The following is a 57,373-nucleotide window of genomic DNA, read 5'->3' as shown; positions in this document are numbered from 1 at the left end:
CCATTTCCGCACGATCATGCGCATCGTCGTGCCGCTTGCTGCGCCGGGCATCGTTGCCGGGGTGATGATCACGCTGATCCCCGCGCTCGGTGCCTATCTGACCCCCGACCTGATGGGCGGAACCGACAGCCAGATGATCGCGAACGTGATCGAGCGGCAGTTCAAGAAGGCGAATGACTGGCCCTTTGGCGCCGCCCTTTCCTTCCTGCTCATCTATGCGATGTTCATCCTGATCGCGCTGCAATCGATGCGCCGCAAAGTGCCGGAGGCGCGCTGATGGCCCTCTTCGCCCGCACGCCGATCGCACCGCTCGAATATAGCCGGACGCTGTGGATGCGCCTCTGGGTCGGCGCGGTGATGCTGTTTCTCTACGCGCCGTTGATCGTGCTGATCATCTTCAGCTTCAACGACAGCAAGCGCAACGTCGTGTGGCGCGGATTCACGACCAAATATTATGAAAAGGCGCTCGGAAACGACCAGTTGGTCGAGGCGCTCGTCAACTCGCTCACAATTGCCGCGCTGGCGACGGTTGCCAGTCTTGTCCTCGGCGCGGTCGCCGCAGTGATGCTCTGGCGTTTCCGCTTCCCGCTGAAGGGCGTGGTCGATGGCACCATATCGTTGCCGATCATCGTCCCAGAAATCTGCCTCGGCGTCGCCTTCCTGATGTTCTTCGCCGCGATCGACTGGCCGACCGATCTTGTCTGGCCGTTCAACCTCGGCGCGATCACCATCGCACACATCACCTTCTGCTTCCCCTTCGTGACGATGGTTGTGCGCTCGCGTCTCGCGAGCTTCAACCGCGAGCAGGAAGAGGCGGCGAAGGATCTGGGCGCCAGCGAATGGCAGGTCTTCCGCGACGTGCTGATCCCGCACATCAGGCCCGCGCTGGTCGCGGGGGCGCTCTTGTCGTTCACGCTCAGCCTCGACGATTTTGTCATCACCTATTTCACCAGCGGCCCCGACACGATCACCTTTCCGGTGAAGGTCTATTCGATGGTCCGCTTTTCGGTGACGCCGGAGGTCAATGCGGCTTCGACGCTGCTCATCATCCTCACCGTCGTCCTGACCTTCGTCGCGCTCAAGCTTCAGGGCGTGAAAGCCATTGCGGAAACCCACTGAACCATGACCGAACCCGCCAAACCGATCATCCAGATCAAAAATGTCTCCAAACGTTTCGGCAAGGTCACCGCGGTCGACAATGTCAGCCTCGACATCAACGCCGGGGAGTTCTTCGTGCTTTTGGGCCCGTCGGGGTGCGGCAAGACGACACTACTCCGCATGATCGCAGGTTTCGAACTGCCAACTGAAGGCAAGATATTGATCGACGGGCATGACATGGCGGGAATCCCGCCGAACAGGCGGCCGGTGAACATGGTGTTCCAGAGCTACGCCGTGTTCCCGCACATGAGCGTCGCCGACAATGTCGCTTATGGCCTCAGGATCGCAGGGGTGAAGGGCGGCGAGGTCAGCGACCGCGTTGCCGAGGCGCTCGAACTCGTCAAGCTCGGCGGGTTCGAAGGCCGGATGCCCGACCAGATGTCGGGCGGGCAGCGCCAGCGCGTCGCGCTGGCGCGCAGCCTCGTGATGCGTCCCAAGGTGCTGCTGCTCGATGAACCGCTATCGGCGCTCGACGCCAAGCTGCGGGGGCAGATGCAGTTCGAGCTTTCGGATCTCCAGGAACGGGTCGGCATCACCTTCGTCACCGTTACCCACGATCAGGACGAAGCGCTGTCGATGGCGTGCCGCATCGGCGTCATTAACAAGGGCGAAGTGGCGCAACTCGCGACGCCATCGGACCTCTACGAATATCCCGCCAACCGCTTCGTCGCCGATTTCGTCGGGTCGGTGAATATCTTCGAGGGCAAACTGACGCTCGACGACCCCGACAAGGCGGCGGTCGATTGTCCGGGGCTCGGCAAGGTCTATCTCAACCACGGCGTCACCGGCCCGCACGGCGCCGATGTCTGGATCGCGCTGCGCCCCGAGAAGATTTACCTTCACGTCCCCGGCGAAGGCAAGGCGGTCAAGGCCGCGGCGCAGGACGCCCCCGACGGCTATAATTTCGCGCGCGGCAAGATCAAAGGGATGAGCTATCTCGGCGACATAACCCTGTTCGAGATCGAGCTGGAATCGGGCGCGTGCCTCCGCGTGTCCCGCCCGAACCTGTCGCGGCATGATCAGGACGATTTCACCTGGGGCGACAAGGTCAGCATGCACTGGCGGGCGGATAGCCCGGTTGTATTGTTGGGCTGACACTGGGCCGTCCGGGCGGTGCCGGCGCAACCCACAAGATCGTCATTGCGAGGAGTCGAAGGCGACGCGGCAATCTCCGGCCATCGGCCTTTTGCAGGGCGATAGCTTGAGATTGCTTCGCTCCGCTCGCAATGACGAAATTAGTGGGCCTTCTTCCCAGGCAACAGATGCAGTGCGCCGACGATCAGCCCGCCAAGGAGCAGCCCGAAAATGCCCGCTCCGCCCGCATTGATCAGCCATTCCCAAACGCCCGCACCCGGCAGGTTCCCCGCCACGGCATGCGCGAAATCGTGGAGGCCATGGCCGATATTGCCGATATGATATTCGTCGAGGCCGTGCAGGAAAATCTGGCCACCCACCCACAGCATCGCCGCCGTGCCGATCAGCGCCAGCGCCGCCAAGAGCTTGGGCATGAAGGACACGAGCCCGCGCCCGATCGCCCGGCGCGCGCTGTTGCCTTCCTTCGCCATGTGGAGGCCGATATCGTCCATCTTCACGATCAGCCCGACGACGCCGTAAACCGCTACAGTAATCGCGACAGCGACGACCGCGAGCGTGGCTGCGCGCATCGCGAAATGCTCGTCGAGCACCTCGTTCAATGCGATCACCATAATTTCGGCGGACAGGATGAAGTCGGTGCGCACCGCGCCCTTCACCATCGTTTCTTCATGGTCCTGATCGGCGACGATCGCCGCGTCTTCGGCCAGACTCGTGTCGTGTTTCTGGAGCGAATGCAGCACCTTCTCTGCGCCCTCGAAACAGAGATAGGCGCCGCCGAGCATCAGCAGCGGCGTGATCGCCCATTGCGCGACCGCCGAGAGCAGCAATAATGCCGGCACGATGAAGAGCAGCTTGTTGCGCAGCGAGCCCTTGGTGATCCGCCAGATGATCGGCAGCTCGCGATCGGGGGTGAAGCCGGTGACATAGCGCGGCGTCACCGCGGTATCGTCGACGACGACCCCCGCCGCCTTGACTCCGGCCTTCGACGCCGCGGCGCCGATATCGTCGATGCTTGCCGCGGCGACCTTGGCGATGGTCGCAATATCATCGAGCAGGGCAAAAAGGCCGGAGGGCATAAGGGTTTGGTCTTTCCTGTTTAGAGCGCGCGGAGTTTCGGCATCACTTCATCGAGCGATTTGCGGATGATGGCAACCATCTCGTCGATCTGGTCGGTGGTGATGATCAGCGGCGGGCACATGACCAGGCTGTCGCGGATGCCGCGCACCATCAGCCCGTTCGCGATACACGCGTCGCGCGCCATCGGCCCCGCCGTGCCCTCGGCACCGCCGAAGCGCGCGCGCGTTTCCTTGTCCGCCACGATCTCGACCGCGCCGAGCAGCCCGACGGAGCGCGTCTCGCCGACGAGCGGGTGGTCGTTCAGCGTCGCGAGCGCCTTGGCGAGATGCGGACCGGTGACGCTGCCCGTGCGCTCGACGAGGCCTTCGCGCTCGATGATCTCGATATTCTTGAGCGCGACGGCGGCGCAGACCGGGTGCCCCGAATAGGTGAAGCCATGGACAAAATCGCCGCCGGTCTTCAGCATCTCGACGACATGGCTCGCGACCGCGGTCGCCGAAATCGGCAGGTAACCAGACGACAGCCCTTTCGCCATCGGCATCAGGTCGGGGGTGAAGCCCATCGTCTCATGGCCCCACATCTTGCCGGTGCGCCCGAAGCCGCAAATCACTTCGTCGGCGACGACGAGCAGGCCATATTTGCGCGCCACCGCCTCGACCTTGGGCCAATATCCCTTCGGCGGGATGATCACGCCGCCCGCGCCTTGCACCGGCTCGCCGATAAAGGCTGCGCACTTTTCGGGGCCGACCTCGATGATCTTGTCCTCGATCGCCTGCACACAGGCGTCGCAGAATTCCTCCTCGGTCATCCCCTGCCCTTCGCCATAGGCATAGGGTTGGCGGACATGCTCGACGCCGGGGATCGGCAGGTCGCCCTGCGCGTGCATGGCCTTCATGCCGCCGAGCGAAACGCCCGCGACGGTCGAGCCATGATAGGCGTTCCAGCGGCTGATGAAGACGGTGCGCTGGGGTTCGCCCTTCAGCTTCCAATAATGACGCACCATACGGAACACCGTGTCGTTCGCCTCACTGCCCGAGGCATTGAAAAAGACGTGCGGCAGGCGGTTTCCGGTAAGGCTCGCAATCTTCGCCGCCAGCGTCACCGTCGGCGGCGTCGCGGTCTTGAAGAAGGTGTTGTAGAAGGGCAGCTCGCGCATCTGCGTGGCCGCCACTTCGACCAGCTCCTCGCGGCCATAACCGACGTTGACGCACCACAGGCCGGCCATGCCGTCGAGGATGCGGTGGCCGTCGCCGTCGTGGATGTAACAGCCCTCGGCGTGGGTGATGATGCGGCTGCCGCCGAGCTTTTCGATTTCGGCCCAATCGGCCTGTGCGGGAAGATGATGCGCGACGTCGAGGCGGCGCAGTTCGGCGATGTCGTGATTGCGGGGCATGTCAAACTCCTGATCGATGAGCCGCGCGTGGCGGCGAACGGACGTGGAAGGCGTCCGGTCGATCAGGGCGAGAAGCATAGCCGTGCGAGATAGCGGTCGTATCGGGTGACGCGGCAATTCATAGCGCACCTCTTAACGCGCGTCCGAGCAGCTGAAAATAGGTCCGGCTGTCACTGTTGTCGTCGGTCGCCCATTCGGGGTGCCATTGCACCGCAAGCAGCGGCGCGCCGTTCGGCCGCGCGCTATAGGCCTCGACCAGCCCGTCGGGCGCGCGCGCCTCGACCCTCAATCCGTCGGCAAGCGCTCCGATGCCCTGATAGTGAACCGAATTCACGTCGAGCGACGGCGCGCCATAGGCCGAAGCCAGCACGCCGCCTTCGATCAGGTTGACCTTGTGCCGATGGTCGAACATCGCGTCGAACGGCACGCCATCGGGCGCGTGATGGTGCAGCAATTCACCACTCGCCGACGTGTCGCGACGCAATGTGCCGCCGAGCGCCACATTGATTTCCTGAAAGCCGCGGCAGATACCGAAGAGGGGCCGCCGCGCCGCGATGACCGCCTCGACAAGATCGGTCATCATGCGGTCGCGATCGGGGTCGAAGGGCCCCTCGCCTTCGGACGCATCGCCATAGAGCGCAGGTTCGACATTCGATGGCGTGCCGGTGAGCAGCACCCCGTCGAGGCGCCCGACGATCTCAGCGGCGCGCATATGGTCGGGCAGCGATGGAATGATCAGTGCGGCGCAGTCGGCATGGCGCATTGCCGCGGTCGCGTAGCGATTGATCACCGTCTGCGCGAACTCGGTCCCGACGGTGCGATTGCAGGCGATGATACCGAGGACGGGACGTTGCGACATGAGCGGCATGCTGCCGATTTCGCCGCCCCCGCGCCAGAGAAATCTTAGGCGTGTTGGCGCGCGAAGGCGGCTGCGGCGCCGAAAAGGCCCGGCTGCGGGTGCGTGATCAGCTTTACGGGCAGCGCCGACATAAAGCCTTCGAAGCGACCCTTTTCGATGAAGCGTTCAGGAAAGCCCGAGCGTACAAGACTGTCGCGGATGCGCAGCCCAAGACCACCGGCGATAACGACGCCGCTAGCCCCCTGCGCCAGCGCCAGGTCGCCCGCGACGCTGCCCAGCGACAGGCAGAAGCGATCAACCGCCGCCGCGGCAAGGCTGTCGCCCCCTTCCATCGCATTGGTCCAGATCGCCTTGTCGTCGAGCCGCGGGATCGCGCGTCCTTCGAGCGCCGCCAGCGTTTCATAAATATCGACGATACCTGGACCCGAGACGATCCGTTCGATCGACACGCGGCGATGGCGCTTGCGCAGCCGCGCGAGGATCGCGTCCTCGATGCTGTCGAGCGGCGCGAAGTCGATATGCCCGCCCTCGGTCGCCTGCACCCGATAGTTGGCGCCGTCGCGCCAGATATGCGCGACGCCGAGGCCGGTTCCGGGCCCGATGATCGTGATCGTACCCATCGCGGGCAGCGGCTCGTCGGGGCCGGTCAGCCGCTCGAAATAGCTTTCGTCGGCCTGCGCGACCGCATGACCGACGGCCTCGAAATCATTGACGAGGACATAGCGGTCGACGTCCATCTTCTCGTTGATCAGCGCCGGACGTATGATCCACGGATTGTTCGTGAACCGGATGATCTCGCCGCGCGTCGGCCCGGCGATCGCGATGGCCACCGCGCGAGGCAGGGTTCCGCCCTGCTGGCGCTCGAAATCCTGCCACGCGGTCTGGAAGCTCGCATGATCCTTGGTATGCAGCGTCGTCGCTTCGCCGAGCGAGAGAACCCGGCCGCCCTCGATTTCCGCAATGGCGAAGCGCGCATGGGTTCCGCCGATATCGACCGTGACGATCCGTTCGCTCATGACTCTCCCTTGCCGGTCCCGGTGCCGGTGCCATTGTGGAATGTCGCACAGCCGACAAGGATGCAACAGGGCATAGCTATGCGCGGTTCCCTGCCGCCGGGCGCGGCTCCCCATCGCCGCTGAAGCCCGGCTTTGGAACCCTGCATTTTTTTCCAAGGCCGCGCCAGCACCGCTCCGTCTTGTGGTTGTCGCCGGGAAGAGGTCCCGGTCCCGATCTCAAGAGGAACCCGATGCGCAAGACCTTGCTGGCCTCCACATGCCTGGCCACCCTCCTTTCGACCGCCGCCCATGCCGAAACGACGATCACCACCGCGACGACGGCTCCGGTACGCACCTCGACCATCAAATCCGGCGCGCCCGACGATATCAAGATCACCTCGGCGGGGTCGATCAAGCCGACCGTCACCGGGCCGGCGGTCACGATCGACAGCAACCACAAGGTCGTCAACGAAGGCACGATCGAGTTCACCAATGTCGATGGCGCGACGGGCATTCTGGCGGGTGCCGGCACGTCGGGCGGCATCACGAACAGCGCCAGCGGCAAGATCACCATCGGCGAAACCTATGCCGCGACCGACATCGACAAAGACGGCGACCTCGACGGCGCATTCGCGATCGGCAGCAACCGCGTCGGCATCGCGACCGCGGGCGCCTTTAACGGCAACATCGTCAATTCAGGCGCGATCGCGATCGAGGGCAATGACTCCGCGGGCATCCGGCTCGGCGGCCCGCTGACCGGCAATTTCACCAACGACGGAACGATCAGCGTGCTCGGCGATCGTGCGCTCGGCGTCGGCCTGCAGGATGTGATCGGCAACGTCCGGCTGGCCGGCACGATCTCGGCCACCGGCGTCGATGCGATCGGCGCCCGCCTTGGCGGCGACGTCACCGGCTCGCTCGTCGTCCAGGGCAATATCACCGCCACCGGCTACCGCTTCACGACGCCGCCGAGCGATCCGTCGAAACTGGATGCCGACGACCTGTTGATTGGCGGCAGCGCGCTGTCGGTCGAGGGCGATGTGACCGGCGGCATAATTCTGGCGGTCGCGCCCAAGGACGCCAAGCCCGACGACAAGGATGAGGACAAGGACGGGATCGAGGACGCCAAGGAAGGTAACGCCGTGGTGCGCTCCTTCGGTTCGGCGGCGGCGATCAGCATCGGTTCGGCCGACCGCGACGTCGCGATCGGCGCTGTCCCGGGCACCGGCACCGGCCTTGGCTTCATCATCGACGGCGCCGTGCTCGGTAACGGCCTTTACGCCGGCAAGGACGGCAACGCGATCCAGATCGGCGGCCTTGGCGGCGCGGTCACCATCGCCGGCGGCATCGGTATCGGCGGCACCGGAAGCGTCGCCGCGCAGTCGAAGGACAAGGCCGCCACGGCCATCCGCATCGGCAGCGGCGCGACGACCCCCGAAATCCGCAACGCGGGCAAGATCGAGGCGACGACCGGCGGCAAGGCTGCGGACGCGGTCGCGACGGCGGTGCTGATCGAAGCTGGCGGCGACGTTCCGCTGATCCGCAACAGCGGCACGATCACCGCCAAGACCGGCGGTGACGGCGGTATCGCGCGCGGCATCGTCGATCTGTCGGGCAATGTCGACACGGTCGAGAACAGCGGCACGATCAGCGCGACGGGCGCGCTCGCCTCGTCCGACCGCAACATCGCGATCGACCTGTCGGCGAACAACGGCGGTGCGACCGTGAAGCAGACCGCGGTCGCCTCGACCGCTACCGCACCCAGCATCGTCGGCGATGTCCGCTTCGGCGGAGGCAACGACGTGTTCGACATCGCCGACGGTTCGGTGAAGGGGAACAGCTTCTTCGGCACCGGCAACAACAAGCTCGCGCTGTCGGGCGATGCGACCTACGCCGGCAATGCCCGCTTCGGTGCCGGCAACGATACGATGACGCTGGCCGGAACGTCGAAGTTCACCGGGCTCGCCGATTTCGGCGGGGGCACCGACACGCTGACGATCGGCGGCACGTCGATCTTCTCGGGCACGCTCGCCAATTCGCAAGGGCTCGCGGTTTCGGTTGCCGGCGGTGCCTTCGACGTCAGCGGCGCGGCCACCATCTCCTCGCTGGCGATCACCGACGAAGGCACGCTTGCGGTGATGCTCGACAACGGCGCGACGGGGACGGCGCTCCAGGTGACGGGCAACGCCAGCTTCGGCGAAGATTCCAAACTCGCGCTTAGATTGTCGAGCATCGAGCAGGCCGAGGGCGAGCATGTCGTCCTGACCGCCGGCACGCTGACCGGCGCCGATAACCTCACCGCCTCGCAGACGCTGCTGCCCTTCCTTTACAAGGGCACGTTGACCTCGAACGCCACGCAGCTCATCGTCGATGTGTCGCGCAAGAGCACATCAGAGCTCGGCCTCAATCGTTCGGAAAGCGGCGCGTTCGACGCGGTGCTCGACGCTGTCGTCAGCGACGAGAAGATCGAGGATGTCTTCCTCGGCATCACCGACGGCGACCAGTTCCGCAATCAACTCGGCCAGATGCTCCCCGAGCATGAGGGCGGCGTGTTCGAGACCGTCACCTCGGGCTCGCGGGCGCTGTCGCGCTATCTCCAGGACCCCAGCGCGCCCTATCAGGATGAGGGCAAATGGGGCTATTGGGTCAACCAGGCCGTCTGGGGCACCTCGAAGAGCGTCGGCGACACGGCGAGCTATGACGTCAGCGGCTGGGGCATTTCGCTTGGTGCCGAAATCGAAAGCGACGTCGGTAATTTCGGCGGTTCGGTCGCCTACCTCAGCGGCAAGGACGGCAACGGCAGCAACGCCAACGAAGTCAGCACGAGCCAGTTCGAAGGCGCGCTGCACTGGCGCCTGCGCTCCGACGGCTTCATGGCGAACGCCCGCGTGTCGGGTGCGCCGGTCAGCCTGAAGGGCACGCGCATCTTCCGCGCCGAAAGCGGCGCCGAGGACATCGAGAAGACGATGAAGGGCAAGTGGGACGCGACGCTTTGGTCGGCCTCGGGCTCGGTCGCCTACGACACCCGCGTCGGCGGCCTCACCCTCCGCCCGATGGTCGCGGTCGACTATTACAAGCTGAAGGAAGACGGTTACCAGGAAACGGGCGGTGGTGACGCGCTCGACCTCACCGTCCTGAGCCGCGATAGCGACGAACTCGCGGTGTCGGGGACGATGACACTCGGTCTCGAATTCGGCGGCGCCGACGAATATGACGGCTGGACGCGCTTCGAACTCGAAGGTGGTCGCCGTCAAATCGTCAGCGGCATGCTTGGCGCGACGACCGCATCTTTCAAGGACGGCACGCCCTTCACCCTTGTTCCCGACGATCGCACGAGCGGCTGGGTCGGCCGTTTCCGCGGCGTCGCCGGCAATTCGGCCTTCCAGTTCGCCGGCGAAGTCTCCGCGGAAGAGCAGCAAAGCCATGTCGGCTGGGCCTTCCGTGCGAGCCTGCGGGTCGGTCTCTAGCCCCCCGGGGCCGACCCTGCCCGCAAGGGGGAAGCGTTACCCCTACCCATGCTTCCCCCTTGCCTAGGCAGAAACGAATGACGAAACAGATGCTTGCACTGCCCAACTCCGTTTTCCCCGTACCGCAGTTGCGCGGTGGAGCCTGGACGCTATATGACGGCGTCATCGGGGGGACGTATGGCGCAGGGCGAAGCGGCGCTGACCGACGGAAGATGGCGTTCCAAAGCAAGCAATCCATGACCAAGTCGCGAGATCGAACCGACGCCGCCCAAGGCATCGAAGGCGTGTTGCTTGCCAACCGCGACCGCATCGTGCGCTTTCTGGAAGTTCGCGGTGCGGGCGACGGTGCCGAGGATCTGTTCCAGGACCTTTGGATGCGGCTGACCGATCGGCGGACCGGACCGATTTCGGACCCTCTTCCCTATGTCATGCGCGCGGCGAACAATCTGATGCTCGACCGCTACCGTTCGGTGCGCCAGAGCGAGCTTCGCGACAAGGCATGGGGCGAAGCGTCGGCGGCGCAAAGCCCGTCGAGCGAAAGCGCGATGATTTCGCGCGAGCAACTGGCGCTCGTTGAATCCGCGATTGCCGCGACGGGTGAACGACCCGCCAGGATTTTCAGGCGTTTTCGTGTCGATGGCGTTCACCAACGCGATATCGCCGGTGAAATGGGGGTCAGCCTGAGCACCGTCGAAGCCGATCTGCGCAAGGTCTATGCAAAGCTCGCCGAAATCCGGAGGCAGTTCGATGCAGGTTGACCCGACGAACGCCGAGGCGCGCGCGATCGACTGGCTGGTTCGCCAGCGCGATCCGGACTTCACCGATTGGGACGGCTTTGCCGACTGGCTGGCCGAAGACAGCGCGCACGCGGCAATTTACGACGCGGTCGCGAGCTTCGACCGCGACCTTGACGCATTGCCGCCCGCGCCCGCTCCATCGGTCACGATCGTCCCCGACGCGCCCGCACGCCGCCACCCGTCGCGGCGGACCTGGTTCGGCGGCGCGGTCGCAGCGGCGCTGGTCGGCGCGATCAGCCTGTCGAGCCTGGGCCTGTTCGGTAATGACGGCCGGATCGAGACGCTCGCGGGCGAGCATCGCACCGTCGAACTCGCCGACGGGTCGAAGATAGAGATCAACGGCGCTTCGGTGGTCGAAATCGACGAGGATCGTCCGCGCTTCGCCCGGCTCGAATCGGGCGAGGCGATGTTCCATATCGTGCACCGCGACCAGGATCCCTTTGTGGTCGAGACAGGCGGCGCAAAGATCGTCGATCTTGGCACGGCATTCAATGTCGTGCGCCGCGATCGCCAGACATCGGTGGCGGTGTCCGAAGGCATCGTTCTCTATAACCCCGATCGCGACAATGTCCGGCTCGTCGCGGGCAAGGGCATCGAGGCGCGCGACGGCGACAGCCGCCCGCCAGCGGTGAGGGATGTCGATGTCGCGAATGTCGGCGGCTGGCGTAGCGGCCTTCTGGTCTATAACGGCACGCCGCTCGCCATCGTCGCCGAGGATCTGAAGCGCACCGCCGGGATGCAGGTGAGCATTGCGCCGGATGCGAGCGACCTGTCGTTCCGTGGCGCGCTGATCATCGACAAGAACCGCGACCGAACGATCGCCGACCTTGCCGCGCTGTCGGGCACGAAGGCTGCTCGGCAAGGTGATGGATGGATATTGACCCGCTGACCATGCACCCGCGCCTTTCCTTTGCTGTGGCAGCGATAGCGCTGTGTCTGCCCACGCAGGCGCTGGCGGCGGAGGAACGCGCGTTCAACGTGCCGAAAGGCAGCCTGTCTGCGGCGCTTCCGTTGATCAGCCGGCAGGCGGGCGTCAGCATCAGCGTCGCCGATGCGAAGCTCTGGCGCGCGCGCGTCAAACCGGTGCGCGGGCGGATGAGCGTCGAAAGGGCGATCCAGCGCCTGCTCGACGGTTCCGATGCGCGCGCGGTGCGGGTCAGCGCGACGAGCTGGCGCATCGAACGGCGCCCCGTCCCGGCGCGCGTCACGAGAGCCGCCCCTCCGCCAGGACCGGCGCCGCAGCCGCGGGCTCGCGAGCCGTCGAACCACATGATCGCAGCGGCAGCCGACGAGATCATCGTCACCGCGTCGAAGACCGACCTTCCGCATTCGCATTTCGCCGGCGTCGTCACCCAATTGGATGGCGGCGATTTGGCGTTTGGCGGCGAGCGCGGGATGGATTCGATCCTCTCGCGCACGGCGACCGTTTCTTCGACCCATCTGGGTTCGGGGCGCAACAAGCTGTTCATCCGGGGCATCGCCGATTCGAGCTTCACCGGCCCGACGCAATCGACCGTTGGCCAGTATTTCGGCGATATCCGCCTCAGTTACAATGCGCCCGACCCCGACCTGCGGCTGTACGACATCGACAATGTCGAAATCCTCGAAGGACCGCAGGGCACGCTCTATGGCGCCGGATCGCTCGGCGGCATCATCCACGTCGTGCCGAAAGCGCCCGATCCGCGCGCGATGACCGTCCAGGCTATCGCCGGCCTGTCGATCACCCAGCATGGCGATCCCGGCGGCGACATAGCGGCGATCGCCAACCTGCCGGTGGGCGAGGACGGCCATGCCCTGCGCCTCGTCGGCTATATGCTGACCGACGGCGGCTATATCGACAATCCACTGCGCGGGCAGAACGACGTCAACAGGGTTCATGTCCGCGGCGGAAGGGGCACGTTCCGCCTCGAAGCCGGCGACGGCTGGACGATCGATTTCGGCGGCATATATCAGGCGATCACCTCCGACGACGCGCAATATGCCGACAAGGACGCGCCGCCGCTGACCCGCGCCTCGATGGTCGAGCAGAACGCGACCGCGCGTTACGGCATGGGCACGATCGTCGTGATGAAGGATTGGGGCGATCTGTATTTCCAGTCGTCCAACGCGTTCATCGACCATCGACTCTTCGAACGGTTCGACGCGAGCCTTCCCGAATCCAGACGCGGCGACGGACAGGACGCCGGCGTCGCCGTGGGCGCGGTCGATGTCGAACGCCTCTTCGCGCCGATCGAGATCACGCCGATGGCGGACGTCCCGCGCGTGCTCGACCAGCATAACGACACGCGCATGTTCGTCAGCGAGAACCGCCTGTCGCGGCCCTATCACGACGGGCTCGGCTGGGTGGTCGGCGCGAGCTTCATTCGCAACCGCGCGCGGCAGGACCGCGATTACGGCTATGGTCCGCTGCGCGCAGTCCTGCCGGGCGTGACCAACCGGATCACCGAGGTGACCGGCTATGCCGAAGCGACCGTCGAAATCATGCCCGACCTGATCGCCTCGGGTGGCCTCCGCCTGTCGCACGCCCGGCTGGGCGGCGAGGCCGAAGGCGTGTCCTTCGCTTTGGCCGAAGCGAACCGGGCGACGACCGCATCGCGCGACGAAACGGACCTCCTGCCCTCGGTCTCGCTGCTTGCGACGCCGCTCGACAATGTCAGGCTCTATGCGCGTTATCAGGAAGGTTTCCGACCCGGTGGCCTTGCCGTCGACGGGAATTTCGTCCGGCGCTTCCTGAACGACAAGGTCCGCACATGGGAAGCGGGGATGCGGTTCGGCGACAGGGGCCGAAGCCTGCTCGACGCCAGCGTTTCGATCTCGCACAGCCGATGGCACAATATCCAGGCGGACTTCATCGACAGTAGCGGCTTTCCGACGACGGCCAATATCGGCAATGGCCGCATCACCAGCCTGTCCGGCGCCGTCGCGATGCGACCGACCGCCGCGCTGACCTTTGAACTCGGCGCGGTCTACAACCACAGCCGCGTCGACGATCTTTCGCCCCAGATATTGCCCGTGTTCGCGGCAACGCCCGCGCGGCTCGGGCGGATCCCCAATGTCGCGAGCCACGCTGTGCGCGGGTCGGTGAACTACGCCACCGTGATCGGTGACGAGGATTTCCGCGTGAACGGCTGGGCGAACTATGTCGGGCCGTCGCGCCTCGGAATCGGCCCGGTGCTTGGCGAAAGCCAGGGCGACTATGTCGATACCGGGCTCGCCATGCGGGTGGGTAACGAACGCCGAGGCCTCTCGCTGACGCTCACCAATCTGTTCGATTCGCGCGGCAACCGCTTTTCGCTGGGGACGCCGTTCCTCGAAGGCAACGAAGGCTTCCTTACACCGTTGCGCCCGCGCACACTCCGGATCGCGGTGGACGTCGCATATTAGCGAATATCGGTAAGGGGTTGGTATCTGCTACAGCCCTCTCCCCTGAAGGGGAGAGGCCAAAACCCTTCAATGTCTCCGGCCGGTCGCGCTCATCGATGCCCCTCCCCGCCAGAAGAGGGACTACCGGTCAATCCGCGAGCACGATCCGCTCATAGCGCTCCATATGGAAGTCGGCGCTGCCGAACTGCCCCTCGATCATCGTAGCCCGCTTGAAATAATGGCCGATCGCCAGTTCCTGCGTGATGCCGATGCCGCCGTGGGTCTGGATCGCATTCTGTCCGACGAATTTCGCGCCGCGCGCGACCTTGTTCTTCGCCGCCGAGACCGCCGCCTTGCGCTCATCGGCAGGCAGGCCGAGCTTCAGCGTCGCCATGATCGTCATCGAACGGGCCTGTTCGACCTCCATGAACATGTCGACCATGCGGTGCTGCAGAACCTGGAACTTCGCGATCGGCACGCCGAACTGCTTGCGCTGCTGTGTATATTCGAGCGTGCCTTCGTGCAGTTTTTGCATCACGCCGGTCGCCTCGGCGCAGACCGCGACGGTCGCTTCGTCGACGATCTGTTCGATCAGCGGCAGGCCCGTCCCCTCGCCCCCGAGCAGCGCTTCGCCGGGAATAGCGACATTCTCGAAATAGATTTCCGAGGCGCGGCTGCCGTCGACGGTCGGATAATCACGGCGCACGATGCCGGGCAGGTTGGCGTCGATCAGGAACAGCGACACGCCATCCTTGTCGCGCTGACCGCCGCCGGTGCGCGCGGTGACGAGCAGGTGCGTCGCCCAGGGCGCGGCATAGACGACACCCTTGTGACCGTTCAGCACATAGCCGGCGCCGTCCTTTTTGGCGGTCGTGCGAAGGTTGGCGAGGTCGTAACGCCCCTGAGGTTCGGCATAGGCGAAAGCGACGATTACATTGCCCGCGATGATCTCCGGGATCATCGCGTCGGCCTGCGCGCCGCCGACGGCCTTCAGGGCGCCCCCCGCGATGACGACGGTCGGCAGATAGGGCTCGATCCCGATGACCTTGCCCAATTCCTCCATCACGATCGCGTTTTCAAGCGCGCCCCCGCCGAGCCCGCCATGCTCCTCGGCAAAGGGCGCGCCAAGCATGCCGAGTTCCTGCGCGAGCGCGGTCCAGATCGCGGGATCGCGGCCCGTGTCGCTGCCGGTGAACTTCTGCCGCGTCTCGAAATCATAGGTATCGCCGAGGAAGCGCGACAGCGTGTCACGGATCATGTCCTGTGTTTCGGTGTAAGTGAAATCCATTGTTCTAATCCTCGATTTCATCGTCATCCCGGCGAACGCCGGGATCTCGCCGCCGCGTCGTGGCGAGAGGCCGAGATCCCGGCGTTCGCCGGGATGACGTCAATTATGTGATCAAAGGCCGAGCACCATCTTCGCGATGATGTTGCGCTGAATCTCGTTCGACCCGCCATAGATCGTCGTCTTGCGCATGTTGAAATAGGTGGGCGCCGCGCGATGCGCATAGTCCGGCCCGATCGGATGCTCATTGTCGCCTTCGCCGAAACCGCGGAAATAGGGCGCGCCATAATGGCCGACGGCCTCGAGCGTGAGTTCGGTCAACCGCTGCTGGATCTCGCTGCCCTTGATCTTGAGCAAGCTCGATTCGGGGCCCGGCCCCTTGCCCGCGTTCGCGCCGGCAAGGCTGCGGAGTTCGGTGAATTCGAGCGCGGTCAGGTCGACCTCGAGTTCGGCGAGCTTGCGCTTGAAGAAAGCGTTGGCGATCAGCGGCTTGTCGCCGTCGAGCTCGGTGCGGGCGATGTCCTTCACCTTCTCGATCCCGCGCTTCGACGCCGCGACGCCGGCGATCCCGGTGCGTTCGTGCGCGAGCAGGAATTTGGCGCAGGTCCAGCCCTTATTCTCTTCATAGACGCGCTGCGACACCGGCACGCGGACATCTTCGAGCCACACCTCGTTGACCTCATGCTCGCCGCCCAATGTGATGATCGGGCGCACGGTGATGCCGGGCGACTTCATGTCGATCAAAAGGAAGGAAATGCCCTCCTGCTGCTTGGCGTCCTTGTCGGTGCGGACGAGGAAAAAGCCCCAGTCGGCGTGCTGCGCGAGCGTCGTCCAGGTCTTTTGCCCGTTGACGATATAATCGTCGCCGTCACGGACCGCCGTGGTACGCAGCGAGGCGAGATCCGAACCCGATCCCGGCTCCGAATAGCCCTGGCACCACCAATCCTCACCCGACAGGATGCGCGGCAGGAAATGCGCCTTCTGCTCGGGCGTGCCGAAGGTGTAGATGACCGGGCCCACCATCGCGAGGCCAAAGGGCATCAAGCGGATGCAGTCGGCGCGCGCGGTCTCTTCCGACCAGATGAAACGCTGCGTCGGCGTCCAGCCGGTGCCGCCATATTCGACGGGCCAAGCGGGCGCGATCCAGCCCTTCTTGTACAGGATCTTGTGCCAGGCGAGGAAATCCTCCTTGGACAGCTCTTCGCCCTCATCCTGTTTGCCGCGCAGTTCGGCGGGGTAATTTTCGGCGATGAAGTCGCGCACTTCCTGCTGGAAGGCGAGATCTTCGGGGCTGAATTCCATGTCCATCACGAATCTCCCATCGGGCACTGGCGCCCTTATAATAAGCGCTCACCTTTACGTAAACGGCAAGTTGCGACTTGCAACGTTTCGCGGGCGATGATTGCGCGCAATGGGAGGGCTTGTCCAGCCGCGGGCTAAGGGGTGAAGGCTACGGTTAGTCGGCGCCGCGCGTGACGAGTATGACCGCGCCTTCGCTGGCATAAGGCCCGCGCACCTCGGCAATCGTCAGCGTGACGTCGACCGCTTCTCCCCCACGCGTCACCATCTGCGACGACAGCCGCGCCGGATTGCCCGAGCGGAAAACCGATTCCAGCGCCTCGACGAAGGCCGCGCGCTGCCCGACGGGCAAAATGGCGGAAAATCGAACGCGGCGGATCGCGACGGGATCGACTCCGAGCAGGGCGACGACCATCGCATTGGCCGATTCGACACTCTCGCGAACGGATATGCGGACATGGCCGATGCTGCCATCGGTCTCGATCGCATCCAGCGTCGCAGCCCGCACGTCGGTCGCCGCGAAATCCTCCATCGCCGCGCTGACATCGCGCAGCACGATCGCGCCGCCGACGGGTAGCGGAACCAGATCGACATGCAGCCACTGGCGTGGACGCAGCAGTCCGGGCACATCGGCCGAGAAGCGTTCGCGATGGTCGAGCAGGCGGGCGATGTGATGGCAGATAAGACTGTCGCTGAACGACGGCAGCGCGGTCGTCAATGCTTCGCCGATCAGGCCGGCCGCCGGCATCTCCAGCATATCGGACGCGGCAGGATTGACTGCGGCGATGCGCCGCTGCCGGTCGATCAGCATCGCCCCGTCGCGGATCGATTCGACCAGCCCGGCCAGCGAAGCCTGCAACAAATCGGACGCTTTGGCCACGTCGCGCGCCGCTCCCCCGTCGAGCCGGCGATAATCGTCGAGCGAGATCAGCACATGCGCGTCCTCGCCATGATGCGTCACGACGACCGGCTTGCGCGCCGACTGCAATCGCCAATTGGCGAAGCCGCGGATGAAATCCGCCGCCGATACGCGTTGTGGTTCTTGCGCGGCTGCCACGATTCCCCCCGAAGTCACCGATCTCTGGATCCTTATAGGAGCCCGAACGGATGGTTGGCGGCGCATTAGGTCCCTAATGGGGCCACTCTGCGCGGGATCAGACCAGCCGCGACTTGCCGCAGCGCAGCGCGTTGACTCGCGTATCGGCCTGTCCGACCTGCAAGCCGAGCAGTCCGGTCAGATCCGACAGCACGCTATCGAGCACCGGCGCCGCAAGCGCGACGGTCTCGCCGACGATCGTGGTCAAGGCATTCAGGTTGAGAACGAGGCCGAGGACGTTGACGTCGAGTTCCATCTCGTCCGCCAGCGACTCCGCCGCGCCTGCGACCAGCCCCGTGCTCGACACCGTCTTCACCCGCCCCTCTTCGATCTCGCTGCGCGAGAAGGCGACGGGCTTTTCGCCAAGGTCGGACAGGGTCAGTTGGGCCCCCGCATTGACGCTGACCAGCGGCAGCTTCACCACCCGCGCGGGCTGCGGATCGAGCGGGCGCTGCATGTCCTGAAAATCGCCGTCGGGAACCGTACCGATCGCCACCATCGCCGGAGACGTCACGACCCCCAGCGACACCGCGGCGCTGCTGTTCGGCGCGCAGTCGATGTCGGTGATCCGCGCCGACGCCGATCCGAGCTCCGCAAGTAGCGGTACATGGACGCTGGCGAGCGGCGTGGCGACACGCGTATCGATCTTCAGGCGAACTTGCGCGGTGCGGATGATGACATCGTTGGTGTCGGTCACCGCGATCAGCGGGGAATCGGCGGGAGGCTCGCCGACCAGCAGCGCGACATCGATGCCCGATCCACCGGGCAGGCTGCTCGCAAGCGACAGATCGACCTGGCGATTCGCATTGCCGAGCAGCAGCATGGTGCGAAGCAGGCTGAGCGCATTGACCTTGACCGGATTGGCAGCATCGACGCGGATGCTCGACGAACGCGGCCCCAGGTCGATCGCCCGCGACGGCAGCAGCGCGCGCGGGAGCGCGCTGTCGGCGATATGCTCGAGGGCGCTTGCTGCCTGCCCGTCCGACGCGCGGGCCAGTGCCGACACCACCTGCGGCAGCGTCGCCTGCGTGTTCAGCGTCTGGCCGAAGGTCAGGACATCGGCGTCGAGTTCGATCCTGAGCGCGTCCGAAAAGGCGAGCAGGTCGATATCGGTGCTGGCAAGCGCATTATAATCCATCACCGACAGGCTGACCTCGCTCCCGGTCAGGCTGGACAGCAACGCATTGGGCAGGCCGCCGTTCAGCGCCGCCACGCGCGATCCGAGCGAAAAGGCGGCATAGCCTCGCCGCGCACCGGTCGCGGTCGCGCGGATGATGCTGTCCTGCCGGCCGGTCAGGAAGCTGCCGAAGAACAGCGGGCGATCGCGCGTCAGCGTGACGCGTATCGCATTCGGCGATGCCCCCCCGCCGGTGAAGCGCTGTTCCGCCGCGATCGACGGATCCGCCGTATAGGTGCCGGGCGTGAGCGCGGCGATTTCGATGCCGCAATCGCAATTGGCCGCGATGATCCGTTCCGCCGCCGTCCGCTCTTCGCCCGGCCGTCCCGCCGCCGCCATTGCCGCGGCATCGGCGATGCCCTGCAGTTTGCGGCGATCGAGATAGAGCGAGCCAAGATCGACCGCGAACGCCGCCGACCCGATCAGCATCGTCATCCCGAAAGCGGTCGTGATGCTGATGCTTGCGCGGCGGCTGTGGACAAGGCGGCACAGGAGGGAAAGCATTGCCATCGTCAGTCGACCGGCAGTTCGAAGGTCGCGCTGGCACGAATGACATGGTCCGGCGATGGCACGAAGCTCGACCGCAGGAAGCTGTCCTGTGGCGCGGTGTAGGTGACGGCGACGGTGATCGCTTCGCTCGTTTCGGACACCGCGACGCTGTGCGTGCCGCCGACGGTCTGAAGGCTGCGCGCCACCGCGCGGGTCGCGACCGCGCTACGGTCGGCGAGGTCAAGGCCGACGATCGAGGCCCGCGCTCCATCGTTGGCGGCCTGCTGCACATTATGCGCGAGCATGAAATATTGGCCGTAGACGAGCACGCCCATCAGCAGCGCGAGGAGCAGCGGCAGCACCAGCGCCATTTCGACGATGGCGGCGCCGCGCTCCCCGCGCGCCAGGGTAAGGCCAGTCCGGGCAATCTGGCGGACGCGCCGCGAAAGTCGTTGGAAGTCTGCCATGCGGTCAGAATGGCGCGAGGCAAATGAAAGCGGCGTCGAGAACACCCGACGCCGCCTTTATGTATTTTGCGCGATTTTCGGCTCGCGCCGCATAGCGGCAATCGGCGGTTGTTGCTGCGTCGTTAATCGGCGCGCCGTGCGCCTACCCGCAAAATGTGATCATTCGGCATCCTGCAGCTTGTCTTGCGTGCGCAGGTCGAAGTCCGACGCATCGTGACGCTCGCGCAGTTGGCTCGCAGGATCGCCCGTCACGCGGTTCACCATGCGACCGCGTTTGACCGGCGGGCGCGCCGCCAGCTGGTCGGTCCAGCGCTGGACATTCTTATATTCGTCGACCTGCAGGAACTCGCCCGCGTCATAGACGAGCCCCTTGGCGAGCGCGCCATACCAAGGCCAGATCGCCATGTCGGCGATCGTATAGTCGGCGCCGGCGATATATTCGCTCTCCGCAAGACGCCGGTCGAGCACATCGAGCTGGCGCTTCACTTCCATCGCATAGCGGTTGATCGGATATTCCTGCTTCGTCGGCGCATAAGCGTAAAAATGGCCAAAGCCGCCGCCAAGGAACGGCGTGCTGCCCATCTGCCACATCAGCCACGACAGCGTTTCGGCACGCTTCGCGGTATCGGTCGGCAGGAAGGCGCCGAATTTTTCGGCAAGATGGATCAGGATCGCTCCCGATTCAAAGACACGGATCGGTTCGGCGCCGCTGCGGTCGATGAGCACCGGGATCTTGCTGTTCGGATTGGCCGCGACATAGCCGCTCGAAAACTGGTCGCCCTCGCCGATGTTGATGAGCCACGCGTCATATTCGGCGCCGCTATGGCCGGCCGCGAGCAGCTCCTCGAGCATCACCGTGACCTTCACGCCATTGGGCGTGCCGAGCGAATAGAGCTGGAGCGGATGCTTGCCGATCGGCAGTTCCTTGTCGTGCGTCGGCCCCGCGACAGGGCGATTGATGTTCGCGAAACGACCGCCGCTTTCCTTGTCCCATGTCCAGATTTTCGGCGGCACATATTCGCTGTTGTCGGTCATAGAAAGCTCCTGCGCTTATTTTTATACTGACCGGTAACTTAATAGGCGATTGCCTTTTGTCCACCCCGCCCGCTCAAATAATCTTCGCTGCGCGCAAAGCCGCGATCGCTTCGGCATCATAGCCGATCCCGGCGAGGATCGCGTCGCTATGCTCCCCCACCCGCGGCGCGCGGCTTGGTGTCACCTTGTCGCTCGACGACAGGCGGATCGGCGCACGGATTACCGGCACCGCCGCCGCCGCTCCCGGATAATCGACCGGCTCGACCAGCCCCATCGCCGCGACCTGCGGCTGCGCCAGCACCTCTCCCGCGCGCAGGACCGGCGCGGCCGGGACGCGCCCTGCCGCCAGTTCCGCGATGGCATCGGCGTTCGTCCGCTCGATGCACCAACGCTGCATGATCGCACTCAGCTCCTCGCCATTATCGCCGCGAAGGATGTCGCTGGCGTAGAGCGGGTCGTCGACCAGTTCGGGACGCCCGACGAGCCCGGCCCAGCGCGCGAAGATCGGCGCGCCGACGATCTGGGTGATGATCCAACCGTCGCGGGTGCGGAAAACGTCAGTCGGCCCAGAGCTGAAGCTACGATTGCCGATCGGCTCGCGGTCGATCCCGTTCAGCGCATGGTCGATCGTCAGCGCGTTCGACAGCGCTAGCGCGGTACCGAGCAGCGATCCCGACACGCATTGCCCCTTCCCCGTCGCCTCACGCTCGCGCAGCGCCAGCATCACCCCGAAGGCACAATGGAGCGCGGTGCCGAAATCGACATAATTGACCTGCGCGCGATAGGGCTGGTCGGGCGAGCCCGTGAGATGCACCGTGCCCGACATCGCCTGCCCGACCGCATCGAACCCGACGCGGCTCGCGAGCGGCCCTTCGCTGCCGAATGCCGACGCGGTCGCGAGAATGATGCGCGGATTGGTCGCAGAAAGGCTTTCATAATCGAGGCCGAGCTTGACGAGCGCATCATGCGGCAGGTTGGCGATCACGACATCCGCCGTCTCGACCAGCCGCCGGACGATCTCGCGTCCCTCGGGGCTTCCGGGCTTCAGCGTCAGGCAGCGCTTGGCGCGGTTCATCTGCATGAACATCGCGCCCGATCCATCGTCCGCGACCGGCACGGTGTAACGGTCGTCGTTGCCGCCGGGCGCCTCGATCCGGATGACATCGGCGCCATAATCGGCGAGCAGGGCCGCGCAATAGGGGCCAGCGATGTAACGGCCGAAATCGAGTACGCGGATTCCTTGCAGCGCCACGCCTTACCCTCCCGATAGCTTTTCGTTCGAGCCGGGCTAGCAGCCACCCGTCGAGCCTGCCAGCGCCTTCGTCGAAAGCTGCCGCTTGCATGTTCGCGTCCGAACCATATGGTCGTCACATCATTTCAAACGGGGATAATTTCATGGCGCGCTTCGCTTTCGCCCTCGCGGCGACTCTGGCTTGTTCAACCTCGGTATGGGCGCAGAGCGCTCCCGCTCCGGCGGCCGCAACGGATGCGAAGGAGGACAAGTGGGACGTCAACGCCCCGCCGGGGCTCGCGACGCGCAAGGTCCAGCTATCGGTCGACGAAGGCAGCTGGATGAACGTCGACGTCGCGCCCGACGGCCGCACGATCGCGTTCGACCTGTTGGGCGATATCTATACGATGCCGATCGAAGGCGGCACGCCGACACGCATCGCCGAGGGGCTGGCCTTTGAGCACCAGCCGCGCTTCTCACCCGACGGCAAGCGCATCGCCTTCGTCTCCGACCGTGCCGGCGGTGACAATATCTGGCTAATGAACCGTGACGGTAGCGACAAGCGCCAGATTTCGAAGGAGGATTTCCGTCTGCTCAACCAGCCGAGCTGGTCGCCCGACGGCCAGTTCCTCGTCGCCAAAAAACATTTCACGACAGGCCGCTCGCTCGGCACCGGCGAAGTGTGGATGTATCATGTGTCGGGCGGCGCCGGCGTGCCGCTGGTCAAGAAACCCAATGAGCAGCACCAGAAGGAACTGGGCGAGCCCATCTTCTCCGCCGACGGCAAGAGCGTCTTCTATACGCGCAACGTCACCCCCGGGCCGATCTTCGAATATGCGCAGGACAGCAACACCGACCTCTTCCATATCGAGCGCTACAGCCTCGACGATGGAGAGGTCAGCACCGCGGCCTCGGGGCCCGGCGGCGCGGTCCGGCCGACGCCATCGCCCGACGGCAAGCGTCTGGCCTTCGTGCGGCGCGAAGGCACGCAGTCCAAGCTCTATGTGAAGGACCTCGCCTCGGGCGCCGAAAAGAAGGTTTATGATGCACTCGATCAGGATGTGCAGGAAACCTGGGCGGTGACCGGCGTCTACCCGAACATGGCGTGGACGCCCGACAGCCGCGACATCGTCTTCTGGGCCGGCGGCAAGCTGCGCCGCGTGAACGGTGACGGTGGCGAGGCGCGCGTCATCCCGTTCAGCATCGGCGACGACCGGGTGATCGTCGACGCGACGCATCCCGCGGTCGAGGTCGCACCCGACAGCTTTGCGACGCAAATGCCGCGCTGGGCCGAAGTGTCGCCCGATGGCCGCAGCGTCGTCTTTGAAACGCTCGGCAAGCTCTGGGTCAAGCCCGCCACCGGCGGCACCGCGCGGCGGCTGACGAACGCGAGGGACGGCGCCATGGAGCTGTGGCCAAGCTGGTCGCGCGACGGCAAGTCGGTCGTGTTCGTGCGCTGGACCGACGCGGGCATGGGCGAAATCCACGTTACCGGCGCGGGCGGCGGCGCGTCGCGGAAGCTGACCGCGGCGCCCGGTCATTATGCCGAACCGCGCTTCTCGCCCGACGGCAAGACGATCGTATTCGAACGGCGCGGTAGCGGCGGGCTGACCTCGGCGCGCTGGAGCGAGGACCCCGGCGTCTATCTTGTCGCCGCGGCGGGTGGCACAGCCGAACGGATCAGCAGCGATGGCGCCAAGCCGCAATTCGGCGCGGCAAGCGACCGCGTCTTCATGGTCACGGCGGGCGGCGGCAAGAGCCAGCTCGTGAGCACCGACCTTCATGGCGAGGACAAGCGCGTCCATGCCAATGGCGAGCTCGTCAGCGATTATGAAATCTCGCCCGACGGCCGCACGCTCGCCTTCCGGCAGAATTACGACGCATATGTCACCCCTTTGATGCCCGGCGGACAGGATGTGGCGCTCGGCATCAAGAGCGGCGCGCTGCCCGTAACCCGCGTTTCTGGAAGCGGCGCCGAATATATGCACTGGTCGGACGGCGGCCGCCGCCTGCACTGGAGCCGCGGCGCGACGCTGTTCAGCACCGATCTTGCCAGCCTCTTCACCAACGCCCCCGCCGATGAAAAGGCGCCGAAGTTCACCCCGCCGACCGACGGCGTGTCGCTGTCGATGACGCAGGCGGCGGCGAAGCATAAGGGCATCGTCGTCATCACCGGCGCCAGGATCGTGACCATGGCCGACAAGGACGGCGGCGTGATCGAAAATGGCGCGATCGTCATCGACGGCGACCGCATCACCGCGGTCGGTCCGGCGGGTGCAATCACTGTTCCCGCGGGCGCGGTGACCGTCGATGCGACGGGCAAGACGATCGTCCCCGGCTTCGTCGACGCCCACGCGCACGGGTCGCACGGCGACGACGAACTGGTGCCGCAGCAGAATTGGTCCGAAATCGTCAATCTGGCGATGGGCACAACGACGAGCCACAACCCCTCGTCGCGCGCGTCGGAGATTTTCGTCTCGTCCGAAATGCAGCGCGCGGGTCTGATCCTCGCGCCGCGTATCTTTTCGACCGGCGAGGTCATCTATGGCGCCAAGGCGGCGGGCGTCTATGCCGAGATCAACGGCTATGACGACGCGCTCGCACACGTCCGCCGGTTGAAGGCGCAGGGCGCGCACAGCGTCAAGAATTACAACCAGCCGCGCCGCGATCAGCGGCAGATGGTCGTAAAGGCCGCGCAGGTCGAAGGCCTGACCGTCGTGCCCGAGGGCGGCTCGCTGTTCACGCAGGACGTGACACTGATCCAGGACGGCAACTCGACGGTCGAGCACAATATCCCGCTCCACACCTTCTACAAGGACCTGGTGCAGCTGTGGGGGCAGACGCAGGTCGATTATACCCCGACCCTCGTCGTGACCTATGGCGGCCCCGCCGGTGACCCCTATTGGCGCGCGCATACGAACGTCTGGGAGCATCCGATCCTGACCCGGCATATCCCGCCGACAGAACTCGCCGCGAACAACAAGCGCCGCGTGATCGCGCCCGAGGGCGATTATGTCGACGATGATTCGGCGCGCGAGGCGGGCAAGATCGCAGCAGCGGGCCGCATGGTGTCGATCGGTGCGCACGGCCAGCAGTCGGGTCTCGGCGCGCATTGGGAAATCTGGTCGTTCGTGCGCGGCGGGTGGAGCAATATCGACGCGCTTCGCGCCGCGACGATCATGCCCGCAACGTCGCTGGGCTATGGCAAGGACGTCGGATCGCTCGAGGCGGGCAAGCTCGCCGACCTGCTGATTCTCGACGCCGACCCCACGCAGGACATCCGCAATACCGAGAAGATCCACCGCGTGATGCTCGGTGGGCGGCTCTACGATCCGCTCACGATGAACGAAGCCGAGACGGGCGATAGCAAGCGCGCACCCTATTGGTGGGAGGCCGACAAGCCCTGATCGGCGCGCCCCGCCAGCGGCGGACCCGCGAAATTGTGACGAGAGGGTTGCAAGTCTCGCGGACCGCCGCTAGGGGCGTCTCCTCTCAGCGAGGAGAGTTGGCTGAGTGGTCGAAAGCGTCGCACTCGAAATGCGAAGTGCCGGCAACGGTACCGAGGGTTCGAATCCCTCACTCTCCTCCATTTTTCCCTGAATTCGACCATCAGGCGTGCAGCCGCCCCGACCTCTGCCGGGACGGCTGGGAGGATCAACCCCGGATGCTGAGCAGCGACGGCGCGGTCAACGATGCGACGACCGCACCGACGATCAGGAACAGCACGATCGCGACGATGACGACGACCGCCGTATAGCCGAGCGCCTTGTCTTCGGGCGCCTTCATCAGCACCGGCAGGCCGAGGTAGAGAAGATAGAGCCCATAAAGGCCGAACAGCGCCCCGATCAGCCCCAGCGCGGGAACCAGGCCGAAAATCGCGCCGACCCAACCCGCCGTTCCCGAATAGGCCGCAACCTTCAGCGCCTGCACCTGATCCTTTTGCCCGCCGAAATTCGGCGCCAGCCCGTCGATGACGAGCGCGAGGATGAAGACCGTCGCGAGCGTGAGACCGTAAGACAGAAGCGCCGAACCCAGCGCGGTGCCGATCGGCGGATGATAGGTGACGCCAAAGGCGGTAAAACCGAAGACCTGCCCACCGATAAATTGCGCGATCGGTCCGATCGCGGCGAGCACAACGACATAGGGAACATAGATCGACTGCGTCGTCGCCGGCTCTGCCGCAATGACCGGCCACGTTTCCTTCGGCTTGAGCAGAATGTCCTTCGCGCGCTGGACGATGCCCGAAGCGGGTCCGGAGATATTGGGTGGTACGTCAGCCATGATGCTTCTCCCCTGAAGGTGCGGCCCCGCAACCCGAATGGGAAATGCACCAGCCAGAGGAGCAGCTTAGCCCCGATGGCCAATGCATCTGTAACCCTGATCACAGCCGATTCGGCGAACCGCGGCCGACTTCAATGTAACGGACTTGAAACAGGCGTAAACAGCCATAGATTGACCATATGACACCCGAATCCTCTTCCGAGCTTCCCGCAGCCGTTACCGCCCCGCTGATCGGCCGCGCGCGCTTCGCGCCGGGCGACATCGTGCGCCACCGCATGTTCGACTTTCGCGGCGTCGTGTTCGACATCGACCCGGTCTTCGCGAACACCGACGAATGGTATGAGGCGATCCCCGAGGAAATCCGCCCTGCGAAGGAACAGCCCTATTACCACCTGCTCGCCGAAAACGGCGATTCGTCCTATATCGCCTATGTCAGCCAGCAGAACCTCGTCGCCGACGGCGAAGGCGGACCGATCGACCATCCGCAGATCGAGGCGATGTTCGACGGACTTGACCACGGCCGCTACCGCGTCCGTGCGATCCACCGCCACTGAGCAGACGTCAGGCTTTCAGCTTCCAGCCTGACGCGAGCAGGCGATAAGTGACGAGGCCGAGCAGGATATTGACCGCCACAAGCACGAGCACCGCGGTCAGCACCGGATTGGCGATCGTCGAATCGACCGTGCCGATGAAGCCGTAGCGAAAGCCCATGATCGCATAATAGACGGGATTGCCGTGCGCGATCGTTTGAAACCAGGGCGCCAGCTTGTCGACCGAATAGAAGGTGCCCGACAGCAAGGCGAGCGGCGTAACGACAAAATTGGTCACGGCGGCGGCATGATCGAACTTTTCGGCCCATACCGATGTCATCAGACCGAGGAAACCGAGCATCATCGCACCCAGAATGCCGAAAACCGCCACGGCCCACAGATGATCCGCGCCGACATGGACACCGGGCCAGAGCAGCATGGCGAGCCAGAGCGCGAATCCGACGAGGAGCGCGCGGGTGATCGCCGCGCCGACCAGCGCGATGATCAGCTCGCCGACCGCGAGCGGCGGCATCAGATAGTCGACGATCGTTCCCTGGATCTTGCCTACAAGGAGCGAAAAGCTGGAATTGGCGAAGCTGTTCTGCAGCATCGCCATCATGATCAGGCCGGGCGCGATGAAATCGGCGAACGGTACGCCGATCACGGTGCGCCCCGCACCGCCGAGCGCGACGGTGAAAATGACAAGGAAAAGGAGCGTGGTGATTGCCGGAGCCCAGATTGTTTGGAGCTGGACCTTGAAAAACCGCCGCACCTCCTTGACATATAGCGCCTGCATACCCGGCACGTTCAGCGTGTGGATGTGCGGAACGCCTGGTTCGGCGAAAGCCGGACCTGGGCGGATATTCGCTGAGTCGGGGTTCGAAATTTGGGGCTGGTCGTTCATGGCGTTCTCGCCTATCGCCTCCCCGATCTTACCGCAAGCTGGGCCGTGACGACATCGATCCGAAAGGATCGCGATACGGACGATATGGCCCGCTGCGTGGAATGATGAGGAATTTTAGATGTCATGGACTGACGAGCGCATCGAACAGCTGCGCAGCATGTGGGAAAAAGGCCTGACCGCGAGCCAGATCGCCGACGAACTCGGCGGGGTCAGCCGCAACGCGGTGATCGGCAAGGCGCACCGCCTCGGCCTGAAATCGCGCCCCTCGCCGGTCAAGGCGACCGAAAAGGTCGCCAAGCCGGTCAAGGCGGCCGCGCCTAAGCCCGCGGCGCCCGCCGCCGCGCCGCGCCCCGCGGCGCCGGTTGCACCGCGCCCCGCGGCCGCGGCGCCAAGGCCCGAACCCAAGCCGGCGGCCCCCGCATCGAACGAAGACGGCGTCGAAGCCGCTCCGAAGCCCGACGCGCCGCGTATCGTATCGATCGGCCCCGGCGGTTTCATTCGTCAGGGCCCCGGCGACCAGCAGGCGCCGATCCCGCCCGCACCGCCGCGCCGGTTGGTGCCCGCAAAGCCGAGCCCCGAAATCGCCGACAAGACGAGCCTGCTCGACCTCAACGATCGCATCTGCCGCTGGCCGATGGGGCATCCCGGCGAGCCCGATTTCCATTTCTGCGGTGAAGCGGTGAACCCCGGCTTCCCCTATTGCGTCGAGCATTGCGGCCGCGCTTATCAGGCGCAGCTGCCGCGCGGCACGCGCCGTCCGCCCCCGCCCCCGCCCTTTGGCGGTCCCCGAGTTCGTTAAGACGCGTTCGGTGAGGCCCTTCGGGCAGGATTTCGAATTTGCCCGCGCGCTCGGCCTGCAAATGGTCGAGCGCGGCGACGGGCGCTGCACGATGGCGATCGACATCGAGCCGCATCGGCATTTCAGCCCACAGGGCGCGGCGCATGGCGGCGTCGCCTATTCGCTCGCGGATACGGCGATGGGGGGCGCTCTGACGAGCATGCTCGCCGAGGATCAGTGGTGCGCGACGCTGGAAATCAAGTTCAACTATCATGTCCGCGTCGGTGAGGGCCGACTGACCTGCGAAGCCGCGGTGCTCCACCGCGGCAAACGCGTCGCGAACATCGAGGCGCGCCTTTATCAGGACGGCCGGCTCGTCAGCAGCGCCAACGGCAATTTCGCGATCTTCGCGGCGCCGCACGCACGATAGGCAAAGGAAAGGCGCCGGATCCGCTGATCCGGCGCCTCCCTTTCCGCTCCCAAGAGGTCAGAAGCGGTAGCTCAAAGTCCCGCGCACGCTGTGCGTCCGGAAATGCGGATCGCTGCGACGGATATCGGTCCCGCCGCCATTCAGCAGGAACGGATTGGTGTCGGGGGCCGAGCCCGCGCCGACGTTCACGACATAATCCTTGTCCTTGACGTCGGTGTACAGATATTCGAGCCCAAGCCCGATGTTGTTGGTGACCATCACCTCGGCCCCGCCGCCAACAGCATAACCCCACGCATTGGTCTTGCCGTTATCGTCAAAGCTGTTGGCGGTGTTCGTCGTGGTGAACTTGTTGTCGAGCCGGGCATAGGCGCCGCCGCCCGTGACATAGAGGAGCGCGCCGCCGCCGGGGGTGTAACCGGCACGCAGGCGGGCGTTCGCCTGATAATCCGCTTCACGGCTCATCGTGTAGCTCGCGGGGGTCGTCGAAAAGCCGCTGACGCTGTCGCGCGCGACGCTGTGGCCGCCCTCGACCACCGCGCCGACCACGAAATTGCCCATGCGCTTGTCATAACCGAGGCGGCCGAAGAATTCCGGACCGTCCTTGTCGTTGCGGCAGCCGCGATTGGCGGTGCCGGTGGCGGCGCCGTTACAAAAGCCGGGCGAAAAGGCGTCGGTGTCGCCCACGGTGTTCACCGGGTCGCCATATGTGCCATCCTGGTCGGTATCGAAAATCAGGGTTTCGCCGCGGTCGCTTGCCTGAAGCGATGCGCCACCGCCAACCGAGATATAAGGCCCGTCGAAGTCCTGCGACGGATCACGATTGTCCTGCGCGATGGCCGGAACGGCGATCATGGAAGCCGCCGAAACGGCGAGGAGAGCTGCGAATTTCATTGTTATTACTCCACTTTTTAATGACTTTGCAGTCGCCATCGCAACCCGGGGGCGCCCACCAAAGTTCCTTGTCCGTCCCGAAATGCGACGAGCCGAGCCCGTGGCGGGATGCGCGAGCGTGGCGCAAAACCGCGCTTGCCAGCGCCCTTCCCCGCCCCTTATAGCCATCCTATGAGTCACGATTTGTTCGACGCCGCGAGCCCCGCCACCGACAGCTACAACGCTTCGCAGATCGAGGTGCTGGAGGGGCTCGAACCCGTCCGGCGGCGTCCCGGCATGTATATCGGCGGCACCGACGAACGTGCGCTCCATCACCTTGCGGCCGAGGTCATCGACAACAGCATGGACGAGGCCGTCGCGGGCCACGCGACGCGTATCGAGATCACGCTGGATGTCGGCAACCGGCTGACCGTCATCGACAACGGGCGCGGCATGCCGGTCGATCCGCACCCGAAATTCCCGGGCAAGTCGGCGCTCGAGGTCATCATGACGATGCTCCATTCGGGTGGGAAGTTCGAGGGCAAGGCCTATGCGACGTCGGGCGGCCTTCACGGCGTCGGCGTCAGTGTCGTCAATGCCCTGTCGATCGAGACGGTCATCGAGGTCGCGCGCAGCAAACTGCTCTATCGCCAGAGCTTTTCGCGCGGCACGCCGCTCGGCGGGCTCGAAGAACTGGGCCCGACACCCAACCGTCGCGGCACCAGCGTCTCCTTCGTCCCCGACCCCGAGATCTTTGGCGAGCATGGCCGGTTCAAGCCGCAGCGCCTGTATCGCATGGCGCGCTCGAAGGCCTATCTGTTCGCGGGCGTCGAAATTCGCTGGAAATGCGCCTCCGAGCTGATCGGCGACGATACACCGGCGGAAGCGGTCTTTCAGTTTCCGGGCGGCCTTGCCGATCATCTGAAAGAACAGATCGGGACGCGCGAATGCGCGACTGCCGAGCCCTTCGTCGGGCGACAGGATTTTCCGAACGACCAGGGCCGCGCCGAATGGGCGATCGCCTGGCCGCTCTGGTCCGATGGATCGTACAGCTGGTATTGCAACACGATCCCCACCCCCGCCGGCGGAACGCACGAGGCGGGGCTGCGTGCCGCGCTCACCAAGGGGCTCCGCGCGTTCGGCGAGCTGATCGGGCAGAAAAAGGCCGCTCAGATCACCGCCGAGGACGTGTTCAACGGCGGTGAGATGATGCTGTCGGTCTTCATCCGCGATCCGCAGTTCCAGAGCCAGACCAAGGACCGTCTATCGAGCCCCGAGGCGGCGCGTCTTACCGAGAACGCCGTGCGCGACCATTTCGACCATTTCCTGTCCGACAATATGGACCGCGGTCGTGCGCTTTTGGGCCTTGTCCTCGACCGGATGGACGAGCGGTTGAAGCGCAAGGCCGAGCGCGAGGTCAAACGCAAGACCGCGACCAGCGGCCGCAAGCTGCGTCTGCCCGGCAAGCTCACCGACTGTGCGAACGACGGCCCCGAAGGCACGGAATTATTTATCGTCGAAGGCGACAGCGCGGGCGGCAGCGCCAAACAGGCTCGCGACCGAAAGACGCAGGCGATCCTGCCCATCCGCGGCAAGATATTGAACGTCGCGAGCGCCAGCGCCGACAAGATCCGCGCCAATCAGGAAATCGCCGACCTCGCGCTCGCGCTGGGCTGCGGAATGCGCAAGGATTGCGACGCCGATCGCCTTCGCTATGAAAAGATCGTGATCATGACCGATGCCGACGTCGACGGCGCGCATATCGCGACCTTGCTGATGACCTTCTTCTTCCAGGAAATGCCCGACATCGTGCGGAACGGGCATGTCTATTTGGCGCAGCCGCCGCTCTATCGCCTCACGGCGGGCAGCCTGTCGGCCTATGCCCGCGACGACGCGCACCGCGCCGAACTCGAAGCGACGATGTTCAAGGGCAAGAAGGTCGAAGTCGGGCGCTTCAAGGGCCTGGGCGAAATGAATCCGAACCAGCTCAAGGAAACGACGATGGATCCCGCGACGCGCTCGATGCTCCGCGTCACGCTGCCGCAGGAATATGAGGAGCGACACTTGGTCAAGGATCTGGTCGACCGGCTGATGGGCAAGCATCCCGAGCACCGTTTCCAGTTCATCCAGGCCAATGCGGCGAGTCTTGACGAGGCGGCGATCGACGCCTGACGAAAAAAGTTTTCACTCCTCCGTCAGAAAGTCGCGGCCCTGCCGACTAAAAGGGCATGCGACACGAAAGATTGGAGAATGAAGTGGCCGAGGGGGATCAGGATCGGCTTTTTGCGGAAGCGATTGATCGCTTCGGCGGTGCGCTCGCCCGGCTCGCGCGCGGCTATGAAGCCGATGCCGAGTTGCGGCGCGATCTCGAACAGGAATTGCAGGTCGCGCTGTGGCAAAGTTTCGCCACCTTCGACGGCCGCTGCTCACTCAGCACATGGGTATGGCGGGTCGCACACAATCGCGCGACGTCGCATATGCTCGCGAACAAGCGCCACGCGCAGCGCGGCTGGTCGTCGATCGAGGATGTCGAGATCGCCGACGCCGACGCCACGCCCTTCGCTCGCGCCGACAGCGAACACGCCATGGCGTTGATCCTCGGGATCATCGACCGGCTCGACCCGCCCGACCGACAGATATTGCTCCTCTATCTCGAAGGCGTTGCCGCGGCGGAGATCGGCGCAGTCACGGGGGTTTCGCCCGATGGCGTGGCGACCAAGATCCATCGCTTCAAATCCATGCTGACGCGCCGCTTCGCCGGCTCCGGAGATGCAAGATGACCGACTTTCCCGAAGACAAGGAGCTTCACGCCCTCTGGCATGGCAGCCAGCCGGCTTTCGAACCGCTCGCGCTCGACGAGATCAAGCGTCAGGCGGGACGCTTTGGTGACGCGATCCGCCGCCGCAATCGACGCGAATATATCGCCACGGCTTTGGTCGTCGCCGTCTTTGCCCTCTACACAGCGATCTTCACCGAACCGCTGATCAAGATCGGCAGCCTGCTGGTTATCGCCGGCGCGCTGGTCGTCGCGTGGCAGCTCGTCCGCCGCACCTCGCGTCCCGATCCCGACGCGGAGGCAGAGGACATCAGCGGCTATTACCGCGCCCGGCTGGTGCGCGAGGAACATATGCTTGCGCGCGTCGGCCGCTGGTATCTCGCGCCGTTCATTCCCGGCCTGCTCGTCTTCCTGCTCGGACAGGCCAAGGCGAGCGGCATGGGCGGCTCGCTCGTCTTCCTGCTCGTCGTTTCGTTTCAGCTGTTGGTGTTCGGCGGCGTATGGATGCTCAACCGCCGCGCCGCAGCCATGCTTCGCGCCCGGATCGCCCGGATCGATCGCGCGCGCACCATCGAAGGAAATAGGTGATGAACAAGACCCTTTTTACCGCCCTTTGCGCCGCAGCGATGACGATGCCGGCGGCTCCCGCGCATGCGATCCAGTCGCCCGAAATGGCGGCCGCCAGCAACACCGCCTTCGATCGCCGTGCGGCGCAACTCGTCGATCTGCTCACGGCGCGCATCGCCTTTGCCGACTATTTCGATCCGAGCTTTCAGACCGCCATACCCGAAGCGCAGTTCAAGGCGATCAACACCAGCCTCGTCGCGCAATATGGCCAGCCGCTGTCGGTCGAAAAGGCGACGACCGCCAATGGCCGTGCGGGCACGGTCCTGCTCCGCTTCGAAAAAGGCGTCGCGACGATAGCTCTGGAAGTTGGCCCCGGCACCGACGCGCGGGTCACCGGACTGCGGATCACGAACTTCGCGGCCGCCAACGACAGTTTCGACAAGGTCGCCGCCGAAATCGCCGCCTTGCCCGGCCGCACCGGTTTCCTCGTCGCCGAACTCGATGGCGACGCGATCGAACCGCTCGCCTCGGCTGGGGCCGATACGCAACTTGCGATCGGATCGACCTTCAAACTCTATATTCTCGACGAGCTGGCGGCACAGGTCGCGGCGGGCAAGCGCCGATGGTCGGATGTCGTGCCGCTATCGCACCAGAGCTTTTCGTCCGCCGGCACCGCGAACTGGCCGAAAGACACACCCGTTACCTTGCAGAGCCTCGCCAACTGGATGATTTCGGTCAGCGACAACAGTGCGACCGACACGCTGATCCACCTGCTCGGCCGCGAGAAGATCGAGGCGCGGATGCGCGCCGCCGGACACAGCGCCGCGTCGCGCAATATTCCCTTCCTGACCACCGTCGAGGCTTTCGCGCTCAAGGGCGACAATTTCGCCGCCGAACGCGCCGCCTTCATCGCCGGTGACGACAAGGCGCAACGGGCGCTCATCAACCGGAATGCTGACCGGCTGATTCTGTCCAACGTCGATGGCGTCAGCTTTTCGGGCGGTCCGCGCTTCATCGACAGTCTCGAATGGTTCGCCAGCCCGAACGACATTGCGCGCGCGATGATCGACCTGCGGGCGCGTGGTTCGGACACCGCGCTTGCCGCGATGGCAATCAACAATGGCGTCGGCGGCGCGGGCCCCGCCGAACCCTGGTCCTATCTCGGCTACAAGGGCGGCTCCGAACTCGGGGTAATATCGATGAGCCTGCTCGGGCAGCGCAAATCCGACGGCAAATGGTTCGTGGTAACCGCGAGCTGGAACAACCCCGACGCGGCGGTGGCGACCGACACGATGGTCGGGCTGGTCACGCGGTTGCTCGCGCTCGCGGCAAAGTGATCAGGCCGTCAGCGCGGCGACGAGCGCCTTGACCTTCGCCTGCCGCCATTGCGGGGTGGGGGCGACAAGCCAATAACCGCGCTTGACCGCAAACGCTTCGCGCACCAGGCGGACGCGGCCCGCAGCGATGTCGGCCTCGGCGAGCATCGCGGGAACGTTCGCCTGCCCCAGCCCGTTCGCTGCGGCGTCGATCGCAAGCCCGGCATCGCCGAGCCGCAGCGCCGGTTCGCCCTCGTCGGCGGGGCAGCCCGGCCATGCGATGCGCGTCTCGCTCTCGCTTCCCGGGCCCGCGACGGTGACCATGAGCGGGTCGGAAAGCGCCACGCCTTCATGCTCCCCCGCCCCGTCGGTCCAGAAGATCGCGAGATCTAGGTTGGCTTCGGTGAAGTCGATCCCCCCGTCGGCCGATACCAGGGTGAAGCGAACGTCGGGCGCCTGCTGGCTATAGCGCGCGAGTCGCGGCGCGAGCCATTTGGCGGTCAGGTCGCGCGGCGCGGCGATCGTCAGCGACTGCGACGATTGTCCCGCCTGCATCGCGCGCACCGATTCCTCGAACTGCAAAAAGCCCTGACGCAGCGCATCGAGGCCGGCATTGGCCTCACCGGTCAGCTCCAACCCCTTGGGCGTTCGGCGGAACAGCACGACGCCGAGCATATCCTCCAGCGCACGGATCTGCTGCCCGACCGCGGCGGGGGTCACCGCCAGTTCGTCGGCGGCGCGCGTGAAGCTCAGGTGCCGGGCAGCGGCGTCGAAGACGCGGAGCGCGTTGAGGGGCAGGTGCGTGCGCTTCATGACGCCGTCGCGGGCGCCTGAAGCGGAAAATGCGGGATCGCGACAAGCATCTGCGACCCGTCGCCGAGTTCCATCGCATAGCTGCCGACCATCGATCCTTCGGGCGTGGGCAGCGGACAGCCCGAAACATAATCGTAGGCGCCACCTGGCACGATCAACGGCTGTTCGCCGACGACGCCCTCGCCCTCGACCTCGCTGACCTGGCCGCGCCCGTCGCTGATGCGCCAATGGCGGCTGATCAGCTGCACCGCGTCGTCGCCGTGATTCTCGACGCGGACATGATAGGCCCAGAACCAGCGGCCAAGCGCGGGGTGCGACTGTTCGGGCAGGTAGCTGACCGCGACGCGCACGGTGATCGACCCGGTGGTCGCCGCAAAGGGGAAGAAGGAGTCGATCATCTCCATGGCAAATTCGCTCAAAGCCCCACGCGGGTCAATGCCTGGTCCAGATCGGCGATCAGGTCGCGCGGATCTTCAAGGCCGATGTTGATGCGCAGCATGCCTTCAACCACCCCCATGTCGGCGCGCGCCTCGGCACTGACGCCATAGTGGGTGGTCGACGCCGGGTGGCAGCAAAGGCTGCGGGAATCGCCGATGTTGTTCGAAATATCAACGAGTTCGAGTGCGTTGAGCAGACCCATCGCCTGTTCGCGTCCTTCGAGCACGAAGGAGAAGATCGGGCCACATGCCTCCATCTGGCTCATCGCCAGATTATGCTGCGGATGGCTCGCGAGGCCGGGGTGCAGGATGCGTGGAACGCGGCTTTCGACGAACTTGCCGACCGCGAGGGCGTTTTCGGATTGCCGCCGCGCGCGCAGGTCGAGCGTTTCAAGCCCCTTCAGCACCACCCAGGCATTGAACGGCGAAAGGTTGGGGCCGGTGTTGCGCTGGAACGGCAGCAGCACGTCGTTGATGAACTTTTCGGTCCCGCAGACGGCGCCGGCGAGCACGCGGCCCTGCCCCTCCATCAGCTTGGTCGCCGAATAGGCGACAACATCGGCGCCAAAATCCATCGGCCGCTGGAGCACGCTGGTCGCAAAGGCGTTGTCGACGACGGTCGTGATGCCATGCGCCTTCGCAACGCCGCAGACATGCTTCATATCGACGATATCCATCGTCGGGTTGGCCGGGGTCTCGAAGAAAAAGACCTTGGTGTTCGGCTTGATCGCCTTTTCCCACGCGTCATTATCGCGCCCGTCGACGACGGTGGTTTCGATCCCGAAACGCGGGCAGAGATGGTCGACGAGCCAGCGGCACGAGCCGAACGCTGCCTTGGCCGCGACGATGTGGTCGCCCGCCGACAGCTGGCACAGCAGCGCCGTCGTCATCGCCGCCATGCCCGTCGCCTGCGTGCGGCACGCCTCAGCGCCTTCCATCAGCGCGATCCGCTCCTCGAGCATCGCCACCGTGGGGTTCTGCAGCCGCGAATAGGTCATGCCCTGCGCTTCGCCGGCAAAGCGCGCCGCAACTTCCTCTGCGCTGTCATAGGTATAGCCCGAGGTCAGGAAGAGCGCCTCCGACGTTTCGCCATGTTCGCTGCGCCAGGTGCCGCCGCGCACCGCCTGCGTCGCCGGATGCCAGCTCTTCGTCCTGCTGCGATCAAAACCCGTGGTCTTCTTCATCATCTTATCCGTTCAATGCGGCCACGACCGCGTCACCGAGCGCCGCCGTTCCCATGTTTCCGCCGAGGTCGGCGCCGCGCGCACCATCGGCCAGTATCTTGGCGACGGCCGCCTCGATCCGCGCCGCGTTCGCCTCGTCGCCGCCCGAATGGCGCAGCAGCATCGCGAGCGACAATATCATCGCGAGCGGATTGGCTATGCCCTTGCCCGCGATATCGGGCGCGCTGCCGTGGATCGGTTCGTACAGCCCCTGCTTGCCTTCGCTGAGCGAAGCCGAGGCGAGAAGCCCGATCGATCCGACGCACATCGACGCCTGGTCGGACAATATATCGCCGAACAAATTGCCGGTCACGACGACGTCGAACTGGCCGGGATTGCGCACCAGCTGCATCGCGGCGTTGTCGACATACATATGGCTGAGCGCGACATCGGGATAGTCCGCCGCGACCTCGATCACGACGTCGCGCCACAGCTGCGAGGTTTCGAGCACATTCGCCTTGTCGACCGAGCAGAGCCGCTTTTGCCGACCCTGCGCCGCGCGGAAGGCAACGTGCGCGATGCGCCGCACCTCGCTTTCGCTATAGGACATGATGTCATAGCCTTCGCGCTCGCCGCTCGCCGTCGTGCGCGTGCCCTTTTCGCCGAAATAGACGTCGCCGTTGAGTTCGCGGACGATCAAGAGGTCGATCGCCGACGCGACCTCGGGACGCAGCGCCGAGCTGTCTTCCAACCCCGCGAACAGCTTGGCCGGGCGCAGGTTAGCGAACAGCCCGAGTTCGGCGCGCAGGCCGAGGATCGCCTGTTCAGGGCGCAGATGGCGCTCGACATTGTCGAAACGCGGGTCGCCGACCGCGCCGAAGAGAATGGCGTCGGCCGCCTTGGCCTTCGCGAGCGTTTCGGGCGGCAGCGGATGGCCGGTCGCTTCATAGGCCGCACCGCCGACAAGCGCGCGATCGAGGGTCACGGGACGCGCAAGCGCGGCGAGAAGCTTTTCGGCTTCCGCCATGATCTCCGGACCGATACCATCGCCAGCCAGCAGCAGGATTTTCAACGTCTCGCCCTTTCGTGTCTCGCCAGCCGCTTAGACAGCGGCGGCGCGTCACGCAACCGCCCTGCCCAGCCGGTCGATCAATCTTTCCCTTACGGTGAGCAAGTCGCGGTTTCGCCCGTCGAGGAGATCGCGGGCGAGGAAGTGACCGGTGATCGCGAGGAAGTCGAGAATGTCGGTCATCGTCGGATCCGGTACGCGTTCGTCCGGATTGTCGTTCCGCATGAACGGCGGAAGGCGAAGGAGGCGTTTTTCATATCCGGCGGCGGCGGCGGCACTGACCGCGCCACCCGATTTGGGACTTACGAAAGCAATATCCCCGGTCGATCCCGTCACGACACATTCGCTGAGATCGAGGCCGAAGCCCAGCTCCGCGAGCAAAAGAAGCTCGTAACGTCCCAACGCAAGCGCCCACTGGCGCGCCGACGCGGCAACGCCGATAGCATCGAGCACCGCGAGCAGAACCGAATAAAGCGCCGGATAAGGCTGGTTTTCGGGCAGCGTCGCCGCCGTGAGGCACGTCACCCAGTCGATCGCGGCGGCCGCCAGCGGCTCGGCGAGCAGCGGCGCGCGGCTCTCCAGAAGCTCGACCGTCGCGCCCCCAAGCTGCTCCTCGGTCCGTGCGCGCAGTTCGATCGCGACGAGATTGCCCGGCATCAGGATCGGGCGGAGCCGCCGCGACCGCCCGCCGCGCACATAGCCTGCGATCAATCCGGCTTCGTGCGTCAGCGCGCGCAGGATCGCGCCATGCTCGCCATGCGCACGCACCGCGCAGACGATGGCATCGGCGGTCAGGCTGGCCAAAGCACCATCTGCGTCTGCGTCACCAGTGCGACGTCGGCGCCATCCTCGGTACGGATGCGCGTCTGCCAAACCGACAGCCGCTTGCCGACCTTCACCGGCGTCGCTTCGCCGACCAGCACCGATCCCACCGGGCCCGCGCCAAGGAAGTTGGTCTTGCTCTCGATCGTCGTCGTGCCGCTCGCCCCTTCGGGCAACGTCAGGAACGCCCCAACCGCGCCGAGGCAGTCGGCAAAGGCCATGATCGCACCGCCATGGACGATCCCGCCCGCGGTGCAGATGTCGGGCCGCACGGGCAGCTTGCCCGCGACACGCTCCTTGCTGCCTTCGTCGATCGTGATGCCGAGCGTCCCTGCCAGCGGCATGGCTGCTGCAAAATCCATCTCCGTCTCTCCCTCATCGTCCCGAATGATAGAAATCATGCACCGCCTGCGCGACCGCGGCGCTGACGCCCGGCGCCTTCTGCAGATCCTCGAGGCTCGCGCCGCGCACCGCGCGCGCGGTGCCGAAGTGCATCAGCAGCGCCTTCTTGCGCGCCGGACCGATCCCAGGCACCTCGTCGAGCGGCGAGCTGCCCATCGCCTTCGCGCGTTTCTGCCGATGCGCGCCGATCGCGAAGCGGTGCGCCTCGTCGCGCAGCCGCTGGATATAGAAAAGCACGGCATTGTTCGGCGGTAGCGTGAATTCGCGCCCGTCGGGATGGTAGAAGGTCTCGCGTCCGGCGTTGCGGTCGGGGCCCTTGGCGACCCCCACATAGGTCAGATCGTCGATGCCCAGTTCGGCGAGCACCGCGCCCGCCGCCGACACCTGCCCCTTGCCGCCGTCGATCAACACCAGGTCGGGCCATTCGCCCTTCGTCCGCTCGGGATCCTCCTCGATCGCGCGCGCGAAGCGGCGTTGGAACACTTCGCGCATCATCGCGAAATCGTCGCCCGGCATCGTCTCGGCGCGCTTGATGTTGAACTTGCGATAGGCGCCCTTGATCCAGCCCTCGGGCCCCGCGACGACCATCGCACCGAGCGCATTGGTGCCCTGGATATGGCTGTTGTCGTAGATCTCGATGCGCTGCGGCGGATTTTCGAGATCGAACAGCTCGGCAAGTTCGCGCCCGAGCTTCGCCTGGCTGCTGCTCTCCGCGAGCCGCCGGTCGAGTTCCTCGCCGGCATTGCGCACGGCCTGTTCGAGCAGGCGCCGGCGGTTGCCGCGCTGCGGCACGCTGATCTCGACCTTGCGGCTGCCGCTTTCGCTGAGCGCCTCGGCGAGCAGGGCGCATTCGTCGGGCTCGCGATCGACGAGGATAAGCTTCGGCGGCGGCACGCCTTCGTAAAATTGCATCAGGAAGCTCGCCATCACCTCGGCCTCGGGGACCCCCGACACATGCGCGGGGAAGAAGCTGCGGTGCCCCCAATTCTGCCCGCCCCGGATGAAGAAACCCGCGATGCACAGCTGCCCGCCCTTCGCGGCCAGCGCGAACACATCGGCGTCGCCCAGCCCGTCAGCGTGGACCGACTGGCTGCCCTGGATGAATGTCAGCGATTTCAGCCGGTCGCGGATCACCGCCGCCTGCTCATAATCCATCGCGTCGGCGGCCTTGGTCATCGCGTCGCCGAGCCGTTTCTGCACGGCGGTCGAACGCCCCTCTAGAAAATCCTGCGCGTCGCTCACCAGCCCCGCATAATCTTCCTTGGAGATGCGATCGACGCACGGCGCGCTGCACCGCTTGATCTGGTAGAGCAGGCACGGGCGCGAGCGATTGGCGAAAAAGCTGTCGGTGCAGCTGCGCAGCAGGAACGTCTTTTGCAGCGCGTTGAGCGTCTGGTTCACCGACCCCGCACTCGCAAAGGGGCCGTAATAGCGCCCTTTCGCGCGCCGCGCGCCCCGATGCTTCTGCACGCGTGGAAAGTCGTGATCCATGCGCAGCAGGATGAAGGGAAAGCTTTTGTCGTCGCGCAGCAGCACATTATAGGGTGGCCGATAGCGCTTGATCAGCTGCGCCTCGAGCAGCAGCGCCTCGGCCTCGCTCGTCGTCGTGACGATCTCCATCGCGCGCGTCTGTGAAACCATGCGCTGCAGCCGCTGCGGCAGGCGCGCGACTTGCGTGTAGTTGGTCACGCGATTCTTGAGCGCCCGCGCCTTGCCGACATAGAGCACGTCGCCGCGTGCATCGAGCATTCGATAGACGCCCGGCCGCGCGGGGAGTTTGCGCACGACGCTGCGGATCGCCTCGGCGCCGCGCTCGAGGTCGGGCTGGTCGCCCTCCCCCTCTCCTCCGCGGATGACATAGGTCGCTTTTTCTTCGTTGAATCGGTCGGGAGCGTTCGGGCGGGCCATGATTTTGCATGTAGGCGATGGCGATGCGAGCCGCCATAGTGCGCAAGGTAAAAGCTCATGGGAGGGGTCGCATGAATATCAAGGGAAAGCTCGCGCTGGTCACCGGCGGTAGCGACGGCATCGGGCGCGAGATCGCGCTGCAATTGCAGGGCGCAGGCGCCGAGGTCATCGTCACGGGCCGCTCGGCCGAGAAATTGCAGGCGATGGCAGGGCTCGGCTTCGGGACGATCACGAGCGACATATCCACGCCGTCGGGCGTCGATGCCATCGTCGCTGGTGTGGCGGGCAAGCCGCTCGCGTTGCTCGTCAACAACGCCGGCGTCGGCAGCGAATATGAGTTGGACCGGCCTGAAACACTCGACAATGCGGCGCATTGCATCCGCACCAATCTCGACGCGCCGATCGCGCTCTGCACGCGGCTGTTGCCCGTGCTTCGCGCCCAGCCCGAAGCCGCGATCGTCAACGTCACGTCAGGCCTCGCGATCGCCCCTCGTGCGGGCGGGTCGGTCTATTGCGCAACCAAGGCGGGGTTGCGCAGCTATACGCAGGCGATCCGCCACTTGCTCAAAGACAGCAATGTCCAGGTGATCGAGGCGCTGCCGCCCGTTGTCGAAACCAACATGACCGCGGGCCGCGCAGGCAAGAAGATGAGCGCGCACGATTGCGCGGCCGAAATCGTACGTGGCATCCGAACCGGCAAGAGCGAGGTCAATGCCGGGACGGTGAAGCTTCTGCAACTGGTGCACAGCATATCGCCCGCGCTCGCGCGGCGAATCATGATCCAGTTTTGAGGCGGCGACGCGGCGAGACCCGTTTGGTGACAGCGGATATTCGATCGGTCCCGTGCACCCCGGCGAAAGCCGGGGCCCAAGACTGCCAAGACTGCTTTGCCTTGCTGGGCCCCGGCTTTCGCCGGGGATCACGGGCAATATTATCGTCAAAGACCGACTCGATCATCCTCACCCATGCGGTTTGATCAGATATTTCTCGCCCGTCCGCTTCGCATTATACGCCTGCGCCGTATCGACATTCAGCGCCTCGGCCAGCGAGACTTCGTGGCTATAGTGGCTCTTGAACGTCGTCGTCAGCTCGTCGACCACGCGCTTGCGCATCCGCCCCACAACTTCCGGTCCGGCCTTCGCCATGAAGGGTGTGAGGAGGAAACCCGAGAGCGACCAGGTCAGGCCAAAGCTGCGCGCCGAAAAGGTCGTCGGCGACAGGTCAAGCGCGCCGTAGATATAGACCTGCTTGAACGTGTCGGAGCCGTAACGGCTGTAGGTCGTCATCGTCCGCACCGCCGCCGCTTCCATCGCGGTCAGGATCTGGCCCGCGAGCTTGCCGCCGCCGGTGGCGTCAAAGCCGAGCGTCGCGCCGGTTTCGGCGATCGCGTCGATCAGCCGCTCCATGAAATCATCGGCGCTGCTATTGACGATATGTTTCGCGCCGATGCCCTTCAGGATTTCGACCTGCGCGGCGCTGCGCACGATATTGACCAGCGGAATGCCGTCCTTCGCGCAAATCTTGACGAGCATCTGGCCGAGGTTCGACGCGGCGGCGGTGTGGACGATCGCGCTGTGCTTCTCCATCCGCATCGTCTCGGTAAAGGCAAGGCTGGTCAGCGGATTGACGAAGCAGGAGGCGCCATCAGCGGGGTCGGTGCCGTCGGGTAACTGCATCACCATCTGGACCGGGAGGCAGCGATATTCAGCGTACATTTCGCCGCCGAGCAGTGCGACGGTCTTGCCAAGCAGCGCCTGCGCTTCGGGCGAATCACCAGCCGCGACGACCGTGCCGCAGCCTTCGTTGCCGATCGCCAGCGCTTCGCCGATGCGCCCCGCCATCGCACGCATGCCCGCAGGCGGCACGTCGGCGGTAATCATGGGCAGCCCGTCGCGCGTCGAGGCTCGCGCGGTCGACATGTCAGCGCCGCCGAACAGCAGGCCGAGGTCCGACGGGTTGATCGGCGCGGCGAGCACCTTCACCAAAACCTCATGCGGTTTCGGCGTCGGCATCGGACGGCGCTCGATCGACACTTCGAGCTGCCCTTCGGGCTTCACAAGCGTCAGCATGGTAAGATTGGTTTCAGGCAGGTCGGTCATAGCGCATCTCCCGTTTTCGGTTTTTCGATGCAACGGATTAAGGCGCGGCCGCGCCGCTGGCAATGCCCTGCCCGTCAGCCCGGTGAATATAATGCGGCGAGGCGCAGCACTTCGGCGGCAAGCCCTTTCCGGCAGATCAGCAGGTCGGGAAGATAGGTGTCGGGATTGTTATAACGGATCGGCGAACCATCCACGCGGCTGACGTGCAAACCGGCCGCCTGCGCCACCGCGACGGGCGCACAATTGTCCCATTCATACTGGCCGCCGGTGTGGAGATAGATATCCGCCTCGCCGCGCACGACCGCCATCGCCTTGGCCCCTGCCGAGCCCATTGCAACAAGCTCGGCGCCAAGTTTCTCCGCTACGAAAACGGCTTCGGCCGCAGGGCGCGTCCGGCTGACGAGCATGCGCAGCGGTTCGTTTGCCGGTTGCTGCGCGGCGGGGGCCCCCGAGGTCAGCGTGATGCCGAGCCCAGGCAGCGCGACCGCGCCGACGGTTGCGACGCCATCGACCGCGAGCGCGACATGGACCGCCCAATCGTCTCTGCCCTCACCATATTCGCGGGTGCCGTCGAGCGGGTCGACGATCCAGACGCGGCTCTGTCCGCAGCGCGCGACATTGTCCTTCTCTTCCTCCGAAAGAAGCGCATCGGCGGGACGTGCAGCACGGATTTCCCGGCAGAGCATAGCGTTGGCCTGCTCGTCACCCGCCTTCCCTAGCGCCTTGCCTTCGAGGTCGCCGCGCGCACGCAGGTCAAGCAGGATCGCCCCCGCTTCGGTTGCCAGCCGTTCGGCCAGTTGTTCGTCCGTTTCCCCCGCAGCCATATCTATCCCAGCAAGCGATCGATGATCAGGTCGGCCGCTTCGTCGGGCGTCATTGCGGTCGTGTCGATCCGAATTTCGGGGTTCTCGGGCGCTTCATAAGGGCTGTCGATGCCGGTGAAATTCTTGAGCTGGCCGGCGCGCGCCTTTTTATAGAGGCCCTTGACGTCGCGCCTCTCCGCCTCCGCCAGCGGGGTGTCGATGAAGATTTCGAGGAACTCACCCTCGGGCAGCATGCTACGTACCATTTCGCGCTCGACCCGGAAGGGCGAGATGAAGGCCGTGATCACAATCAGGCCCGCGTCGCTCATCAGCTTGGCGACCTCGCCGACGCGGCGGATATTCTCGATCCGGTCGGCCTCGGTGAAGCCGAGATCGCGGTTGAGCCCGTGACGGACATTGTCGCCGTCGAGCAGGAAACTGTGGCGATTCATCCGGTGCAGCTTCTTCTCGACGAGGTTCGCGATCGTCGATTTACCCGACCCCGACAGGCCGGTGAACCAGAGCAGCGCGGGCCGCTGGTTCTTGAGGCTCGCGCGCATGTCGCGGTCGATGTCGGTCGCCTGCCAATGGACATTCTGCGCGCGGCGCAGGCTGAAGTGCAGCATGCCTGCGGCCACGGTCGCATTGGTCAGCTTGTCGATCAGGATGAAACCGCCGAGCGTGCGGTTGTCTCCATAGGCCTCGAAGGTGATCGGCTTGTCGGTCGACAGTTCGACGACCCCAATGCCGTTGAGTTCGAGCGTCTTCGCCGCGAGATGGTCGAGCGTGTTGACGTTGATCTCATACTTCGGCTGCTGGATCGTCGCTGAAACGCTCTGCGTCGCAAGCTTCAGCCAATAGGCGCGGCCCGCGATCATCGCCTCGTCGGCCATCCATACCAAAGTCGCCTCGAACTGGTCGGCGGCTTCTGGCGGGGCATCGGCAGCGGCGATCACGTCGCCGCGCGAACAATCGACTTCGTCGGCGAGCGTCAGCGTCACCGACTGGCCCGCAACGGCCTCATCGAGGTCGCCGTCGAGCGTGACGATCCGGTCGACCGTCGTCGTCTTGCCACTCGGCAATATGCGAACGGCGTCGCCGGGCTTGATCTTGCCGCTCGCGAGCTGCCCCGAGAAACCGCGAAAGTCCAGGTTCGGGCGGTTGACCCATTGCACCGGCAACCGAAACGGTTTCGTCTGGTCAGCGGCAACGCCGATCTCGACATTCTCGAGATGCTCGATCAGCGCCGGCCCCTTGAACCAGGGCGTGTTCTCCGACAACGCAGTGATATTGTCGCCCTTGAAGCCCGAGATGGGGATCGCGGTAAAATTCGTGATCCCGATCTCGCTCGCGAAAGCGCGATAGCTCAGCAGGATACGTTCAAAGACGCCCTTGTCATAGCCGACAAGGTCCATCTTGTTCACCGCGAGCACGATATGCTTGATGCCGATCAGTTGCGCGAGGAAGCTGTGGCGACGTGTCTGTGTCAGCACGCCCTTGCGCGCGTCGATCAGTATGACCGCAAGATCCGCGGTCGAGGCGCCGGTGACCATGTTGCGCGTGTATTGCTCGTGCCCCGGCGTGTCGGCGACGATGAACTTGCGCTTTTCGGTCGTGAAAAAGCGGTACGCGACGTCGATCGTGATCCCCTGCTCCCGCTCGGCGGCGAGGCCGTCGACGAGCAGCGCGAAGTCGATCTCCTGTCCCTGCGTGCCCACGCGCTTGCTGTCGGCTTCGAGCGCGGCGAGCTGATCCTCGAAGATCATCTTCGAGTCATAGAGCAGGCGCCCGATCAGCGTCGACTTGCCGTCATCGACCGAACCGCAGGTGATGAACCGAAGCAGCGACTTCTTCTCATGACCCGCGAGATAGGCGTCGATATCCTCGGCGATCAGCGCGTCGGTCACGTAAACAGGAGTGTCGGAGGAATTTGGCATCAGAAATACCCCTCCTGCTTCTTCTTTTCCATCGAAGCATCGCCGCCATCCTTGTCGATGATGCGGCCTTGCCGTTCGCTGGTCGTCGTCAGCAGCATCTCCTGAATGACTTCGGACAGCGTCCTGGCCTGGCTCTCGACGGCACCGGTGAGCGGATAGCAGCCGAGCGTGCGGAAACGCACCGAGCGGAGGGCCGGCACTTCGCCTTCCTTCAACGGAAAGCGGTCGTCGTCGACCATCAGCAGCAGGCCGTCGCGCTCGACCGTCGGGCGCGGGGCGGCGAAATAGAGCGGGACGATCGGGATATTTTCGCGCGCGATATATTGCCAGATATCGAGCTCGGTCCAGTTCGAGATCGGGAAGACCCGGATGCTTTCGCCCTTCGCCTTGCGGGCGTTGTAAAGGTTCCAGAGTTCGGGCCGCTGCTTCTTCGGGTCCCAGCCATGGGTCGCGGTGCGGAAGGAGAAGATACGCTCCTTCGCGCGGCTCTTTTCCTCGTCGCGCCGCGCGCCGCCAAACGCGACGTCGAAGCCATGAAGATCGAGCGCCTGCTTCAGCCCTTCGGTCTTCCACATATCGGTGTGCAATGGGCCATGATCGAAGGGGTTGATCCCGCGCGCCTTCGCTTCGGGGTTCTGGTAGACGATCAGCTCCATGCCGCTTTCTGCGGCCATGCGGTCGCGCAGCTCGTACATCGCCTGGAACTTCCACGTCGTATCGACGTGGAGCAGCGGAAACGGCGGCGGCGAGGGATAGAAAGCCTTGCGCGCGAGATGCAGCATCACGGCGCTGTCCTTGCCCACGCTGTACAGCATCACGGGCTTGGCCGCGTCGGCCATCACTTCGCGCATGATATGGATGCTCTCGGCCTCCAGCCGGTCGAGATGGGTCAGCGTATCGGTCATGCCCCGCCCTTGCCGCCCCTCCATGAAGCGATCAAGCTGTATGGCCTTTTGGCGCTGCAAGCCAGACTTGTGAGGCCGGTCGTTATGTGGCGACATCGACCTTCGCCTGCCGCCACTCGGCCGCAATCGCGCCGATCGTCTCGCGCGCATGCGCCAGCCGCGGCGCGATTTCGGGCAGCGCGGCCCAGGCGGGATCGGCGATCAGTCCCAGCTCGCGGCGAAAGTCGTAGCCCGCAACCTTGAGCGGGACAATCCCGTCGATCGCCAGCGACACCGGCGCGGTGGTGATGCCGATGCCTGCGGCGACCATCCGCAGGCATCGCTCGTCGCTTTCGCTGCGCAGCGCAAAACGCGGGCGCACGCCGTGGCGCGTGAAGAACCGGCTCGTCGCGTCCAGAAATTCGCACGAGCGGCGCGCGATCATCGTTTCGGCCGCGAGTTCATCGGGCGTGACCTCGATCCGGCCGACGAGCGGATGGTCGGCGGCGATGAACATCGTCAGCGGTTCATCATAGAGCGGGGTGACGGGATGGCCGCGCTCGCCGGGCCGAAGCCCGGCAATCGCCATATGGATGCGCGCGCTGCCCAGCGCGGCGCGAAGCTCGGCATCGCTGTTTTCGACGATCTCGATTGCAAAACTCGGCCGCAGCGCCGCGACGATCGCCTGCAACAACTCGCCGGGCACCGACCGGATAACGCCCAGCTTCAGCTCGGACGCGTGCCGGTCGCTTTCGCGGCCGAAGCCGTCCGCCGCGCGGAATCCCCGGTCGAGATCGCGCGCGATCGGCAGAAAGCGCCCGCCCGCCTCGGTCAGGCGGATCTGCCGGCGATTGCGCAGGAACAGCGGCGTCCCGACAAGCCTTTCCAGCTCGGCGACCCCGGCCGATAGCGCCGGTTGGGTGACGCGGATGCGCGAGGCGGCCTGTGTAAAGCTGCCCGCATCGACGACCGCGAGGAATTGCCGGATATGCGCGCGTTTTATCATAGATTTTACTTATGCCAAACCGCGAGCGCTTTCAATTTCCATATGCTAGAATTTTGATGCACTATCTTGGGACCATCCGGCCCTCGATCGACAGGTAATCCATGCGCGCCACCCCCGATTTCGACTTCGCCCTCGGTGAAACCGCCGACATGATCCGCGAAACTACCGCCCGCTTCGCCGACGAACAGATCGCCCCGCTCGCGGCCAAGGCCGACGCGGAGGATTGGTTCCCCCGCGACGAGCTGTGGACGCAGATGGGCGAACTCGGCCTGCACGGCATCACCGTCGAGGAGGAGTTCGGCGGCCTCGGCCTCGGCTATCTCGAACATGTGATCGCGGTCGAGGAAGTGAGCCGCGCCAGCGCCGCGATCGGCCTCTCCTATGGCGCGCACTCGAACCTTTGCGTCAACCAGATCCGCCGTTGGGGGAATGCCGAGCAAAAGGCCAAATATCTGCCGAAGCTGATTTCAGGCGAGCATGTCGGCAGCCTCGCGATGTCGGAGGCGGGCGCGGGCAGCGATGTCGTGTCGATGAAGCTGAAGGCCGACAAGGTGCAGGGCGGCTATGTCCTCAACGGCACCAAATTCTGGATCACCAATGCGACCCACGCCGACACGCTCGTCGTCTATGCAAAGACGAGCCCCGAAGCCGGTTCGCGCGGCATCACCGCCTTCCTGATCGAAAAGGACATGCCGGGGTTTTCGATCGGGCAAAAGATCGACAAGGTCGGCATGCGCGGCTCCCCGACCGCCGAGCTCGTCTTCGCTGACTGCGAAGTGTCCGAAGAACAGGTCATGGGCCCCGAAAATGGCGGGGTCGGCGTGCTGATGTCGGGGCTCGATTATGAACGCGTCGTGCTCGCGGGGCTCCAGCTCGGCATCATGCAGGCGTGCCTCGACACCGTCATTCCCTATGTCCGCGAACGCAAGCAGTTCGGCAAGCCGATCGGATCGTTCCAGCTGATGCAGGCAAAGGTCGCCGACATGTATGTCATGCTCCAGTCGGCGCGTTCCTATGTCTACAATGTCGCCAAGGCGTGCGACGCGGGGCAGACGACGCGCTTCGACGCCGCGGGCTGCATCCTGCTTGCCAGCGAAAATGCGGTGAAGGTCGCGGGCGAAGCTATCCAGGCCCTCGGCGGCGCGGGCTATACCAAGGACTGGCCGGTCGAGCGTTATTGGCGCGACGCCAAGCTGCTCGACATCGGCGCGGGCACCAACGAAATCCGCCGCATGCTGATCGGCCGCGAGCTGATCGGCGCGGGGGCGTGATCTGGCTCTGGCTGTCGGCCGCCTTCATGGTGACGACGGCCGGAGTTCATTCGGTTTTGGGTTATCGACGACTGATCGTGCCGTTGCTGCGGCGCCGCGAAGGCCCGCTGTCCGACGCGCTGACGCGCCGCATCATTCGGTTCGCATGGCATGCCACGGCGGTGCTGATGCTGATTTCGGCGGCGGCGGTCGCATGGCCCGGAACGCCGAAGCAGCTCCTTATCGTGATCGGCCTGAGCTGGCTTGCCACGGGCCTGTTCGACGCCGCCTATACCAAAGGCCGCCATATCGCGTGGCCAGCGCTCAGCGGCGCCGGCATCCTTGCCCTGATCGGCGCGTTGGCATGAGCGTGCGCGGGCTTGTCCATCATATCGACCTGACGGTCACCGACAGGGAGCGGTCGCGCCGCTTTTATGACGCGGTGCTCGGCTTTCTCGGTTATCGGCGTTCGGCGGACCATGATCATGGCAGCGATTGGGATCGCGAGGGCGAACCCTTTCATTCGATCGGCATTATCGAGGCCCGCGGCGAGGGAGCCAAGCGCACGCATGACCGCTATTCGCCGGGTTTGCATCATCTTGCATGGACCGCGGAGAGCCGGGACGATGTCGATGCGCTTCATGCCTTGCTGCGCGACATCGATGCAGAAGTGCTCGATGCGCCCGCAGATTATCCCCGCTATGGGCCAACCTATTATGCGGTCTTCTTCGCCGATCCCGACGGGCTGAAGCTCGAATTCGCTTTCGGATCGACCGGCCAGTGAGCGACACGCTTCTGACCGTCCTGCAATATTACGGCGCGGGCGCGGCGACGCTCGCGGCGCTGGTGGTGTCGCTCAACCTCGGGCGGCGCTGGACCGGCTGGGCATTCGTTATCTTCGTGACGAGCAGCATTGCACTGATCGCATGGGGTTTTCTGCAACCCGATAGCGAAGGCATCGGATGGCAGAATATCGCGCTGCTGATCATCAACGCGATCGGCGTCTATCGTTACCTTATCCTCAAGAAGCCTGACGACGAAGGGACGTCAGATGAATAGCGTCATTGCGAGGAGCGAAGCGACGCGGCAATCCAGAGCGGGCGTAAACCGCCCTGGATTGGTTGGCCTACGGCCACCTTCGGCCCGCTACGCTCGCAATGACGAGGTTGACTTAACCCCAGACGCGCACGCGCTTGTCGGGCGCGAGGTAGAGCTTGTCGCCTTCCTTGACATCAAATGCCTTGTACCAGGCGTCGAGGTTGCGCACCGTCAGCGCGCGGTACATGCCCGGTGCATGGCCGTCGGTCGCGACGCGCGCGCGGAGCGCCTCGGCGCGCATCTTGGTCGCCCAGGTCTGCGCATAGGCGATGAAGAAGCGCTGGTCGCCGGTGAAGCCGTCGATCACCGGCGCTTCCTTGCCCCCGAGCGAGGCGCGATACGCATCGTACGCCGCCTGAAGCCCGGCCACGTCGGCGATATTCTCGCCGAGCGTGAGCTTGCCGTTGACCGCCAGATCGGGAAACGGCTTGTAGGTGTCGAACTGCGCGGCAAGCGCATCGCCCGCGGCGTCGAACTTCGCCAGATCCGCCGGGGTCCACCAGTTGCGCAGCGCGCCGGTCGAATCGAACGCCGCGCCATTATTGTCAAAGCTGTGGCTGATCTCATGCCCGATCACCGCGCCGATCGCGCCATAGTTGAACGCCGGGTCGGCCTTGGCATTGAAGAAGGGCGGCTGAAGGATCGCGGCGGGGAAGTTCAGGGCGTTCTGGACGGGCAGGTTCACCGCGTTGACGGTCTGCGGAATCATCCACCATTCGCCCTTGTCCATCGGCTTGCCGATCTTGGCGAGTTGGTGCGCATATTCGGCCTTCTGTCCCGCGACCTCGTTCGCATAGGCGTCGGACGCGCTGACCGTGTAGCTGCCATAGTCGCGCCAGCTGTCGGGGTAGCCGACGCCCACTGCAATGGTCTCGACCTTCTTGATCGCTTCCTTCTTGGTTTCGGGCGCCATCCAGTCGATGCCGTTCACGCGCGTCGCGAAGGCGGCCTTGATGTTCTTCACCATGTCGCCGACTTCGGCCTTGGCCGAGGCGGGGAAATATTTGTCGGCATAGGCCTTGCCCACCTCGTCGCCGAGATAGGTGTCCAGCGCGTCGAGCGCGCGCTTTTCGCGACTGCGCTGCTGCGGCGTGCCGGAGAGCGTCGTGCCATAGAAAGCGAAATGCGCGCTATCGATTGCGCTCGGCAGCACGTCGGCGTGACTGTTGATCTGGTGGAAGGCAAGCCAGTCCCTCCAGGCGTCGAGCGGTTCGGACGCCACGAGCGCCGACAGGCCGGTGATCGCTTTCGCATGATAGGCGCCGAACTTTGTGGCGCCCTCAAGCTTGGCGGCGCTCATGAACGCGGGCCAGTCGATGCCGGGCGCCTTCTTGGCGAAATCGGCCTTGGCCCAGACGTCAGCCGACTTGGTGAAATCCTCGCTCTGCTCACGCGTCGCGTGGGCCTTGGCGATCTTGACCTCGAGGTCATAGATGCGCTTCGCCTTCGCCGCGGCGTCGCTCTGCCCGGCGGCGGTCAGCAGCTTGGCGATATAGTCCTGATAGGCAGTACGAATGCTCGCCATCTTGGGATCGGCCGACAGATAATATTCGCGCTCGGGCATACCGAGCCCGCCCTGCAACAGATAGGGGATCACTTCGCCCGGCGTCGCGAGTCCCTGCGTTACGAACACGCCGAACAGATTTTCGGTCTGGAAGTCGGTGGCGTTGAGCGGATCGACGTCGGCGCGGAGCTGTTCGCCGAGGACCTTCGACAACGCGGTCTTGTCGGTAATCGCGGCGAAGCGCGCGAGGTCGGCGGCGACGGGCTTCATGCCCGCGGCGTCGATCGCCTTCACATCGGTGTAAGCCTTGTAGAATGCCGCGATGCGGCCGTCGTTGGTCCCCGGCTCGCCGCCCTGCTGGACGATCGCGCCGATCAGTTCGCGGTTGCGCTTTTCGGTCTCGAGCTGCGCGACGTAAAAAGCACCGATCGACGAGCGGTCGGCGGGAATTTCATTCGCCTTGTCCCAATTCCCGTTGGCATAGGCGTAAAAGTCGTCGCCGGGCTTGGCGCTCGTGTCCATCGCTGCCTTGCCGATCCCGATATCGGTGCCGACCGTGTAAGCGGCGGAGCTATCCTTGCCGCTGCTGCAGGCGACGGGCCCCGCGAGAACGGCGGCGGTGGACAGGAGGACGGCGAAGACAGCTTTTTTCATGGAAATGACCTTGTTTTGTCACGGATAGGCAGGCGGCCGACGCGTGGGAAAATCCGGTTTCAATTCCAACCATTTTCGGCCTGCTGCGCTTTTCAATCGACGAGCGGCGGGTTAGTTCCGAACGGGCTACAGGGAGAGACGATACAGTGAGCGCACCGGTTCTCGGCACGAATATCAACGCGGACAGCGACGAATATCGCACGCGCAGCGCGCATAATCGCGCGCTGACCGACGCGCTGCGGACGGCGGTCGCCGAAGCTGCGCTCGGCGGCAACGAAAAGTCGCGAGAGCGGCATAGGAGCCGCGGCAAGCTGCTGCCGCGCGAGCGCGTCGAGCGATTGCTCGATCCGGGCTCGCCCTTCCTCGAAATCGGCCAGCTCGCGGCGAACGACCTCTACGACGGCGAAGTGCCCGGCGCGGGGCTGATCTGCGGGATCGGCCGCGTGTCGGGGCGCCAGTGCATGGTCGTCTGCAACGATGCGACGGTGAAGGGCGGCACTTACTATCCGATGACGGTCAAGAAGCATCTGCGCGCGCAGGAGATTGCCGAGGCGAACCGCCTGCCCTGCATCTACCTCGTCGACAGCGGCGGCGCGAACCTGCCGCATCAGGACCAAGTGTTTCCCGACCGCGACCATTTCGGGCGCATCTTCTTCAACCAGGCGAATATGAGTGCCAAGCGCATCCCGCAGATCGCCTGCGTGATGGGGAGTTGTACCGCGGGCGGCGCCTATGTCCCCGCGATGTCGGACGAGACGGTGATCGTGCGCAACCAGGGCACGATCTTCCTTGCCGGCCCGCCGCTGGTGAAGGCCGCGACGGGCGAAGAAATCAGCGCCGAGGACCTCGGCGGCGGCGACCTGCACGCGAAAAAGTCGGGCGTCGTCGACCATCTCGCCGAGAATGACGAACATGCGCTGACGATCGTTCGCGACATCGTCAGCCACCTCGGCGAGGACAAGGGTTTCGAGATTGCGCTTAAAGATCCGCGCCCTCCCAAATATGATGGCGAAGAGCTTTACGGCGTCGTCCCTGATGACGTCCGCGCCCCCTATGATGTGCACGAGGTAATCGCGCGCATCGTCGACGGCAGCGAGTTTCACGAATTCAAGGCGAATTACGGGAGCACGCTCGTCTGCGGCTTCGCGCATATCTGGGGCATTCCGGTCGCGATCCTTGCGAACAATGGCGTGCTCTTCAGCGAAAGCGCGGTCAAGGGCGCGCATTTCATCGAGCTCGCGCAGCAGCGGCGCATTCCCCTGCTCTTCCTCCAGAATATCAGCGGCTTCATGGTCGGCGGCAAATATGAGGCCGAAGGCATTGCAAAACATGGTGCAAAGCTGGTGACGGCCGTGGCAACCGCGACGGTGCCGAAGATTACCGTGCTGATCGGCGGCAGCTTCGGCGCAGGCAACTACGGCATGTGCGGACGCGCCTACAGCCCCCGCTTCCTCTTCACCTGGCCCAATGCGCGGATCAGCGTGATGGGCGGCGAACAGGCGGCATCGGTACTGGCGACCGTCCACCGCGACGCCGACAAATGGACGCCGGAAGAGGCTCAAGCCTTCAAGGCGCCGATCCGCCAGAAATATGAGGATGAGGGCAATCCCTACCACGCGACCGCGCGCCTCTGGGACGACGGCATCATCGACCCCGCCCAGACGCGCGACGTGCTTGGGCTAGCCTTCGCGGCAACGCTGAACGCCCCGGTCGAGGACCGCGGGTTCGGCGTGTTCAGGATGTAATGATGATGATCACTTCCCTCCTCATCGCCAATCGCGGCGAAATCGCCTGCCGTATCATCCGCACCGCGCGCGAGATGGGCATACGCACCGTTGCGGTCTATTCGGACGCCGATGCGAAAGCGCTGCATGTGCGCGAGGCCGACGAGGCCGTGCATATCGGGCCGTCGCCGGCGCGCGAATCCTATCTGGTTGGCGAGAAGATCATCGCCGCCGCGAAGGCGACGGACGCCGAGGCGATCCATCCGGGCTATGGCTTCCTCTCCGAGAATGCCGAGTTTGCGCAGGCGGTCGCCGATGCCGGGCTCGTTTGGGTCGGGCCGAAGCCGTCTTCGATCACCGCTATGGGGTTGAAGGACGCCGCGAAGAAGCTGATGGCTGATGCGGGCGTGCCGGTCACGCCGGGCTATATGGGCGAAAATCAGGATCCGGCCTTCCTCGCCGAACAGGCCGCGCAGATCGGCTACCCCGTCCTCATCAAGGCGGTCGCGGGCGGCGGCGGCAAAGGGATGCGCAAGGTCGACGCCCCAGCCGATTTTCTCGACGCGCTCGCCTCGTGCCAGCGCGAGGCGGCATCGTCATTCGGCAACGACCATGTGCTGATCGAGAAGTATATCCTGACTCCGCGCCATATCGAGGTGCAGGTGTTCGGCGACACGCACGGCAATGTCGTCCACCTGTTCGAACGCGACTGCTCGCTCCAGCGCCGCCACCAGAAGGTGATCGAGGAAGCCCCCGCCCCCGGTATGGACGAGGCGACGCGCGCCGACCTCTGCGCCGCGGCGGTGCGCGCCGCGAAGGCGGTCGACTATGTCGGCGCGGGGACGATCGAGTTCATCGCCGACGCATCGGAAGGCCTCCGCGCCGACCGCATCTGGTTCATGGAAATGAACACGCGCCTGCAGGTCGAGCATCCGGTCACCGAGGAGATCACCGGCGTCGATCTCGTCGAATGGCAGCTTCGCGTCGCGAGCGGCGAGCCGATCCCGCTCGCGCAGGACGAACTCGCGATCAACGGCTGGGCGATGGAAGCGCGGCTTTATGCCGAAGACCCCGCCAAGGGGTTCCTGCCGAGCATCGGCACGCTCGAACTCTTTCAGCTTCCCGAACAGATCGGCCGCGTCGATACGGGCGTCTATGAAGGCGCCGAGGTCTCGCCCTTCTACGACCCGATGATCGCCAAGGTGATCGCCTGGGGCGAGGAGCGCGAGGAAGCGCGCGAATTGCTGTCGGAGATGCTTGAGGACAGCGCGATCTGGCCGGTAAAGACCAATTCGGCCTTCCTGATCAACGCCCTCGACCATCCCGATTTCATCGCGGGCACGGTCGATACGGGCCTCATCGGCCGCGACGGCGATGCGATGACCGAGGAACCGGTGCCGAGCGCGCAAGCGCTCACCAACGCCGCGATGGCGATGGTGCCGCGCTCGCTGCAATCGGGCTTCCGCCTCAATGCATCCGATATACGCTCGTCCCCCTTCCTGCTCGACGGCAAGCGCGTCGAGGTCGAACTGCACGGCCCGGGCGCCGAAGAGCCCGCGCCCGCGATGCTCGTTGCCGAGGGCGGTTCGGTCTGGCAGCTCGCACCCTGGCGCGCCGAGGGCAGCGCCGGCGGCGCCGCGGGCGACGGCGCGATTCTGTCGCCCATGCCGGGCAAGGTCATCGCGGTCGATGTCGCCGCGGGCGACAAAGTGACCAAGGGGCAGAAATTGCTCACGCTCGAAGCGATGAAGATGGAACATAGCCTGACCGCGCCGTTCGATGGCATTGTCGCCGAGCTCAACGCAGTTGCGGGTTCGCAGGTGCAGGTCGAGGCGCTGCTCGCCCTGATCGAGAAGGACGAAGCATAATGGCCGGCAAATATTTCGACGAATGGGCAATCGGCGACACGCTGACGCACGACATCCGTCGCACGGTGACCGAGACGGACAATCTTCTCTTCACGGTGATGACCCACAATCCGCAGCCGCTGCACCTCGATATCGAGGCGGCGAAGGCGTCGGAGTTCGGGCAGATCCTCGTCAACGGCACCTTCACCTTCAGCCTGATGGTCGGGTTGTCGGTCGGCGACACGACGCTTGGCACGCTCGTCGCGAATTTGGGTTATGACAAGCTCGTCATGCCGAAGCCGGTGTTCATCGGCGATACGCTCCGCGCCGAGAGCGAAGTCATCAGCCTGAAAGAGTCGAAATCGCGCCCCAACGCGGGCATCGTGACCTTCCTCCATCGCTGTATCAACCAGCGCGATGAACTAGTGTGCCAATGCGAGCGTTCTGCCCTTGTCCAGCGGAAGGCCAACTGATGCGACTTCGTTCCCTTCTCTTCGTCCCCGGCGACCGGCCCGAACGTTTCGCCAAGGCCGCGGCGTCGGGTGCCGATGCGATCATCCTCGACCTTGAGGATTCGGTTTCGCTCGCGAACAAGGACGCGGCGCGTCACGCGGTTGCCGACTATCTTGCCGGGGAGCGGGACGTGATCACGCTGGTGCGCGTCAATCCGCTCGACGGCCACATGACCGCCGCCGACGTTGTCGCGATCGCCGGCGCCCGTCCCGACGCGATCATGCTGCCCAAGGCCGAAGGCGCGCCGAGTATCCAGCAGCTCGACACGATCCTGCGCAGCGAAGCGGCGCGGGACGCCTCGATGCCCGCAATCCTGCCGATCGCGACCGAGACTCCCGCGGCGATCTTCACGCTCGGCAGCTACCGCGAAGTGAAGGACCGCCTGCTCGGCCTGACCTGGGGCGCCGAGGACCTGCCCGCCGCGATCGGTGCAGCGACGAGCCGGCACGACGACGGAAGCTACACCGCGCCCTATGAAATGGCGCGCGCGCTGACCCTGTTCGCTGCGCATGGCGCGAACACCGCCGCGATCGACACCGTGTTCCCGGCGATCAAGGACGAGGAAGGCCTCGCCTCCTATGCCGCCCGCGCGCGGCGCGATGGCTTTACCGGCATGATGGCGATCCACCCGTCGCAGGTCGGGCCGATCAACGCCGCCTTCACACCCTCGGCCGACGAGGTGGCGCGAGCACAGGCGATCATCGA

At 65.0% G+C, this 57,373-nt stretch carries 51 protein-coding genes and 1 tRNA gene (2 of these 52 only partly in view); 25 read left to right on the top strand and 27 right to left on the bottom strand.

All coding sequences use genetic code 11. The features are described from left to right. The 3 genes in view from VSX79_RS07940 to VSX79_RS07930 are tightly spaced (at most 3 nt apart) and all read left to right on the top strand, a layout consistent with a single transcriptional unit that may run on beyond the window. On the top strand, positions 1-277 hold the 3' end of the coding sequence (locus tag VSX79_RS07940) for an ABC transporter permease (protein ID WP_179496548.1). It extends 629 nt beyond the left edge of the window; only the last 277 of its 906 coding nucleotides appear in the window; its start codon lies beyond the left edge, outside the window; the stop codon is at positions 275-277. After that, positions 277-1,119: an ABC transporter permease gene (locus VSX79_RS07935; protein ID WP_179496550.1), complete on the top strand. Its 843-nt coding sequence runs from the start codon at positions 277-279 to the stop codon at positions 1,117-1,119. Before VSX79_RS07940 ends, VSX79_RS07935 begins: the two co-directional genes overlap by 1 nt. Positions 1,120-1,122: 3 nt before the next feature. Next, positions 1,123-2,253, top strand: a complete 1,131-nt coding sequence (locus tag VSX79_RS07930) for an ABC transporter ATP-binding protein (protein ID WP_179496552.1) — start codon at positions 1,123-1,125, stop codon at positions 2,251-2,253. A 140-nt stretch (positions 2,254-2,393) separates the two neighbouring features. Here the strand turns inward: VSX79_RS07930 and VSX79_RS07925 are convergent, their stop codons facing one another. The 4 genes from VSX79_RS07925 to VSX79_RS07910 all read right to left on the bottom strand — a co-directional run bounded on the left by VSX79_RS07925 (position 2,394) and on the right by VSX79_RS07910 (position 6,598). Further along, positions 2,394-3,329 (bottom strand): DUF808 domain-containing protein, encoded by a 936-nt coding sequence (locus tag VSX79_RS07925; protein WP_326915109.1) that lies wholly within the window; start codon positions 3,327-3,329, stop codon positions 2,394-2,396. Positions 3,330-3,349: 20 nt separating this feature from the next. Next, the gene (locus tag VSX79_RS07920) at positions 3,350-4,723 is read right to left on the bottom strand and encodes an aspartate aminotransferase family protein (RefSeq protein WP_179496556.1); all 1,374 of its coding nucleotides are present in this window, start codon (positions 4,721-4,723) and stop codon (positions 3,350-3,352) included. Between the two features lie 118 nt (positions 4,724-4,841). After that, positions 4,842-5,582, bottom strand: coding sequence for a gamma-glutamyl-gamma-aminobutyrate hydrolase family protein (locus VSX79_RS07915; RefSeq protein ID WP_326915108.1), 741 nt, complete (start codon positions 5,580-5,582; stop codon positions 4,842-4,844). 44 nt (positions 5,583-5,626) lie between these two features. Then, positions 5,627-6,598, bottom strand: a complete 972-nt coding sequence (locus VSX79_RS07910; protein ID WP_179496560.1) for a glucokinase — start codon at positions 6,596-6,598, stop codon at positions 5,627-5,629. 230 nt (positions 6,599-6,828) lie between these two features. Here VSX79_RS07910 and VSX79_RS07905 point away from each other — a divergent pair, with 230 nt between their 5' ends. The 4 genes from VSX79_RS07905 to VSX79_RS07890 all read left to right on the top strand — a co-directional run bounded on the left by VSX79_RS07905 (position 6,829) and on the right by VSX79_RS07890 (position 14,225). Then, positions 6,829-10,044: an autotransporter outer membrane beta-barrel domain-containing protein gene (locus VSX79_RS07905; RefSeq protein WP_326915107.1), complete on the top strand. Its 3,216-nt coding sequence runs from the start codon at positions 6,829-6,831 to the stop codon at positions 10,042-10,044. 236 nt (positions 10,045-10,280) lie between these two features. After that, positions 10,281-10,802 carry an RNA polymerase sigma factor gene (locus VSX79_RS07900; RefSeq protein WP_326915106.1) on the top strand — a complete coding sequence of 174 codons (522 nt, stop codon included), beginning with the start codon at positions 10,281-10,283 and terminating at the stop codon, positions 10,800-10,802. Continuing rightward, complete coding sequence (locus tag VSX79_RS07895) at positions 10,792-11,730, top strand: FecR family protein (protein WP_326915105.1); 939 nt, start codon at positions 10,792-10,794, stop codon at positions 11,728-11,730. Before VSX79_RS07900 ends, VSX79_RS07895 begins: the two co-directional genes overlap by 11 nt. Further along, a complete protein-coding gene (locus VSX79_RS07890; RefSeq protein ID WP_326915104.1) occupies positions 11,712-14,225 on the top strand; it encodes a TonB-dependent receptor in 2,514 nt (837 codons plus the stop codon). The genes VSX79_RS07895 and VSX79_RS07890 overlap by 19 nt, the downstream gene beginning before the upstream one ends. Positions 14,226-14,352: 127 nt before the next feature. Here VSX79_RS07890 and VSX79_RS07885 read toward each other — a convergent pair whose 3' ends face one another. The 7 genes from VSX79_RS07885 to VSX79_RS07855 form a co-directional block, all read right to left on the bottom strand. Next, the gene (locus VSX79_RS07885; RefSeq protein ID WP_179496568.1) at positions 14,353-15,492 is read right to left on the bottom strand and encodes an acyl-CoA dehydrogenase family protein; all 1,140 of its coding nucleotides are present in this window, start codon (positions 15,490-15,492) and stop codon (positions 14,353-14,355) included. 111 nt (positions 15,493-15,603) lie between these two features. After that, positions 15,604-16,797: an acyl-CoA dehydrogenase family protein gene (locus VSX79_RS07880; RefSeq protein ID WP_179496570.1), complete on the bottom strand. Its 1,194-nt coding sequence runs from the start codon at positions 16,795-16,797 to the stop codon at positions 15,604-15,606. A gap of 148 nt (positions 16,798-16,945) precedes the next feature. Beyond that, positions 16,946-17,845 carry a PAS domain-containing protein gene (locus VSX79_RS07875; RefSeq protein WP_326915103.1) on the bottom strand — a complete coding sequence of 300 codons (900 nt, stop codon included), beginning with the start codon at positions 17,843-17,845 and terminating at the stop codon, positions 16,946-16,948. A 97-nt stretch (positions 17,846-17,942) separates the two neighbouring features. Beyond that, the gene (locus tag VSX79_RS07870; protein ID WP_179496574.1) at positions 17,943-19,571 is read right to left on the bottom strand and encodes a TadG family pilus assembly protein; all 1,629 of its coding nucleotides are present in this window, start codon (positions 19,569-19,571) and stop codon (positions 17,943-17,945) included. A gap of 2 nt (positions 19,572-19,573) precedes the next feature. Beyond that, positions 19,574-20,017 (bottom strand): TadE/TadG family type IV pilus assembly protein, encoded by a 444-nt coding sequence (locus VSX79_RS07865; protein ID WP_179496576.1) that lies wholly within the window; start codon positions 20,015-20,017, stop codon positions 19,574-19,576. A gap of 159 nt (positions 20,018-20,176) precedes the next feature. Beyond that, positions 20,177-21,052 carry a glutathione-dependent disulfide-bond oxidoreductase gene (gene yghU, locus VSX79_RS07860; protein WP_179496578.1) on the bottom strand — a complete coding sequence of 292 codons (876 nt, stop codon included), beginning with the start codon at positions 21,050-21,052 and terminating at the stop codon, positions 20,177-20,179. A 73-nt stretch (positions 21,053-21,125) separates the two neighbouring features. Beyond that, entirely contained in the window at positions 21,126-22,304 is a 1,179-nt protein-coding gene (locus tag VSX79_RS07855; RefSeq protein ID WP_326915102.1) for a CaiB/BaiF CoA transferase family protein, read from the bottom strand. A 143-nt stretch (positions 22,305-22,447) separates the two neighbouring features. Between VSX79_RS07855 and VSX79_RS07850 the strand changes: the two genes are divergently transcribed. Together VSX79_RS07850 and VSX79_RS07845 are read left to right on the top strand one after the other, a co-directional pair. Further along, complete coding sequence (locus VSX79_RS07850; RefSeq protein WP_326915101.1) at positions 22,448-25,690, top strand: amidohydrolase family protein; 3,243 nt, start codon at positions 22,448-22,450, stop codon at positions 25,688-25,690. Positions 25,691-25,782: 92 nt separating this feature from the next. Continuing rightward, positions 25,783-25,872 (top strand) — tRNA-Ser (locus VSX79_RS07845). Between the two features lie 65 nt (positions 25,873-25,937). Here VSX79_RS07845 and VSX79_RS07840 read toward each other — a convergent pair. Beyond that, a complete protein-coding gene (locus tag VSX79_RS07840) occupies positions 25,938-26,564 on the bottom strand; it encodes a Yip1 family protein (protein WP_218844315.1) in 627 nt (208 codons plus the stop codon). Between the two features lie 179 nt (positions 26,565-26,743). Between VSX79_RS07840 and hspQ the strand changes: the two genes are divergently transcribed. Next, on the top strand, positions 26,744-27,118 hold the full coding sequence (gene hspQ, locus VSX79_RS07835; protein WP_179496584.1) for a heat shock protein HspQ: 375 nt from the start codon (positions 26,744-26,746) through the stop codon (positions 27,116-27,118). A 7-nt stretch (positions 27,119-27,125) separates the two neighbouring features. Here the strand turns inward: hspQ and VSX79_RS07830 are convergent, their stop codons facing one another. Continuing rightward, positions 27,126-27,998 (bottom strand): ABC transporter permease, encoded by an 873-nt coding sequence (locus VSX79_RS07830; protein WP_179496586.1) that lies wholly within the window; start codon positions 27,996-27,998, stop codon positions 27,126-27,128. A 118-nt stretch (positions 27,999-28,116) separates the two neighbouring features. On the opposite strand from VSX79_RS07830, the gene VSX79_RS07825 reads away from it, so the two are divergent. Next, a complete protein-coding gene (locus VSX79_RS07825; RefSeq protein WP_326915100.1) occupies positions 28,117-28,797 on the top strand; it encodes a GcrA family cell cycle regulator in 681 nt (226 codons plus the stop codon). A gap of 10 nt (positions 28,798-28,807) precedes the next feature. After that, a complete protein-coding gene (locus tag VSX79_RS07820) occupies positions 28,808-29,206 on the top strand; it encodes a PaaI family thioesterase (RefSeq protein ID WP_326915099.1) in 399 nt (132 codons plus the stop codon). 57 nt (positions 29,207-29,263) lie between these two features. On the opposite strand, the gene VSX79_RS07815 is transcribed toward VSX79_RS07820, so the two are convergent. Continuing rightward, positions 29,264-30,097 (bottom strand): outer membrane protein, encoded by an 834-nt coding sequence (locus tag VSX79_RS07815; protein ID WP_179496592.1) that lies wholly within the window; start codon positions 30,095-30,097, stop codon positions 29,264-29,266. Positions 30,098-30,268: 171 nt separating this feature from the next. Here VSX79_RS07815 and parE point away from each other — a divergent pair, with 171 nt between their 5' ends. From parE to VSX79_RS07795, 4 genes are all read left to right on the top strand, one after another. After that, positions 30,269-32,248, top strand: coding sequence for a DNA topoisomerase IV subunit B (gene parE / locus VSX79_RS07810; protein ID WP_326915098.1), 1,980 nt, complete (start codon positions 30,269-30,271; stop codon positions 32,246-32,248). Between the two features lie 83 nt (positions 32,249-32,331). Further along, a complete protein-coding gene (locus tag VSX79_RS07805) occupies positions 32,332-32,856 on the top strand; it encodes an RNA polymerase sigma factor (protein WP_326915097.1) in 525 nt (174 codons plus the stop codon). Then, positions 32,853-33,440 (top strand): hypothetical protein, encoded by a 588-nt coding sequence (locus VSX79_RS07800; protein ID WP_326915096.1) that lies wholly within the window; start codon positions 32,853-32,855, stop codon positions 33,438-33,440. Before VSX79_RS07805 ends, VSX79_RS07800 begins: the two co-directional genes overlap by 4 nt. Then, the gene (locus tag VSX79_RS07795; protein ID WP_326915095.1) at positions 33,440-34,756 is read left to right on the top strand and encodes a serine hydrolase; all 1,317 of its coding nucleotides are present in this window, start codon (positions 33,440-33,442) and stop codon (positions 34,754-34,756) included. Before VSX79_RS07800 ends, VSX79_RS07795 begins: the two co-directional genes overlap by 1 nt. On the opposite strand, the gene VSX79_RS07790 is transcribed toward VSX79_RS07795, so the two are convergent. The 7 genes from VSX79_RS07790 to uvrC form a co-directional block, all read right to left on the bottom strand. Then, a complete protein-coding gene (locus VSX79_RS07790) occupies positions 34,757-35,548 on the bottom strand; it encodes a LysR family transcriptional regulator (protein WP_179496601.1) in 792 nt (263 codons plus the stop codon). It abuts the gene before it with no gap. Then, positions 35,545-35,946: a Co2+/Mg2+ efflux protein ApaG gene (gene apaG, locus VSX79_RS07785; RefSeq protein ID WP_179497422.1), complete on the bottom strand. Its 402-nt coding sequence runs from the start codon at positions 35,944-35,946 to the stop codon at positions 35,545-35,547. Before apaG ends, VSX79_RS07790 begins: the two co-directional genes overlap by 4 nt. Positions 35,947-35,963: 17 nt before the next feature. Continuing rightward, complete coding sequence (locus tag VSX79_RS07780; RefSeq protein WP_326915094.1) at positions 35,964-37,169, bottom strand: trans-sulfuration enzyme family protein; 1,206 nt, start codon at positions 37,167-37,169, stop codon at positions 35,964-35,966. Between the two features lie 4 nt (positions 37,170-37,173). Then, positions 37,174-38,175 (bottom strand): 3-isopropylmalate dehydrogenase, encoded by a 1,002-nt coding sequence (gene leuB / locus VSX79_RS07775; RefSeq protein WP_407697278.1) that lies wholly within the window; start codon positions 38,173-38,175, stop codon positions 37,174-37,176. Between the two features lie 93 nt (positions 38,176-38,268). Next, positions 38,269-39,021 carry a DNA repair protein RecO gene (gene recO, locus VSX79_RS07770; RefSeq protein WP_326915092.1) on the bottom strand — a complete coding sequence of 251 codons (753 nt, stop codon included), beginning with the start codon at positions 39,019-39,021 and terminating at the stop codon, positions 38,269-38,271. Next, on the bottom strand, positions 39,009-39,401 hold the full coding sequence (locus VSX79_RS07765) for a PaaI family thioesterase (protein WP_326915091.1): 393 nt from the start codon (positions 39,399-39,401) through the stop codon (positions 39,009-39,011). The genes recO and VSX79_RS07765 overlap by 13 nt, the downstream gene beginning before the upstream one ends. 13 nt (positions 39,402-39,414) lie before the next feature. Then, complete coding sequence (uvrC, locus tag VSX79_RS07760; RefSeq protein WP_326915090.1) at positions 39,415-41,349, bottom strand: excinuclease ABC subunit UvrC; 1,935 nt, start codon at positions 41,347-41,349, stop codon at positions 39,415-39,417. A 71-nt stretch (positions 41,350-41,420) separates the two neighbouring features. Between uvrC and VSX79_RS07755 the strand changes: the two genes are divergently transcribed. Further along, positions 41,421-42,140 (top strand): SDR family oxidoreductase, encoded by a 720-nt coding sequence (locus VSX79_RS07755; RefSeq protein ID WP_326915089.1) that lies wholly within the window; start codon positions 41,421-41,423, stop codon positions 42,138-42,140. Positions 42,141-42,308: 168 nt separating this feature from the next. Here VSX79_RS07755 and VSX79_RS07750 read toward each other — a convergent pair whose 3' ends face one another. The 5 genes from VSX79_RS07750 to VSX79_RS07730 form a co-directional block, all read right to left on the bottom strand. Then, positions 42,309-43,448: a zinc-binding dehydrogenase gene (locus VSX79_RS07750; protein WP_326915088.1), complete on the bottom strand. Its 1,140-nt coding sequence runs from the start codon at positions 43,446-43,448 to the stop codon at positions 42,309-42,311. Positions 43,449-43,522: 74 nt separating this feature from the next. Then, the gene (locus tag VSX79_RS07745; RefSeq protein ID WP_326915087.1) at positions 43,523-44,272 is read right to left on the bottom strand and encodes a 3'(2'),5'-bisphosphate nucleotidase CysQ; all 750 of its coding nucleotides are present in this window, start codon (positions 44,270-44,272) and stop codon (positions 43,523-43,525) included. Positions 44,273-44,274: 2 nt separating this feature from the next. After that, entirely contained in the window at positions 44,275-46,188 is a 1,914-nt protein-coding gene (gene cysN / locus VSX79_RS07740; protein WP_326915086.1) for a sulfate adenylyltransferase subunit CysN, read from the bottom strand. Then, complete coding sequence (gene cysD / locus VSX79_RS07735; RefSeq protein WP_326915085.1) at positions 46,188-47,093, bottom strand: sulfate adenylyltransferase subunit CysD; 906 nt, start codon at positions 47,091-47,093, stop codon at positions 46,188-46,190. Before cysD ends, cysN begins: the two co-directional genes overlap by 1 nt. Before the next feature lie 82 nt (positions 47,094-47,175). Beyond that, positions 47,176-48,078, bottom strand: a complete 903-nt coding sequence (locus tag VSX79_RS07730; RefSeq protein WP_179496625.1) for a LysR family transcriptional regulator — start codon at positions 48,076-48,078, stop codon at positions 47,176-47,178. 101 nt (positions 48,079-48,179) lie between these two features. Between VSX79_RS07730 and VSX79_RS07725 the strand changes: the two genes are divergently transcribed. The 4 genes from VSX79_RS07725 to VSX79_RS07710 are packed head-to-tail and all read left to right on the top strand — an operon-like array spanning position 48,180 to position 50,387. Further along, the gene (locus VSX79_RS07725; protein ID WP_179496627.1) at positions 48,180-49,349 is read left to right on the top strand and encodes an isovaleryl-CoA dehydrogenase; all 1,170 of its coding nucleotides are present in this window, start codon (positions 48,180-48,182) and stop codon (positions 49,347-49,349) included. Next, a complete protein-coding gene (locus tag VSX79_RS07720) occupies positions 49,346-49,696 on the top strand; it encodes a hypothetical protein (protein ID WP_326915084.1) in 351 nt (116 codons plus the stop codon). Before VSX79_RS07725 ends, VSX79_RS07720 begins: the two co-directional genes overlap by 4 nt. After that, positions 49,693-50,112, top strand: a complete 420-nt coding sequence (locus VSX79_RS07715; protein ID WP_326915083.1) for a VOC family protein — start codon at positions 49,693-49,695, stop codon at positions 50,110-50,112. Before VSX79_RS07720 ends, VSX79_RS07715 begins: the two co-directional genes overlap by 4 nt. Continuing rightward, entirely contained in the window at positions 50,109-50,387 is a 279-nt protein-coding gene (locus VSX79_RS07710; protein ID WP_326915082.1) for a hypothetical protein, read from the top strand. The genes VSX79_RS07715 and VSX79_RS07710 overlap by 4 nt, the downstream gene beginning before the upstream one ends. Positions 50,388-50,499: 112 nt before the next feature. On the opposite strand, the gene VSX79_RS07705 is transcribed toward VSX79_RS07710, so the two are convergent. Continuing rightward, on the bottom strand, positions 50,500-52,584 hold the full coding sequence (locus VSX79_RS07705; RefSeq protein WP_326915081.1) for a M13 family metallopeptidase: 2,085 nt from the start codon (positions 52,582-52,584) through the stop codon (positions 50,500-50,502). A gap of 146 nt (positions 52,585-52,730) precedes the next feature. Between VSX79_RS07705 and VSX79_RS07700 the strand changes: the two genes are divergently transcribed. The 4 genes in view from VSX79_RS07700 to VSX79_RS07685 are tightly spaced (at most 5 nt apart) and all read left to right on the top strand, a layout consistent with a single transcriptional unit that may run on beyond the window. Beyond that, positions 52,731-54,329 carry a carboxyl transferase domain-containing protein gene (locus tag VSX79_RS07700; RefSeq protein WP_179496637.1) on the top strand — a complete coding sequence of 533 codons (1,599 nt, stop codon included), beginning with the start codon at positions 52,731-52,733 and terminating at the stop codon, positions 54,327-54,329. Positions 54,330-54,334: 5 nt separating this feature from the next. Then, positions 54,335-56,176, top strand: a complete 1,842-nt coding sequence (locus VSX79_RS07695; protein ID WP_179497424.1) for an acetyl-CoA carboxylase biotin carboxylase subunit — start codon at positions 54,335-54,337, stop codon at positions 56,174-56,176. Beyond that, positions 56,176-56,628 (top strand): MaoC family dehydratase, encoded by a 453-nt coding sequence (locus VSX79_RS07690; RefSeq protein ID WP_326915080.1) that lies wholly within the window; start codon positions 56,176-56,178, stop codon positions 56,626-56,628. The genes VSX79_RS07695 and VSX79_RS07690 overlap by 1 nt, the downstream gene beginning before the upstream one ends. Continuing rightward, positions 56,628-57,373: the 5' portion of an HpcH/HpaI aldolase/citrate lyase family protein gene (locus tag VSX79_RS07685; RefSeq protein WP_326915079.1), read on the top strand. It continues 106 nt past the right edge of the window; only the first 746 of its 852 coding nucleotides appear in the window; it begins with the start codon at positions 56,628-56,630; its stop codon lies beyond the right edge, outside the window. Before VSX79_RS07690 ends, VSX79_RS07685 begins: the two co-directional genes overlap by 1 nt.

It is taken from the genome of Sphingopyxis chilensis (genome assembly GCF_035930445.1).
Lineage (GTDB): Bacteria > Pseudomonadota > Alphaproteobacteria > Sphingomonadales > Sphingomonadaceae > Sphingopyxis > Sphingopyxis chilensis.
The sequence above is the reverse complement of the archived record's forward strand: the minus strand, read 5'-3'. Positions and strand labels throughout refer to the sequence as shown.

Excerpts from the sequence above, each read along its gene's own strand:
- VSX79_RS07935 (WP_179496550.1), top strand. The coding sequence starts at position 277 with ATGGCCCTCTTCGCCCGCACGCCGATCGCACCGCTCGAATATAGCCGG.
- VSX79_RS07930 (WP_179496552.1), top strand. The coding sequence starts at position 1,123 with ATGACCGAACCCGCCAAACCGATCATCCAGATCAAAAATGTCTCCAAA.
- VSX79_RS07925 (WP_326915109.1), bottom strand. The coding sequence starts at position 3,329 with ATGCCCTCCGGCCTTTTTGCCCTGCTCGATGATATTGCGACCATCGCC.
- VSX79_RS07920 (WP_179496556.1), bottom strand. The coding sequence starts at position 4,723 with ATGCCCCGCAATCACGACATCGCCGAACTGCGCCGCCTCGACGTCGCG.
- VSX79_RS07915 (WP_326915108.1), bottom strand. The coding sequence starts at position 5,582 with ATGTCGCAACGTCCCGTCCTCGGTATCATCGCCTGCAATCGCACCGTC.
- VSX79_RS07910 (WP_179496560.1), bottom strand. The coding sequence starts at position 6,598 with ATGAGCGAACGGATCGTCACGGTCGATATCGGCGGAACCCATGCGCGC.
- VSX79_RS07905 (WP_326915107.1), top strand. The coding sequence starts at position 6,829 with ATGCGCAAGACCTTGCTGGCCTCCACATGCCTGGCCACCCTCCTTTCG.
- VSX79_RS07900 (WP_326915106.1), top strand. The coding sequence starts at position 10,281 with ATGACCAAGTCGCGAGATCGAACCGACGCCGCCCAAGGCATCGAAGGC.
- VSX79_RS07895 (WP_326915105.1), top strand. The coding sequence starts at position 10,792 with ATGCAGGTTGACCCGACGAACGCCGAGGCGCGCGCGATCGACTGGCTG.
- VSX79_RS07890 (WP_326915104.1), top strand. The coding sequence starts at position 11,712 with ATGGATATTGACCCGCTGACCATGCACCCGCGCCTTTCCTTTGCTGTG.
- VSX79_RS07885 (WP_179496568.1), bottom strand. The coding sequence starts at position 15,492 with ATGGATTTCACTTACACCGAAACACAGGACATGATCCGTGACACGCTG.
- VSX79_RS07880 (WP_179496570.1), bottom strand. The coding sequence starts at position 16,797 with ATGGACATGGAATTCAGCCCCGAAGATCTCGCCTTCCAGCAGGAAGTG.
- VSX79_RS07870 (WP_179496574.1), bottom strand. The coding sequence starts at position 19,571 with ATGGCAATGCTTTCCCTCCTGTGCCGCCTTGTCCACAGCCGCCGCGCA.
- VSX79_RS07865 (WP_179496576.1), bottom strand. The coding sequence starts at position 20,017 with ATGGCAGACTTCCAACGACTTTCGCGGCGCGTCCGCCAGATTGCCCGG.
- yghU (WP_179496578.1), bottom strand. The coding sequence starts at position 21,052 with ATGACCGACAACAGCGAATATGTGCCGCCGAAAATCTGGACATGGGAC.
- VSX79_RS07850 (WP_326915101.1), top strand. The coding sequence starts at position 22,448 with ATGGCGCGCTTCGCTTTCGCCCTCGCGGCGACTCTGGCTTGTTCAACC.
- VSX79_RS07840 (WP_218844315.1), bottom strand. The coding sequence starts at position 26,564 with ATGGCTGACGTACCACCCAATATCTCCGGACCCGCTTCGGGCATCGTC.
- hspQ (WP_179496584.1), top strand. The coding sequence starts at position 26,744 with ATGACACCCGAATCCTCTTCCGAGCTTCCCGCAGCCGTTACCGCCCCG.
- VSX79_RS07830 (WP_179496586.1), bottom strand. The coding sequence starts at position 27,998 with ATGAACGACCAGCCCCAAATTTCGAACCCCGACTCAGCGAATATCCGC.
- VSX79_RS07825 (WP_326915100.1), top strand. The coding sequence starts at position 28,117 with ATGTCATGGACTGACGAGCGCATCGAACAGCTGCGCAGCATGTGGGAA.
- VSX79_RS07815 (WP_179496592.1), bottom strand. The coding sequence starts at position 30,097 with ATGAAATTCGCAGCTCTCCTCGCCGTTTCGGCGGCTTCCATGATCGCC.
- parE (WP_326915098.1), top strand. The coding sequence starts at position 30,269 with ATGAGTCACGATTTGTTCGACGCCGCGAGCCCCGCCACCGACAGCTAC.
- VSX79_RS07800 (WP_326915096.1), top strand. The coding sequence starts at position 32,853 with ATGACCGACTTTCCCGAAGACAAGGAGCTTCACGCCCTCTGGCATGGC.
- VSX79_RS07795 (WP_326915095.1), top strand. The coding sequence starts at position 33,440 with ATGAACAAGACCCTTTTTACCGCCCTTTGCGCCGCAGCGATGACGATG.
- VSX79_RS07790 (WP_179496601.1), bottom strand. The coding sequence starts at position 35,548 with ATGAAGCGCACGCACCTGCCCCTCAACGCGCTCCGCGTCTTCGACGCC.
- apaG (WP_179497422.1), bottom strand. The coding sequence starts at position 35,946 with ATGATCGACTCCTTCTTCCCCTTTGCGGCGACCACCGGGTCGATCACC.
- VSX79_RS07780 (WP_326915094.1), bottom strand. The coding sequence starts at position 37,169 with ATGAAGAAGACCACGGGTTTTGATCGCAGCAGGACGAAGAGCTGGCAT.
- leuB (WP_407697278.1), bottom strand. The coding sequence starts at position 38,175 with ATGGCGGAAGCCGAAAAGCTTCTCGCCGCGCTTGCGCGTCCCGTGACC.
- VSX79_RS07765 (WP_326915091.1), bottom strand. The coding sequence starts at position 39,401 with ATGGATTTTGCAGCAGCCATGCCGCTGGCAGGGACGCTCGGCATCACG.
- uvrC (WP_326915090.1), bottom strand. The coding sequence starts at position 41,349 with ATGGCCCGCCCGAACGCTCCCGACCGATTCAACGAAGAAAAAGCGACC.
- VSX79_RS07755 (WP_326915089.1), top strand. The coding sequence starts at position 41,421 with ATGAATATCAAGGGAAAGCTCGCGCTGGTCACCGGCGGTAGCGACGGC.
- VSX79_RS07750 (WP_326915088.1), bottom strand. The coding sequence starts at position 43,448 with ATGACCGACCTGCCTGAAACCAATCTTACCATGCTGACGCTTGTGAAG.
- VSX79_RS07745 (WP_326915087.1), bottom strand. The coding sequence starts at position 44,272 with ATGGCTGCGGGGGAAACGGACGAACAACTGGCCGAACGGCTGGCAACC.
- cysN (WP_326915086.1), bottom strand. The coding sequence starts at position 46,188 with ATGCCAAATTCCTCCGACACTCCTGTTTACGTGACCGACGCGCTGATC.
- cysD (WP_326915085.1), bottom strand. The coding sequence starts at position 47,093 with ATGACCGATACGCTGACCCATCTCGACCGGCTGGAGGCCGAGAGCATC.
- VSX79_RS07730 (WP_179496625.1), bottom strand. The coding sequence starts at position 48,078 with ATGATAAAACGCGCGCATATCCGGCAATTCCTCGCGGTCGTCGATGCG.
- VSX79_RS07725 (WP_179496627.1), top strand. The coding sequence starts at position 48,180 with ATGCGCGCCACCCCCGATTTCGACTTCGCCCTCGGTGAAACCGCCGAC.
- VSX79_RS07715 (WP_326915083.1), top strand. The coding sequence starts at position 49,693 with ATGAGCGTGCGCGGGCTTGTCCATCATATCGACCTGACGGTCACCGAC.
- VSX79_RS07705 (WP_326915081.1), bottom strand. The coding sequence starts at position 52,584 with ATGAAAAAAGCTGTCTTCGCCGTCCTCCTGTCCACCGCCGCCGTTCTC.
- VSX79_RS07695 (WP_179497424.1), top strand. The coding sequence starts at position 54,335 with ATGATCACTTCCCTCCTCATCGCCAATCGCGGCGAAATCGCCTGCCGT.
- VSX79_RS07690 (WP_326915080.1), top strand. The coding sequence starts at position 56,176 with ATGGCCGGCAAATATTTCGACGAATGGGCAATCGGCGACACGCTGACG.